This window comes from Lawsonibacter sp. LCP25S3_E2, assembly GCF_052117285.1.
Lineage (GTDB): Bacteria > Bacillota > Clostridia > Oscillospirales > Oscillospiraceae > Lawsonibacter.
The window spans coordinates 1-56,597 of record NZ_JBQKJL010000006.1; the positions used below are offsets into that span (position 1 = coordinate 1).

General features: G+C 57.3%; 55 protein-coding genes and 1 other annotated feature (1 of these 56 running past the window's edge). Of the genes, 47 read left to right on the forward strand and 8 right to left on the reverse strand.

Annotation, left to right across the window (positions count from 1 at the left end):
- The first annotated feature begins 191 nt into the window (after positions 1–191).
- The 15 genes from ACTQ3R_RS06835 (at position 192) to ACTQ3R_RS06905 (ending at position 16,044) form a co-directional block, all read left to right on the forward strand.
- Entirely contained in the window at positions 192–761 is a 570-nt protein-coding gene (locus ACTQ3R_RS06835) for a hypothetical protein (protein WP_441778553.1), read from the forward strand.
- Between the two features lie 657 nt (positions 762–1,418).
- Positions 1,419–2,456: a hypothetical protein gene (locus tag ACTQ3R_RS06840; RefSeq protein ID WP_441778552.1), complete on the forward strand. Its 1,038-nt coding sequence runs from the start codon at positions 1,419–1,421 to the stop codon at positions 2,454–2,456.
- 10 nt (positions 2,457–2,466) lie between these two features.
- A complete protein-coding gene (locus tag ACTQ3R_RS06845; protein ID WP_441778551.1) occupies positions 2,467–3,450 on the forward strand; it encodes a DUF4314 domain-containing protein in 984 nt (327 codons plus the stop codon).
- Positions 3,443–3,655 (forward strand): hypothetical protein, encoded by a 213-nt coding sequence (locus ACTQ3R_RS06850; protein ID WP_441778550.1) that lies wholly within the window; start codon positions 3,443–3,445, stop codon positions 3,653–3,655. The genes ACTQ3R_RS06845 and ACTQ3R_RS06850 overlap by 8 nt, the downstream gene beginning before the upstream one ends.
- Complete coding sequence (locus ACTQ3R_RS06855; protein WP_441778549.1) at positions 3,652–4,680, forward strand: hypothetical protein; 1,029 nt, start codon at positions 3,652–3,654, stop codon at positions 4,678–4,680. Before ACTQ3R_RS06850 ends, ACTQ3R_RS06855 begins: the two co-directional genes overlap by 4 nt.
- Positions 4,681–4,809: 129 nt before the next feature.
- The gene (locus ACTQ3R_RS06860; RefSeq protein ID WP_441778548.1) at positions 4,810–5,850 is read left to right on the forward strand and encodes a DNA adenine methylase; all 1,041 of its coding nucleotides are present in this window, start codon (positions 4,810–4,812) and stop codon (positions 5,848–5,850) included.
- A 6-nt stretch (positions 5,851–5,856) separates the two neighbouring features.
- Positions 5,857–6,252, forward strand: coding sequence for a hypothetical protein (locus tag ACTQ3R_RS06865; protein WP_441778547.1), 396 nt, complete (start codon positions 5,857–5,859; stop codon positions 6,250–6,252).
- Positions 6,253–6,266: 14 nt separating this feature from the next.
- On the forward strand, positions 6,267–6,923 hold the full coding sequence (locus ACTQ3R_RS06870; protein ID WP_441778546.1) for a hypothetical protein: 657 nt from the start codon (positions 6,267–6,269) through the stop codon (positions 6,921–6,923).
- Positions 6,920–7,843 (forward strand): cell wall anchor protein, encoded by a 924-nt coding sequence (locus tag ACTQ3R_RS06875; RefSeq protein ID WP_441778545.1) that lies wholly within the window; start codon positions 6,920–6,922, stop codon positions 7,841–7,843. Before ACTQ3R_RS06870 ends, ACTQ3R_RS06875 begins: the two co-directional genes overlap by 4 nt.
- Positions 7,840–8,640: a class D sortase gene (locus ACTQ3R_RS06880; RefSeq protein ID WP_441778544.1), complete on the forward strand. Its 801-nt coding sequence runs from the start codon at positions 7,840–7,842 to the stop codon at positions 8,638–8,640. The genes ACTQ3R_RS06875 and ACTQ3R_RS06880 overlap by 4 nt, the downstream gene beginning before the upstream one ends.
- A gap of 65 nt (positions 8,641–8,705) precedes the next feature.
- Positions 8,706–14,012, forward strand: coding sequence for a SpaA isopeptide-forming pilin-related protein (locus ACTQ3R_RS06885; protein ID WP_441778543.1), 5,307 nt, complete (start codon positions 8,706–8,708; stop codon positions 14,010–14,012).
- A 55-nt stretch (positions 14,013–14,067) separates the two neighbouring features.
- A complete protein-coding gene (locus ACTQ3R_RS06890) occupies positions 14,068–14,406 on the forward strand; it encodes a DUF3852 domain-containing protein (protein ID WP_441778542.1) in 339 nt (112 codons plus the stop codon).
- Between the two features lie 39 nt (positions 14,407–14,445).
- The gene (locus tag ACTQ3R_RS06895; protein ID WP_441778541.1) at positions 14,446–15,339 is read left to right on the forward strand and encodes a conjugal transfer protein TrbL family protein; all 894 of its coding nucleotides are present in this window, start codon (positions 14,446–14,448) and stop codon (positions 15,337–15,339) included.
- Positions 15,340–15,455: 116 nt separating this feature from the next.
- The gene (locus ACTQ3R_RS06900) at positions 15,456–15,767 is read left to right on the forward strand and encodes a hypothetical protein (RefSeq protein WP_441778540.1); all 312 of its coding nucleotides are present in this window, start codon (positions 15,456–15,458) and stop codon (positions 15,765–15,767) included.
- Between the two features lie 4 nt (positions 15,768–15,771).
- Entirely contained in the window at positions 15,772–16,044 is a 273-nt protein-coding gene (locus tag ACTQ3R_RS06905) for a hypothetical protein (RefSeq protein WP_441778539.1), read from the forward strand.
- Between the two features lie 87 nt (positions 16,045–16,131).
- Here the strand turns inward: ACTQ3R_RS06905 and ACTQ3R_RS06910 are convergent, their stop codons facing one another.
- Positions 16,132–17,475: a hemolysin family protein gene (locus ACTQ3R_RS06910; RefSeq protein WP_441778538.1), complete on the reverse strand. Its 1,344-nt coding sequence runs from the start codon at positions 17,473–17,475 to the stop codon at positions 16,132–16,134.
- A gap of 337 nt (positions 17,476–17,812) precedes the next feature.
- Between ACTQ3R_RS06910 and ACTQ3R_RS06915 the strand changes: the two genes are divergently transcribed.
- From ACTQ3R_RS06915 to ACTQ3R_RS06975, 13 genes are all read left to right on the forward strand, one after another.
- Complete coding sequence (locus ACTQ3R_RS06915; protein WP_441778537.1) at positions 17,813–18,076, forward strand: hypothetical protein; 264 nt, start codon at positions 17,813–17,815, stop codon at positions 18,074–18,076.
- On the forward strand, positions 18,073–18,657 hold the full coding sequence (locus ACTQ3R_RS06920) for a hypothetical protein (RefSeq protein WP_441778536.1): 585 nt from the start codon (positions 18,073–18,075) through the stop codon (positions 18,655–18,657). Before ACTQ3R_RS06915 ends, ACTQ3R_RS06920 begins: the two co-directional genes overlap by 4 nt.
- Positions 18,650–20,479 (forward strand): VirB4 family type IV secretion system protein, encoded by a 1,830-nt coding sequence (locus ACTQ3R_RS06925; RefSeq protein WP_441778535.1) that lies wholly within the window; start codon positions 18,650–18,652, stop codon positions 20,477–20,479. The genes ACTQ3R_RS06920 and ACTQ3R_RS06925 overlap by 8 nt, the downstream gene beginning before the upstream one ends.
- On the forward strand, positions 20,479–21,555 hold the full coding sequence (locus ACTQ3R_RS06930) for a M23 family metallopeptidase (RefSeq protein ID WP_441778534.1): 1,077 nt from the start codon (positions 20,479–20,481) through the stop codon (positions 21,553–21,555). Before ACTQ3R_RS06925 ends, ACTQ3R_RS06930 begins: the two co-directional genes overlap by 1 nt.
- Positions 21,556–21,571: 16 nt before the next feature.
- Positions 21,572–21,937, forward strand: a complete 366-nt coding sequence (locus tag ACTQ3R_RS06935) for a DUF3846 domain-containing protein (protein ID WP_441778533.1) — start codon at positions 21,572–21,574, stop codon at positions 21,935–21,937.
- 12 nt (positions 21,938–21,949) lie between these two features.
- Positions 21,950–22,237 carry a DUF6103 family protein gene (locus ACTQ3R_RS06940; RefSeq protein WP_441778532.1) on the forward strand — a complete coding sequence of 96 codons (288 nt, stop codon included), beginning with the start codon at positions 21,950–21,952 and terminating at the stop codon, positions 22,235–22,237.
- A 367-nt stretch (positions 22,238–22,604) separates the two neighbouring features.
- Positions 22,605–23,009, forward strand: a complete 405-nt coding sequence (locus ACTQ3R_RS06945; protein ID WP_441778531.1) for a hypothetical protein — start codon at positions 22,605–22,607, stop codon at positions 23,007–23,009.
- Between the two features lie 3 nt (positions 23,010–23,012).
- Positions 23,013–24,437 carry a MobP3 family relaxase gene (mobP3, locus tag ACTQ3R_RS06950; protein WP_441778530.1) on the forward strand — a complete coding sequence of 475 codons (1,425 nt, stop codon included), beginning with the start codon at positions 23,013–23,015 and terminating at the stop codon, positions 24,435–24,437.
- Positions 24,438–24,454: 17 nt separating this feature from the next.
- Positions 24,455–25,375: a DUF3991 domain-containing protein gene (locus ACTQ3R_RS06955; protein ID WP_441778529.1), complete on the forward strand. Its 921-nt coding sequence runs from the start codon at positions 24,455–24,457 to the stop codon at positions 25,373–25,375.
- Positions 25,372–27,132: a type IV secretory system conjugative DNA transfer family protein gene (locus tag ACTQ3R_RS06960; RefSeq protein ID WP_441778528.1), complete on the forward strand. Its 1,761-nt coding sequence runs from the start codon at positions 25,372–25,374 to the stop codon at positions 27,130–27,132. Before ACTQ3R_RS06955 ends, ACTQ3R_RS06960 begins: the two co-directional genes overlap by 4 nt.
- Before the next feature lie 15 nt (positions 27,133–27,147).
- Positions 27,148–27,408 carry a helix-turn-helix domain-containing protein gene (locus ACTQ3R_RS06965; protein WP_441778527.1) on the forward strand — a complete coding sequence of 87 codons (261 nt, stop codon included), beginning with the start codon at positions 27,148–27,150 and terminating at the stop codon, positions 27,406–27,408.
- A gap of 222 nt (positions 27,409–27,630) precedes the next feature.
- Positions 27,631–27,885, forward strand: coding sequence for a hypothetical protein (locus ACTQ3R_RS06970; protein ID WP_441778526.1), 255 nt, complete (start codon positions 27,631–27,633; stop codon positions 27,883–27,885).
- A gap of 129 nt (positions 27,886–28,014) precedes the next feature.
- Complete coding sequence (locus tag ACTQ3R_RS06975) at positions 28,015–30,171, forward strand: stage V sporulation T C-terminal domain-containing protein (RefSeq protein WP_441778525.1); 2,157 nt, start codon at positions 28,015–28,017, stop codon at positions 30,169–30,171.
- Between the two features lie 40 nt (positions 30,172–30,211).
- On the opposite strand, the gene ACTQ3R_RS06980 is transcribed toward ACTQ3R_RS06975, so the two are convergent.
- The 3 genes from ACTQ3R_RS06980 to coaBC all read right to left on the reverse strand — a co-directional run bounded on the left by ACTQ3R_RS06980 (position 30,212) and on the right by coaBC (position 33,328).
- Positions 30,212–31,543, reverse strand: coding sequence for an MATE family efflux transporter (locus ACTQ3R_RS06980; RefSeq protein ID WP_441778524.1), 1,332 nt, complete (start codon positions 31,541–31,543; stop codon positions 30,212–30,214).
- Positions 31,533–32,021 carry a MarR family winged helix-turn-helix transcriptional regulator gene (locus ACTQ3R_RS06985; protein WP_441778523.1) on the reverse strand — a complete coding sequence of 163 codons (489 nt, stop codon included), beginning with the start codon at positions 32,019–32,021 and terminating at the stop codon, positions 31,533–31,535. Before ACTQ3R_RS06985 ends, ACTQ3R_RS06980 begins: the two co-directional genes overlap by 11 nt.
- A gap of 116 nt (positions 32,022–32,137) precedes the next feature.
- Entirely contained in the window at positions 32,138–33,328 is a 1,191-nt protein-coding gene (gene coaBC / locus ACTQ3R_RS06990; RefSeq protein WP_441778522.1) for a bifunctional phosphopantothenoylcysteine decarboxylase/phosphopantothenate--cysteine ligase CoaBC, read from the reverse strand.
- A gap of 219 nt (positions 33,329–33,547) precedes the next feature.
- Between coaBC and ACTQ3R_RS06995 the strand changes: the two genes are divergently transcribed.
- The 6 genes from ACTQ3R_RS06995 to ACTQ3R_RS07020 all read left to right on the forward strand — a co-directional run bounded on the left by ACTQ3R_RS06995 (position 33,548) and on the right by ACTQ3R_RS07020 (position 41,846).
- On the forward strand, positions 33,548–34,189 hold the full coding sequence (locus ACTQ3R_RS06995; protein WP_441778521.1) for an ECF transporter S component: 642 nt from the start codon (positions 33,548–33,550) through the stop codon (positions 34,187–34,189).
- 28 nt (positions 34,190–34,217) lie between these two features.
- Positions 34,218–35,006, forward strand: a complete 789-nt coding sequence (locus ACTQ3R_RS07000; RefSeq protein ID WP_441778520.1) for a type III pantothenate kinase — start codon at positions 34,218–34,220, stop codon at positions 35,004–35,006.
- A gap of 152 nt (positions 35,007–35,158) precedes the next feature.
- Positions 35,159–35,368: a binding site (T-box leader), on the forward strand.
- A gap of 53 nt (positions 35,369–35,421) precedes the next feature.
- Positions 35,422–35,967 carry a YcxB family protein gene (locus ACTQ3R_RS07005; RefSeq protein ID WP_441778519.1) on the forward strand — a complete coding sequence of 182 codons (546 nt, stop codon included), beginning with the start codon at positions 35,422–35,424 and terminating at the stop codon, positions 35,965–35,967.
- 38 nt (positions 35,968–36,005) lie between these two features.
- Positions 36,006–38,651 carry a valine--tRNA ligase gene (locus tag ACTQ3R_RS07010; RefSeq protein ID WP_441778518.1) on the forward strand — a complete coding sequence of 882 codons (2,646 nt, stop codon included), beginning with the start codon at positions 36,006–36,008 and terminating at the stop codon, positions 38,649–38,651.
- Between the two features lie 116 nt (positions 38,652–38,767).
- Positions 38,768–39,781 carry an aldo/keto reductase gene (locus ACTQ3R_RS07015; RefSeq protein WP_441778517.1) on the forward strand — a complete coding sequence of 338 codons (1,014 nt, stop codon included), beginning with the start codon at positions 38,768–38,770 and terminating at the stop codon, positions 39,779–39,781.
- A gap of 55 nt (positions 39,782–39,836) precedes the next feature.
- The gene (locus ACTQ3R_RS07020; protein ID WP_441778516.1) at positions 39,837–41,846 is read left to right on the forward strand and encodes a YgiQ family radical SAM protein; all 2,010 of its coding nucleotides are present in this window, start codon (positions 39,837–39,839) and stop codon (positions 41,844–41,846) included.
- 45 nt (positions 41,847–41,891) lie between these two features.
- Here ACTQ3R_RS07020 and ACTQ3R_RS07025 read toward each other — a convergent pair whose 3' ends face one another.
- Positions 41,892–42,329 (reverse strand): hypothetical protein, encoded by a 438-nt coding sequence (locus ACTQ3R_RS07025; RefSeq protein ID WP_441778515.1) that lies wholly within the window; start codon positions 42,327–42,329, stop codon positions 41,892–41,894.
- Positions 42,330–42,629: 300 nt separating this feature from the next.
- On the opposite strand from ACTQ3R_RS07025, the gene rimP reads away from it, so the two are divergent.
- The 11 genes from rimP (at position 42,630) to ACTQ3R_RS07080 (ending at position 53,077) form a co-directional block, all read left to right on the forward strand.
- Complete coding sequence (gene rimP / locus ACTQ3R_RS07030) at positions 42,630–43,085, forward strand: ribosome maturation factor RimP (protein WP_441778514.1); 456 nt, start codon at positions 42,630–42,632, stop codon at positions 43,083–43,085.
- A gap of 45 nt (positions 43,086–43,130) precedes the next feature.
- Positions 43,131–44,306, forward strand: a complete 1,176-nt coding sequence (nusA, locus tag ACTQ3R_RS07035) for a transcription termination factor NusA (protein ID WP_441778513.1) — start codon at positions 43,131–43,133, stop codon at positions 44,304–44,306.
- A gap of 95 nt (positions 44,307–44,401) precedes the next feature.
- Positions 44,402–44,680: an RNase P modulator RnpM gene (gene rnpM / locus ACTQ3R_RS07040; protein ID WP_441778512.1), complete on the forward strand. Its 279-nt coding sequence runs from the start codon at positions 44,402–44,404 to the stop codon at positions 44,678–44,680.
- Positions 44,670–45,299: a L7Ae/L30e/S12e/Gadd45 family ribosomal protein gene (locus ACTQ3R_RS07045; RefSeq protein WP_441778511.1), complete on the forward strand. Its 630-nt coding sequence runs from the start codon at positions 44,670–44,672 to the stop codon at positions 45,297–45,299. The genes rnpM and ACTQ3R_RS07045 overlap by 11 nt, the downstream gene beginning before the upstream one ends.
- 21 nt (positions 45,300–45,320) lie before the next feature.
- Complete coding sequence (gene infB / locus ACTQ3R_RS07050; protein WP_441778510.1) at positions 45,321–47,696, forward strand: translation initiation factor IF-2; 2,376 nt, start codon at positions 45,321–45,323, stop codon at positions 47,694–47,696.
- Positions 47,697–48,004: 308 nt separating this feature from the next.
- Positions 48,005–48,439 (forward strand): hypothetical protein, encoded by a 435-nt coding sequence (locus ACTQ3R_RS07055; protein WP_441778509.1) that lies wholly within the window; start codon positions 48,005–48,007, stop codon positions 48,437–48,439.
- 47 nt (positions 48,440–48,486) lie between these two features.
- Positions 48,487–48,873 (forward strand): 30S ribosome-binding factor RbfA, encoded by a 387-nt coding sequence (rbfA, locus tag ACTQ3R_RS07060; protein ID WP_441778508.1) that lies wholly within the window; start codon positions 48,487–48,489, stop codon positions 48,871–48,873.
- Positions 48,874–48,901: 28 nt separating this feature from the next.
- Positions 48,902–49,849 (forward strand): DHH family phosphoesterase, encoded by a 948-nt coding sequence (locus tag ACTQ3R_RS07065; RefSeq protein ID WP_441778507.1) that lies wholly within the window; start codon positions 48,902–48,904, stop codon positions 49,847–49,849.
- A 10-nt stretch (positions 49,850–49,859) separates the two neighbouring features.
- Positions 49,860–50,735 carry a tRNA pseudouridine(55) synthase TruB gene (gene truB / locus ACTQ3R_RS07070; protein ID WP_441778506.1) on the forward strand — a complete coding sequence of 292 codons (876 nt, stop codon included), beginning with the start codon at positions 49,860–49,862 and terminating at the stop codon, positions 50,733–50,735.
- A 14-nt stretch (positions 50,736–50,749) separates the two neighbouring features.
- Positions 50,750–51,658 (forward strand): riboflavin biosynthesis protein RibF, encoded by a 909-nt coding sequence (gene ribF, locus ACTQ3R_RS07075; protein WP_441778505.1) that lies wholly within the window; start codon positions 50,750–50,752, stop codon positions 51,656–51,658.
- A gap of 39 nt (positions 51,659–51,697) precedes the next feature.
- Positions 51,698–53,077, forward strand: a complete 1,380-nt coding sequence (locus tag ACTQ3R_RS07080; protein WP_441778504.1) for a DUF1576 domain-containing protein — start codon at positions 51,698–51,700, stop codon at positions 53,075–53,077.
- Between the two features lie 46 nt (positions 53,078–53,123).
- Here the strand turns inward: ACTQ3R_RS07080 and ACTQ3R_RS07085 are convergent, their stop codons facing one another.
- Entirely contained in the window at positions 53,124–53,642 is a 519-nt protein-coding gene (locus ACTQ3R_RS07085; RefSeq protein WP_441778503.1) for a spore maturation protein, read from the reverse strand.
- 1 nt (position 53,643) lies between these two features.
- Positions 53,644–54,222, reverse strand: a complete 579-nt coding sequence (locus tag ACTQ3R_RS07090) for a nucleoside recognition domain-containing protein (protein WP_441778502.1) — start codon at positions 54,220–54,222, stop codon at positions 53,644–53,646.
- 268 nt (positions 54,223–54,490) lie between these two features.
- On the opposite strand from ACTQ3R_RS07090, the gene ACTQ3R_RS07095 reads away from it, so the two are divergent.
- Positions 54,491–54,742, forward strand: a complete 252-nt coding sequence (locus tag ACTQ3R_RS07095) for an AbrB/MazE/SpoVT family DNA-binding domain-containing protein (protein ID WP_441778501.1) — start codon at positions 54,491–54,493, stop codon at positions 54,740–54,742.
- 205 nt (positions 54,743–54,947) lie between these two features.
- Here ACTQ3R_RS07095 and ACTQ3R_RS07100 read toward each other — a convergent pair whose 3' ends face one another.
- Positions 54,948–55,586, reverse strand: coding sequence for a hypothetical protein (locus ACTQ3R_RS07100; protein WP_441778500.1), 639 nt, complete (start codon positions 55,584–55,586; stop codon positions 54,948–54,950).
- Positions 55,587–56,013: 427 nt separating this feature from the next.
- Here ACTQ3R_RS07100 and ACTQ3R_RS07105 point away from each other — a divergent pair, with 427 nt between their 5' ends.
- Positions 56,014–56,597, forward strand: partial view of an ATP-dependent helicase gene (locus ACTQ3R_RS07105; protein WP_441778499.1) — the start only. The gene runs 1,960 nt beyond the window's last position; the window shows 584 of its 2,544 coding nt (coding positions 1–584); it begins with the start codon at positions 56,014–56,016; the stop codon falls past the right edge of the window.

Below are 56,597 nucleotides of genomic sequence, written 5' to 3' on the forward strand. Positions count from 1 at the left end.
CGCTTACATCGGAATGGGCGCTCCGTTCACTTCGGAACGACCACGCCGTTTATGTTGGAATGGGCACTCCGCTCATTTCGGAATGGCTACGCCGTTCGGCCGGAATTTGCAGAAACGGGCGGGTACTTGTCGTTCTCCACCCTCCAAAAGCTAAAAACTCATTGAATTTTTAGCTTTTGGAGGTAATACCGATGAAGATTACATACTTAGCAAATATGGAGCAGACTGACGGCAGCATGAGGTTGGAGCAGGTCTCTCAAGATCAGTGGAGGCAGATTGTCCAGAAAAACCCTGCGCTTTCCCCGGAAAAGCGCAGATACTTTATCACGGATTGTTTTCGAGATGTGGGAGTTTTGGACTGCATGGTAATCGAAACATCGCAGGAGGAGTACCGGCAATGGAACCGAGAAAGAATGGTAGCCAAGCGAAACCGCGAGTGCGGCAAGAAAGTCCAGATATTTCCCCTGGATGCCTATTTGAGGGATCAGCAGAGCGATCTTTCCTTCCAGGATGTCATGCTGACCGAGGGTAACGAAGAAGAAAAAATTCTGAATCGTCTCCATATAGAAGAACTTCAGAAAGCGTTGGCGGACTGGAGAATATGGGGGCCGTACCTTTTAGAGCTGTATTTAATGGGGGAAAAGAGAGACTGTGTTCCGGCACTTGTGTGGAAATACAAGGTTTCTCCCCAGACGGCGCGGAAATATAAGAGGCAGTTTGAAAATTTTTTAAAAAATTTTTTTGAAGGTGTTTCGTTTTAAGGCCATTTTGTGCAGTAGAGGAGTGGAAGGCGATTAAGCCTGTCTGCTCCTTGATAAATACCATCACAAGATGGTTATATCCGGCCAGCGAGAATACATTAGATGACAGGCCCCAAAAGGGAAAGCAGTGTCGGAGATGCGCCAGGACCCGCCTGTGGAGCAAAACTCCATAAAGAGACGGCCCAAGAAGGCGGCGAGCGCACATACATCTCCGGCGGGCAGCTTTGGCAAGCTGCTGTGCCATGACCCTGTCAGACCAACAATGATACTTCCGTCCAGTCCCAGCCCCTTTATGGGATCACGCAAGGAGGGCGGCCGACAGAGATCCTGCCGGGGGTAAAAGACCCATGAAGCGGTGCCAACCGCTGTTCCCGCTGCCGCCCGTGTCCGGGGAAGTAGTGTCGAGTACGGACAAGCATGAGACAGCTTTATGTCTTGATATCAGAATCCATGGGGGCCGTTCCAAGCGGCAAGATTTCCTGAAATCACATGAGCCCAACGGACGGCCCCTATGCTTGTGATATTAAGACACAAATTGAGTTCAAATCTACAACCAGTCAGCGATTTTATATGCGGGGGTGATGGAAATGCAGTAGCTATTTTTGCCACAGCGTGGTATGCTGTGTACTTACCAAAGCAGAAAGGAGATGAACCGCGATGAAACAGAACCCTACAAGAAAATGTGAAACAGGTGTCCAGTTTAGGCCCGCTTCCATTGAGGAGGCGGGCCTTTTCTATTCCCAGGTGGAAGAGGAACGAGACCTTCAGGCTGGCACGGTGGGCCATGTGCGGATGGACTTCGGGCATGGTGGCAGGGAATTCTGGCATACCTGGTGGCCTCATAACGAGGATCGGTTCAATACGCCGGAATTCAAGGCAGAGCTGCAGGAGATCGTGGATGCACTTCGTGCGGAAGGCCCGCTGAAAAACCTCTCCTCCATGAGCTCCTACTGCTATAAAAACGGAGGGATCATTACCGCGGATGGCCGAAATTATGGGTATATTGCAGAAACAGAACATTATTGCTACTGCCTGCGCTGCAATCCCACCCTGGGGGACTATCAAGGGTACCTCTACTGCTATGACAAGCGACAGCAGGAAATGGCCCAAGAGAACAAGATAGTAGGGCGGGTGACCTATGCGGATGGGACGAAGCAGGAATTTACAGACACTCAGGAGTATCTCCAGGCCATAAAAGAGGAACTTTCCTTCCGCAATACGACCGGATTCAGGTACGAGACCCTGACAGATGATCCGCAGGTCCGGAAGGCGGTGGATGACATCATCTTGAATTATGCGGGAGAAGAGAATCCCAAAAGAGTATGTAACTATGGGCTTACCGAGAAAGGAATGCAAGCCCTCCGAGATGTGGCGGACCCGTCCCTCCCCCATTCCTATGCGTGGTTTGTAATGACTGATTGTAACACCCCGCAGGAGCAGCTCCACCGTAATCTGACCCTGGACGAAGCGGTCGAGCTCTATCAGAACAGCGACTATCCCGAGAAACGTCTTGGTGTCACCAAGGATGACTTCGCAACAGTCGACTTTGTCCGAATGGTGGACGGAGAGCAGACATTTTTCGAGGACTATCAGAAGCTGGAGAGCTTCAAGAACGATCCAATGATTTTCGAGGCAGTAGAACAACTCCATCAGGAGTTGGAGGATATGTCCCAAGACCAGGGCATGACCATGTAGGAGGTGCAACATGCAAGTACAAAAAGAATGGCTGGACTTTCTCCGGGAGCAATATCCCAAGGGGTCTCGCATTCGATTGACGGAAATGAAAGACGATCCCTACGCACTGTCCCCTGGCAGTATGGGGACTCTGGAACATATCGATGACGCAGGCCAATTCCATGTGAAGTGGGATAACGGGAGCGGCCTCGCCCTCATCATCGGCGAGGACCGGTTTCAGGTCCAGCTTCCAGAACCTCAGACGCTGAAGTTCTATATGCCTCTCACCGCTCAACTTTACGGTCGTGACAGCTGGGGAGATCTGGAGGAGTACGGCAACGATTTGAATGGCCGTGATCTGCGAGACTATCAGTCGTGTATTCACGAGGCGCTTCTAGAAAACCAGGTGCCGGAAGAAAAAAGCCGCGGCCTTATGCGCTGGTATGACAAACAGGATGGGGTGAATGAAAAAGTTCAGTCCATCGTGTTTGACGCAGAAAGCCGCAATGGGCAGCTGTGGTGCGTAGCGGAGTGCAAGGTAGTGGGTGAACTTCTGCCGGAGGAAAAAGAGGCCCTGGCTGATTTCATTTCAGGTCAAGCGTCGGACGGTTGGGGCGAGGGATTTGAGCAGCGGGCCATCGACTTGGAAGAGGGGGAACTTTATGTGAGTCTCTGGAACTCCAGCAACTGGACAATCCAGACAGAGGAAGAAAAGTTCTCCCCCGATTCTCTCACCCACCTGCCGGATCTATGCTGGTCTGTGCTTCCCGGAGAAGGAACCCTTATCTGCATCAAAAAAGGTGAGAGCGGCTACTACCCCAGCGACTGGAGTACCGGAGACAGGAACCAGAACCGCTACCTGGCGGACTATAACAACCAGCGTCGGGGCATTACACCGGCTCAGGAACAGGCGATGCTCACTGGCAGCATGTGCGGTTGGGATGTGCCTGGTGCGGATCCCAGGTGGTATGAAGAACATCAGAACCAGGAGATGGGAGGAATGACGCTTGAATAAAGGATTCACCGCATATGTAAGTCCTTTGGAAATGGACAGTGCAGCTCACCGGTTGGTAGAACTGCCTATGGAACAGGAAAAACTGGATGCACTTCAACTGGAACTGAACACCGGCGCCTCCCTCTATACCGAAGTATCGGACTTCTGTGGGCGGGAATACTCGCAGTCCCGTTGTGGGCCGCAGATGGAGGTGATGAGTTCATGAAACACCGCCTTGCCCCTTTTCTGGAGGGGATGAAGATGGGCAAATCGGAACATGATTGGCTGGAACAACGGTTGGAAAGCATGACAGCAAAGGAAGAACTGCTTTTCCGAGGTGCCATGCAGATTGAATCACCAAGGGATATTCAGACGACCATCCAAATTCTTCAGGGATTGGATCACTACCAACTCCTCTATGGAGCAGAGGACGATGTGCTACTGGGACGATTCGTCATGGAACATATTCACACCCCCACGCATGCGGCACGGGGCTACCTTGACCCGGAAATAGTTGGGGCAGCCTATCGGGAGAAAGGTTTGGGTAGTTTTGTAGAGAACCACTATGTAGAGCGGCTGAACCCTGATCGTCCCTTGCCGGAGGTAAATCCCAATGTGCCGCTGCCCATCACTGGGGAGTATGCAATTCGGGTCAAACTGGTAAGCAGGAACAATATGGAGGGTGTCTGGATCGGATTCCCCGACACAGGCGAATACATGGATACCGCCCACCCGGATGAGCTGCTTCTGGGGCTGGATGCCTTGCAAGCAGAAACACTGGATCAGTGTATGGCGGTGGATGTGGATTGCGCGCTACCTCAGATCACCGACATTCTCAATCAATATGACTCCGCAGGAGAATTGGTTCGACACGCCATAGACTTCGGTTATGTTTGGGCGGAACAGGGCCAGGGGGAACCCCACTGGTTGGAAAAATGGCAGTGTGTCATGGAATTGGAAGACTGTCACCATCTGGATTTGGCATTGGATCTTGCTCAAAATCTCCATTGCTATGAATTCATCCCACGGGGGGTTGATCTTGCACAGTATGGCATGGACCTGGCCCGAAAGGAGGGTGTACTTGGCCAGGATCCACTGCTCAACCGGTGCTTTGATTCGGTGGCCTACGCCCAGCATCACATGGCAAAATATGGCCTGTCCACAACAGACCATGGCTATGCAGCCAGGAATGAGCAAAAGATCATTTACGAATACAGCCAGCCTGAGCAGGAACCGGAGATGACAATGTAATCATTTATGATGAGAAGAAGGGGCCGTTTTTCCGAAAGGGACAAAACGACCCCTTCTTTTTTATGCCCTTTTTCGGGAAATGTCCCGGGAAAGGAGGCGTTTTATGCAGCAAAAACGAGAAGACCCGTTATGGACCGATCTGCACACACGCTGCCGAGGGAAAGCCAGCCGGGCCGATGGGAGGTGATCAATATTGCTAGACCGTTTATCCCCTGGGTAGGAGGAAAGGAAAAGCTGATTCCATATATTGTTCAGCTTTTTCCGCCAGAGATCAAAACCTACGTAGAGCTGTTTGGCGGCGGCGGCTCCATGCTGCTGGGTATGCAGCCCAAAGCCAGCCGCCTGGACATCTACAACGACTTGGACAGTGATCTTTCCAATCTGTTTCTCTGCGTGCGAGACCGTCTTGTCGAGCTGATGGCGGAGCTGAAATTTTTGCCCATCCACTCCCGCACGGTATTTGAGCTGTTTCAGCATTTCCTGGCCCATGAAGAAATTCAGTGGGAGCTTTATCATCGGCATCTCCAGTTGGAGCAGGAGTTGCTGGAAAATCCAGAGTATTTTACCGAAGAGCAGGCGGAAGAACTGCGTCCCATTCTTAACAAGCGAGCCGAGATGTTTGATGTTCAAAGAGCGGCCATGTTTTACAAATGCATTCGGGGGAGCTTCAGCGGCACGGTAACCTCCTTTGGCCAGCGCAGCCTGCCCATCGTGCGGTTTCTGTATCTCATGGAGCAGGCAAGCAAACGTCTTCAGAAGGTGGTCATCGAGAACAAAAGTGCGACCCAACTCATGACCGAAAAGAACGATGAGAGCACTCTTTTTTACGGAGACCCCCCGTACTTCAAAGCGGAAAAACTGTACCGTATGCGGTTCCGGCGCAAGCTCCACGTGCGGCTGTGGCAGAAAGCCTGTGCCTGCCGTGGGTATGTGGTGCTCTCCTATAATGACTGCCCGTTTATCCGGAAGCTCTACCGGGATTTTTACATTCTGGCATTCAAACGCAGCAATTCTCTCGCCCATAAAAAGGGCGCAAAGTACGGAGAACTGATCATCACCAACTATGATCCAAGGCCCTACCTGCATAAACAACTCGGCCTGTTTGACTCGGAACCGACACAGATGGGCGGTCTGATTCTGATCAACATACCACAAAAAATTAGGAGGTAACGGAACATGAAATTTATTTTGTATCGAGATCCCAGCAATAAAAGTCAGAAAATTCCCTATGCGGCGATGCAGACCGCGGGGCTGGCCAGTGCCGAGAAGCTGGTGCTTTATACGCCTGGTGGGTGCATCCTGCTGTGCCGGGACAAAGTGTCCCCGCGAAAGGCGATGGAGACCATCGCACATCTCAACGAGGCAGCGGATTTTCTTATGGAGCAGATGGTGGATGCCAGCAAGGAGGCAGCCAGCACGCTGGAGGAAACTCACGATTGTTTGGATGAACTGGATGAGGTTGTTCTGAATGATTTGCTGGCCAATGGCGCAGACCCGGACGGACTGCGGCTGCTGCTGTTGCAAGAGGATGAAGAACAAGAAGGCATGCCCCAGACGGCATTCAGATGTTAGAAAGGAGAGAAGCTATGAACGTGACCTATTATACCGTGGATGATCTTCGACTGGGATATGATCCCAAGGGTGTGACCGGATGGCGCTTGTCTCATTTCCTGTCTTTGGATGACGCACTGACCCATTACATGAGTCTGCCGGCCACGCAGGAGAAATCCATGGGAATGACGGATGGTGTTCATGAGCTGGAGATTGCCCGGTGTGTTTCGCTCTTCGAATATGACAGAGAAGGGGAAGATATCCTGGCCTCGGACTATAAGCAATTTCCGCTTTGGGCTGATGTAGATGAGGCAAAAGCCGCAGCGCAGACCTGTACCACTGCTCTGCGGCTCAGGTATATGCTTCGGCCTGACGCGATTGTGCCGATTCCTAAGTCGGACAACCTGTCGTCCCGGTTAAAGGATAAATACCTCTGGCTGGATATGAGTCGGGAGATCGATTCCGCAATCAGGCTGGTTTACAACGCCGGTACCGGGTGGATTCCTCTGAAAGAATGGAGATGCCGCGCTTCGAAGCATCCGCTGATTCTCAAGATAAAGGCGGATGGGCTGACGGAGGGCGGCGCTTTTGTTTCTCTGGAAGTGGAGCCCTGGGAATATGACCTGTTGGTTCGCCGCACGCTGGAACGGCTTAACCAAAATACATCAAAATCAGGAGGAGAAACGAAATGAAGAGAAAACGAGTATTGACCCTTTGTGTGTTGGCACTGACACTGACAATGGTGCTGTGCCCTGCGGCACTGGCCGCAGATCTGGGAAGTGCGGCTGCTGCGGCCCAGGTATGTTACCCCACTTCTATCAGCCGCAGCGAGGACGGCACAGAGCTGACAAAGATCTACGACCTGGGGCAGGAGGATGACCCGGCGGGGATCCCCCGCTCTGATTTTGAGCAGGATGGATTCCACTATACCCTGACCGACCTGCTCAAGCAGGAGATCCCCGAGAACGAGAGCCGGCAGCATACCGAAACGGTCTCCTTACCCAGCAAAAATAAGGATATGGAGTCTGTGCTGGCTCTGCTGCCGGCGGAAAAGGAATTTGTCACGGATGACGGCCTGACCGGAATCCTGAGTCTGGACCTGTCTACTGTCCGGGTTGAAGTGGCCGGTTACGGCAGTTCCACCAAGGAGGTGTCTGCCACCAGGTCCTATCCCAATCTGGCAGGCCAGGATACCCAGTACATCCCCAAGACCATCGAAGAGGATGGCCGAACCCTGACGCTTCAAACGGTTAATTGGCAGATAGACAATACCGCAAACATGGATGGATATGCTGTAGGCGACCGTTTTACCGCGGTTGCCACCTATACCGGCACGGCAACCAGCAGCTATGTGAAAGGATATACGGTGACTGCGAACTATACCGGAACCGTCAGCCGCATTGCGCTCAACAAGGTGCGCTATGTGGCGATTTTCGAAGGAACACCTCTGGAGCCGGTTTTGTCGGTGGTGGATGAAGATACTGCTCCCGCTCAGTTTAATTGGCTGGCCATCGCTATTCCCGTTGGGTTTGTGGCCCTGGTGGGAGCAGGAACCGGTGTGGCACTGTTTATGAAGCGACGCCATGAAAATTCAGAGGAGGAGAGCAAATGAAAAGAGTCATTACCACCTGTCTGACACTGTGCTTGTCCATGGCGCTGGCACTGCCCGCCAGCGCATTAGAGTACAGGATTGAAGCCCCCGGAGACCCCGACTACGGCACGCCCACCTCCATCGAGGTGGTTCACACGGCAGATGGCGGAGCCATGAAGAATGAGGATGTGAGCAAAAATGCTGTCCTCATCCCGCCTTCCTTTGGCAGTCCCAGCGCAGATACCCTGGGGACTGGTACCTATCTCACCCCAAATTTGGCCCCCGGCAGCATGGCAGTTGGCACCATCTCCGGCGGTAATATGCCCATCGTATTCCCGCCCGCGTCTAGTGAAAACACAGGCAATACCAGCTCCGGAAGTTCTGGAGGATCCAGTACCTCCGGCGGTTATACCTATGTAACCGATGACCTCTACTACTCCGGCGGATATCTGGGAACACTGAAGATTCCTGCCATCGGCCTGAGCGTGAAGATTTATCAGGGCACGGGGAGTGGCCCCCTGTCCAAGGGGGCTGGCCATTTCACGGACACCAGCATTTGGGATGGCATTGTTGCCCTGGCTGGCCACAACCGGGGCGTCAACAACCATTTCGGAAAAATTCATACGCTGGAGATCGGGGATCAGATCACCCTGACCACCAAGCTGGGTACCCGCACCTATGAAGTCACCTCGGTCAGTAAAGTCAGCGAAACGGACCGCAGCGCCATGACGCCTACTGGTGAGAATCGGATCGTACTGTATACCTGTGTGATAAATCAGAGTGCCTACCGCTGGTGTGTTCAGGCGGTTGCCGCGTAACATAAATTGTTCCTAATGCCATGGCGGTCTCCCAACGGAGGCTGCCTGATTTTTTGGAGGTGCTTATGAAAAAACGAATGTTATCCATGTTTCTGGCCCTGCTGACGATCTGCGGACTGATTCCAACCACCGCTTTCGCGGCCCCTACCCTGGATGAAGCCATGGCCGAGGTAGACATCTACTCCAAGGATAAGGACATCGTCTACCTGACCTCCAACGGCAAGGTCCAGAACCAGAAATACATCTACTACAATTACACCAGCGTCATCACAGGAGAAGCCAAGGAGATCCCGGCCTACTGTGTGGACCCCCGGCTCTATGGCGTACCGGAGACGGTATCTGAGGGAACGCCCATCAAGTATAGCTCCAACGAGACGGTGAGCGACCCGAAGGTATGCGGGATCATCGCCAACGGCTATCCCCACTGGTCTCTGGCACAGCTGGGACTTCAAAGTGTAGAGGAGGCCTACTACGCCACCAAGACCGCTCTCTGGTGCTACATCCTCAGCGGCAGCTGGTCCATCAACCGCCTGGGGATCAACCCCGCCCTCTCTGGGGCGGATCGGGAGGCTGCAGAGCGGGTGCTGGAGGCAACAAAGCAGATCTACACCCGGGGCATGGCCTGGGATAAGCTGGTCTCACCCAAGCTGATCGCCACGGCGGACAGATCCACCGCCTATCCGGCCACCATTGGCGGAGAGGACTATCTCCAGCAGATCTTTACCATTACCTCGGAGACCTGGCCCTATGAGACGGTAAAACTCTCCCTATCCGGAGAAGTACCCAGCGGGACAAAGATCGTTGACATGAATAACCGGGAGATCGACCGGGTGACGGTGGACACCGGAGGCCCTGACGGCTATCAGGAGAAAATCAAGATTTTATATCCGGCCAGCTCTGTGGAGGGTCAGAGCGGCAATGTGAAGCTGGACATGGAGACGGTGGTGTCCAACTATGCCATCTATTACGCCGTCTCCCTGGAAAAGGACAAGTACGGCAACATTCAGGACTATATGCTGGATACCGATCCCCAGATCGCCATGGAGGGCTCCGCCATCAGCAGCTTCTCTTCTGACCCAACCGCTCCCGGCGATCCCGAGGAGCCTGAGTCTGGGAAGACGGTTCTGAAGATCGTGAAGCTGGAAGCAGGAACGGAAACTCCCCTGGAGGGCGCCGCTTTCAAGGTGACCAACCCGGACGGCTCCACGCTGGGACACTTCTCCACCGGAGCTGACGGGACCGTGTCCATCCCGGTCACCCTTACCGGCCATTATACCGTCGAGGAGACGGTGCCGCCGGAATGGCACCTTCTGGACGAGGAATCCACCAAGCATGTTCAGGTGGTACATGGGAAAACCAGTATCGTGACCTTTGCCAACGAACCCTACGGGAATCTGCGGGTGGAAAAGTACAGTAATACCGGTGAGCCTCTGGAGGGGGTTACCATTCAGATCAAGCATATCCAGTCTGGCGCTACCCAGTCCGGTCAGACCAGTCAGGCTGGCGTGGTTGAGTTTACCGACCTCAAGCCCGGTGGCTACGAAGTCCGGGAGACTGCCGGTATCCCCGGCTGGATCGCGGAGACGGACACCGTTCAGACCGTATCTGTGACCACCGGGGAAACTTCCACGGTGACCTTTACCAACAAGGAATTGCCAGGCCTGCGCATTGTGAAGTATGACCGCACCACTTTGAAGGCAATGCCCGATGTGAGCTTTGAGATCTGGAAGGATGGAGAACTGCTGGGTACCTATCAGACTGACGCTCTGGGTGAGATCGTTCTGGTAGATCAGCAGCCCGGCACCTATCTGGTGAAGGAAGTTGCCAGTGATGACGAGCACATCGTGGATACCACGCCCCAGCAGGTGGAGCTCCACGCTGGGGACGGGATCAAGCAGCTGGTTTTCTTCAACGACCGAAAACCGGGTATTCATCTCATCAAAGTGGACTCTGCCGACCTGAGCAAACCCATTGCCAACGCCAAGTTTGAAATCAAGGCAGTGGACGGAAGCTTTGGCCCTGAAGAATTTATTACGGATGAGAACGGGGAAATCGACCTCTCCAAGCTGCCTGTGGGTGCTTATGTAGTGACGGAACTGGAATGCCCCGGTTATATCATCGATCAGAGTCAGCGGATTATTCAGCTTGACCCGAATGAGGATGCCCAGTTTGTCTTTACCAATACCATCAAACCGTCCATCCAGATTGTAAAACTGAGTTCAGACGGCTCTCGATTGTCCGGGGTTACCTTCCGAATTGCAAAGATTGAGGATGGCAGTCACTATCTGGACCGCACCACCAACGCCCAGGGCGAGATTCTCATTTCCGATTTGGAGCCTGGGGTCTATTCGGTAAAGGAAACCGCCACGACCGCGGATCACATTCTGGATCTTAGAGAGTACCATGTGGAGCTGTTTCCCGGCAAGACCAGTACCCTGGTCATGGAAAACCAGAAGCGGCCCAATCTGATCGTCTACAAGCATGATGCAGACACGGGCGAACCTGTGCCCAATACTGTTTTTCTGGTGGAGGCAGCGGACGGACACAGTGTGGATGAGATCAAGACCGACTCCAGCGGTAAGGCGGAGCTGAAGAATCTGTTGCCCGGCGTCTATGAGATTACTGAGAAATCGGTCCCCGCCCCTTACCTCAAGGACGCCCCCAGCCAGCTGGTGACTCTCTATCCCAACCGTGACCATACCGTCTACTTTGAGAATCACAAGAAGCCCAACCTGACGGTCCATAAGGTGGACAGCGTTACGGGTGAGCGCATCGAGGGGGCAAAGTTCCAGGTGTGGTACGCCTCAAACAGTACCGCTTCGGGGGAGCTCAACGACCTGGGGTTCTTCTACTCGGACGAGAACGGCCAGTTTACCATTGACGCCATCCGGGACGGCTGGTACAAGGTGACGGAGCTGGAACCCGCGGCGGGCTACGCCATCAAAGATCCGGATACCCAGGAGGTCTACATTAAAGGCGGCGAGTCCAAGGTGCTGACCTTTGAAAATACGCCCCTCAGCGCCCTGGTGGTGTGGAAGTATGATTCCGTCACCGGCGAGACGGTGGAGGGCGCTGTGTTCCAGGTGAAGTATCTGGGCGGTACCTCCGGCAGCGGCGGAACGGTCATCGGGACTTATCAAACCGGTGTAAACGGCTGTTTCACCGTCACCGGCCTGGAGGCGGGCACCTACATCGTGGAGGAGCTGGCCAGCGACAGCGGCCATGTGATCGACACAGCACCGCAGACCGCCTATATTTCCGGCAAGGAGCAGGATGTGGTCCAGCTCTACTTTGGCAACAGCCCTAAGGGAGCACTTCTGGTGAAAAAGGTAGACGCTGCCAACGGTAAGCCCATCGGCGATGTGGAGTTTATGGTGACCACCAGCGACGGCACGGTGGTAGGCGACGCTAATGGCAAATTTGTCACGGACAGTACCGGTACATTCCTGGTGGAAGGTATGGAACCAGGCACGACCTTGGTTGTCAAGGAAACGAGGGCTAAGGACGGCTACCTGCTGGATGATACGCCGCAGACCGCCAAAATCAAGGCCGGACAGACGGTCACCCTGGAGTTCCGGAATCAACCGAAGGGTAACCTTATCATCAATAAGCTGGATTCTGTCACCAAGGCTCCCCTGGAGGGCGTGGAGTTTGAGCTGACCTACTCGGACGGCTCCTATGTGGACGCTGAGGGCGGTACCATGTCCAGCAAGGGCCTTTATACCACTGACGCCAACGGCCAGATCATCCTGTCCGGGTTGACCGGCACCATCGTAGTGACGGAAACCAGGACCATCGAAGGCTACACCATCCACGAGGAGACCCGTACCCAGACGGTGGTGATCAACCCCAACGACACCCAGGAGTTGACATTCTACAACGACCCCGTGGGCGGCGTGGAGATCATCAAGGTGGACGAGGCGGACAAAAGGGAGCGGCTGGCCAACGCCACTTTTGAGATCCGCAAAATAGATGACGCACTGGTGGATACTGTGACCACCGACCGGAATGGCCGGGTGTTCTTGCCTCTGGAGGATGGGGCTTACTACGCCGTGGAAATTGAGGCCCCGGAGGGCTATAAGCTGGACGATACCCCCTATTACTTCCAGGTAAAGGACGGCAAGACCAGCAAGCTGACCATCACCAATCAGGCACGCTCCGGCATCCTGATTCATAAGACGGACAGCACCACCGGGGAAGGGATCTACGGGGTTACCTTCCTTCTCTATGACAGCGGCAACACCCCCATCGGCCAGTACACCAGTGATGACCGGGGCTATGTCTACATGGAAGATCTGGAGGCGGGCCGCTACTACCTGCGGGAGCTGGAGAATGAGGGGTACATCCCGGACACCCAGAAGAAAACGGCCTATGTGAAGCCCAGCGAGACTACCGAGGTGGAGTGGGAGAATATCCCCATCACCGGACAGATCCAGATCACAAAGACCTCGGCGGACTATAACTCCATAAACGGCTGGCCCGCCGGTACGCCCATTCCCAATACCGTCTTTGAGATCTACCACTATCGGACCGGCAAGCTGGTGGATACCATCAAGACGGACAAAAATGGTGTGGCGGTGTCCAAGCCTCTGCCTCTGGGCCGGTACAAGATCGTGGAATCCCAGGCGGCGGAGTTCTACGGTCTGGACAAGACCCCCATCGAGGTGGAGATTGAATTCGCCGGCCAGATCGTCAAGACGGCCATGACCAACAAGAGCCTCTATACCAATGTCAGCATTAAGAAAACAGGATATGTGGAGGTCATGCCTGGACAGCAGATTCGCTATGATTTTTCTGGCATCGGCAACAACTCCACCACCAGCCTGACCTCCTTCTACTGGCGGGACACCCTGCCTACCCAGGCGGTGCGGCTGGATCAGATCATCACCGGAACCTACAATGTGGCCGGAAATTATAAGGTTGTCTACCAGACGAACCTGAGTGGTGGGACCTGGCGCACTATGTATGATAACCTGAGCACCATGCAGAGCTACACCCTGGATGCCTCGCCCACCGCGCTTGGTTTGGCATCCAATGAGTATGTCACCCAGTTCATGGTGTCCTTCGGTGTGGTACCCGCTAACTTCCGGCAGGTGGAAGCGCCAAGGGTCTACTGCAATGTGGTACCCTGGCTCACTGGAGGAGCCCAGTTTGTCAACCAGGCAGACATTGGCGGCATCGTCGAGACAAGCTTCGTATCTCTCGCCCCGTCACTTGCGACGGGGCTTGATCACTCCGCTGCCTCTCCTCTCCCAAACCAGACGGGATCGTCTGGTTTGGGTTCCCAGAATGGCCAGTGGATCATGGCCACCAGCCGGTGGGTCACCAGGGTCTATAAGCCCTCTGAACCCCTTCCCAAAACCGGATATTAAATACGACACGGGGCCGTCCAACAAGGACGGCCCCAGCTTTATGGAGGTGTAATCGATGAAACAGGTAAAACGGTATCTGCGGCCTATGGTTATGCTCCTTCTGCTGATCTTGATTTGCGCGGTCCCCGCGTTTGCGGCGGACGGCGATGTGGCGGGAGCGGTGGAACAGACCTGGGAAGACGCCGCCGGACAGATCAAGACCGTAGTAGACAATGTGGTCTTTCCCGCCCTGAGCATGATTGTGGGAGTCGCCTTCTTCGTCAAGCTTACCTTGACCTATTTTGAATATCGCAAGCACGGACAGTTTGAGTGGACAGGGCCTGCCATCCTGTTTGTCTGCCTCATCTTCGTCCTCCTGGCGCCCAATTACATTTGGAGCATTGTGGGCATTTAAATGCAGAAAGCAAACCGTGAAATGAGGTGGTGATGGGCAATGTTTATTTGGGACTTTGTGGCCAATCCCATTATGGATGCCCTGTTGGACTGGTTTTATAGCCAGATCGTGGGCTTCCTGGGGGCCTTTTTTGCCCAGATGGGAAACATGGGGGTGGAGCTGTTTGAGCTGGAGTGGCTACAGATGGTGGTGTTGTTTTTCTCGCGCCTGGGCTGGGCCCTATATGGAGTGAGCCTGGTGGTGTCGGGATTTGAATGCGGTATTGAGTACGCCTCCGGACGGGGCGGAAACATTCCGCAGGCGGCAATGGACGCACTCAAAGGCTTTTTGGCGGTCAACCTGTTTACTACGGTTCCGCTGCGGCTGTATACGCTGGCGGTGAGCCTCCAGGGCACCTTTTCCGCTGGGATTACCGGGGCGGGGTCCGGGATTGGAGATCTTGGCGCGGCGATTCTGGAGAACATGGAATCCACTTCCTTGACAGAAATTGCCGCTTCAGGCCGTTGGGGGATCGGGACCAATCCCCTTATGCTGCTCTTTTGTATCATTCTGATGGCCTACGCTGTCATTAAGGTATTCTTCGCCAATCTCAAGCGTGGGGGAATCCTGCTTATTCAGATCTCCGTGGGCAGCCTCTATATGTTTTCCATTCCCAGAGGATATACAGATGGATTTGTCCAGTGGATGAAGCAGGTCATCGGTCTGTGCCTGACCGCCTTTCTCCAGGCCACCATTCTGGTGGCGGGGCTGATGGTGTTTCGTGAAAACGCGCTTCTTGGCCTGGGCCTTATGCTCTCGGCGGGAGAAGTACCCCGAATCGCCGGAACCTTTGGCCTGGATACCACCACCAGAGCCAACATCATGTCCGCGGTGTATACGGCCCAGGCAGCGGTGAACACCACCCGGACCATTGTAACGGCGGTAATCCGATAGCTTGTGGGTTCTGCTTGTCTTTGCGCCTTCTTTTTGTTGCCTTTTGTGAATGGCTTTTCCTTCTGCGTTCGGGTATGTTTGCTTTGCAATTACATAGACCAGCAGGAGGTGGAGCTATGAACGACTATATGAAAGCCCTGCACCAGCGGTTCTGCCGGGAGCCGGATTTCAGAGAAATGGAGGGAGACATTGAGAACACCCGCCAGAAGGTGCGGGACTGCCTGGACCGGAAACAGCGGCGGACCTTGATGCATCTGGTGGATACCCAAAATCTGCTGCGAGAAGAAACCTCTGTGGCCAGCTTTATGGCCGGGTTCAAGCTGGCCTGGGGAATTGCGCGAGAACTGGAAACAGATGGCCTATACTCCTTCGAGCAGGAGGAGGCGCAGCGTAGCGGCCGTCAGGATGAACTGGGAGAGGAGGCATAGGCATATGGAAGAACGGATGAAACATCTCTGCGCGCCCATCCCCGCATCACTCCATGCCAGGGTGCGGGAGGGGCAGGAGAGCTCCGGTAGGACTCTGGGCCAGTACATGACCTGGCTGCTGACACAATTCTATGAAAATGAGAGAGGAGTGAGCATGAGTATGACAGACAAACGGACGGTAGCCTTCCAGGTACCCACGGAGCTGTTCGAGCAGTTTAAGGCTTATCTGGAGAAACACAACATCAAGCAAAACGCCTTCTTCCTGGACTGTATCTAGCGGGCGCTGGCAGATGACACCCAGTCAGACGCCCACCAGTGAAGGAAAAAGCCCCCGCTGCGGTACAGCGGGGGCATACGCTTTGGATTATGACAAAGTTTCGGCGGGTTCTGTTTGGGGGACTTCTTTCAGGTGCACCAGCGCGCTTTCCACCTGGTGGCCGCGGATAGAGGTCACATGGATGGCAAGGCCGCAGGTTTCCACCTCCACCGTGTCGCCGTCCAGGGGGATGACGGCCAGGGCGCCGAACACCAGGCCGTTGAAGGTGTCAAATTTGTCGCAGGGCAGGGAGATTCCCAGAGCCTGGGCCACTTCGTCCAAGGGCGCTTCCCCCCGGATTTTCCAGGTGGAGGCGTCCAGCGCCTCTATGAGGGGGAGGGGCTGGCTGCACAGTCCCTCATCGCCCAGGTCGCCCACCAGTTGCTCCACCAAGTCGTTGATGGTGACGATGCCAGTCATGCCGCCGTATTCGTCCAGCACCACGGCCAGGAGATGGCGGCCGCCCTTCATGTTGCGAAACAGCACGTCGGCCTTCACGCTTTCCGGGACAAAGTAGACCGGCTCTACGGCCCGCTCCATGATCGAGGCCCGGCTTTGATCTTCCAGCCGGAAGTAGTCCTCCGCGTTGAGAATGCCCACCACATCGTCAGCGGATTTTCCGCACACCGGGTAGCGGGTGTGGCGGCTGTTATGAATGGTATTAGCCCACTCCTCCATGCTCTCTTCCAGCCACAAGATGGTGAGATCCGTGCGGTGAGTGGCAATCTCCCCCGCAGTCAGATCGTCAAACTCAAAGACATTCTGGATAAACTGCTTTTCCTCGTGGTCAATGGTGCCCTTTTGGGTTCCCACATCTACCATCATACGGATTTCTTCCTCGCTGACGGTCTCCTCCTCGGCGTTGGGGTCAATGCCCAGCAGGCGGAGGACGGCGTTGGTGGAAATGGTCAAAAACCATACGATGGGGGCAAAGAGCGTGGCGATGGTGGAAATGAGGCCGGAGATGCCCAGGGCCAGGGATTCCGCCTTGCGCATGGCCACCCGCTTGGGCACCAGCTCGCCGAAGATCAGGGTAAAGTAAGACAAAATCAGGGTAATGATGACTACCGCGATGGCGTCCAGGGTGGCGGCGGGGACCCCTACGCCCAGGCTGACCAGCCAGCTCACCAGGCCGTCGGAAAAGTTCTCCGCCGCAAAGGCGCTGCCCAAAAAGCCGGACAGGGTAATGGCAACCTGGATGGTGGCAAGAAACCGGGCCGGCTGGCTGGTCAAGCGGGCCAGGCGCAGGGCGCGCTTATCTCCTTCCGCGGCCAGCTGGGCCAGCTTGGCGTCGTTGATGGAAATGACCGCAATTTCCGCGCTGGCAAAGACGGCGTTCAGGGCAATCAAAAATACCTGCAATAAAATCATAAACCAAATAGACTGTTCCAATGTAAGCTCCTCCTTATGGATTCAAAACTGCAAAAAGACGCAAAAAGACACAGCCTGTCACGCTACTCACGCAGACGCAGGCTATGTCCACTCCAATGTTGTTTCTGTTTGCTGCGGCATAAGGGGGGCTGGGCGGGGGTGTTACTGTCACCGTCGTCCATACTAGCGATCACCTTCTCCTTTCTCCTCATATTGGCTCATATCTTACCAAAGGGAAGGAAAACCGTCAACCGAAAAGGCGCAAATTCGTATATAGATTGTGTTCAGATTTGGAATTCCGGTTGCGATTTTGCATGTTTGTAAACAGAACACAAGACTTGTTTCAGGAGGCGATGGAATGTTTATCTACCCGGAAAACTTAAAAGCAAAGCCCATGCTCTGGCTGTGGCAGCTGCGGGACATCGGGATCATCGGCGTGGCTTTTATTCTCTCTGTTCTGGCGCTGGTTCAGGGCCTGGGTATGGCCCCGCTGGTGATCACGGTGCTCTATGCATTCCTGGTCATCCAGATGGACGGCTCCAGTATATTGGATTTTCTGCTGCGCATGGCGAACTTCTTGTTCCTGCGGCAGCAATTTTACAAATGGGGGTTGGAGGAATGAATCGAAAACAGAAACAGATGTTAAAGCAGCGACAGACCACCCGTCAGCTCATGGGAATCCGGCGATTGACGCCCCACGGCGTGACGGTGGGCGGTGAGGAACTGGTTTTCTTTCTCATCGCGCCGGAAAACCTCTCTGTCCTATCCCTGGAGGCCATTGGCCAGCGGGTGCGGGCGTTCACCGCTCTGCTCAAGGCGAACCCGGACACGGAGCTGCTGGCCCTGGACTCCCAGGAGACCTTTCAGCAGAATCGGGAGTTTTACCGTATGCGGCTGGAGGAAGAAACCAATCCGGCCCTGCGGGAGCTGCTGCGGCAGGATTTAAGCCATCTGGACTCCGTTCAGTCCTCCGCTGCTACGGCGCGGGAATTTGTTCTTATTGAGCGGCTGGATGAAAAATCCGCGGCGGATGAAAGCGGCCTGCGGCAGAGGGAAAAAAGCCTCGCCGGCTTCGGAATCTCTCTGCGCCTGGCGGAGGAACCGGATGTGAAGCGGCTGCTGTCTGTCTACTACCGCCAGGAGATGTTGTCGGAAGAGGCTGAGAATGTGGATGGAGAAAGGGCGGTGACCCGGCATGGATAAGAAAAAGAAACCCAAAAAGAAAATTGAGGTTCCGGGCAGACCCAAGGAGTTCCTGGACCTGATCGCGCCGGCTGCGGTGAAGTTCAATACAGACCATTACATTTTGGGCGGAACCTACCGCACGGTCATGGCTCTGCGGACCTATCCGCCTGCCACGGAGGAGCTGGCCCTCCTGCGGCGGCTGGGGGAAATGGAGGGGGTTACCCTGCACCTGACGGCACGAACCGTCACAGCGGCAGAGGAGAATGCCATCCTCCACGCGGCTACCAACAAGAGCCGGATGGAGCAGAGCAATGTGAGCAACATGAAGCAGAGCGTCACCGCCGGAGCGAAGCTCCAGGATGTGGTCACCCTCATCCATAACCAGCGCCGGGAGCAGGAGCCCCTGGTCCATTGCTCCGTGTTCCTGGAGCTGACGGCGGGCAGCCTGGATCAGCTGCGCTCCATGCGCAGCGCCGTCAATGCCGTCCTCATTCGGGAGAAGCTGGCGGCCGACCCACTGCTCCTGCGCCAGCGGGAAGGCTTCCTGTCTGTCAATCCGGCGGGCCGAAACGCCTTCGGTTCCTTTGCCGAGCGTGTGCTTCCTGCCTCCAGCGCGGCTAATCTCTATCCCATCAGCTACTCCGGCAAAACGGACCCAAAAGGCTTTTTCATCGGCAGAGACAAGTACGGCACCAACATCATCCTGGACCTGGACCGGAGAGCGCCGGACAAGACCAACGGCAACGCCATCATCCTGGGAAACTCCGGGCAGGGCAAGAGCTACCTGCTGAAACTCCTGCTATGCAATGTGGCCCTGTCGGGGAAGTCGGTCCTCTCTCTGGACTCGGAGCATGAGATGGAGGAGCTGTGCGGAAAACTGGGCGGCTGCTTTTTGGATTTTCTCAGCGGCCAGTACCGCATTAACCTTTTGGAGCCCAGGCGCTGGGACGATGGAAGTGCTCCCAATGACCCGGAGGCGCCCGCAGCGTTTCACGGGACACTCCTGGCCCAGCACATCTCCTTCCTGCGGGATCTATTCCGTGTGTACAAGGATTTTGACACACCCCAAATTGATACGCTGGAACTGATGGTGGAGCGGCTCTACCACAAGTGGGGGATCAGCGAACAGACGGACTTCTCCAACCTTCGCCCAGCGGACTATCCTGTCCTGTCCGATCTCTACGACATTATAGAGGAGGCGTACCAAAATTATGAGCGCGAGGAGGATTTGAAACTCTATCCGCCGGAGATGCTGCGGGACCTTCTGCTGGGGCTTCATTCCATGTGCAAAGGCACCGACGCCCGGTTCTTCAACGGCCCCACAAATATCTCCTCCGGGCGCTTTCTGGTGTTCTGTATGAAGGGGCTTGATAATGTTGCCAAGAACCTGCGGGACACGCTGCTCTTTACTATCCTGTCCTATCTGTCCGATCAGCTGCTGACTGCCGGAAATACCGTGGCGGCTATCGACGAGCTGTACCTGTGGCTCAGCAATCCAACGGCGGTAACCTACATACGCAACTGCCTGAAGCGGGTGCGGAAGAAGGAGTCCTCGCTGATCCTGGCCTCTCAGAATCTGGAGGATTTCGACCAACCGGGAGTCCGGGAGCTGACACGCCCCCTGTTTGCCATTCCCACCCATCAGTTTCTGTTCAACCCAGGGTCTGTGGACGGGCGGTTCTATATGGATAACCTGCAGCTGGAACCCTTTGAGTACGAGCTGGTGTGCCAGGTCCGGCAGGGAAACTGCCTCTACAAATGCGGCAAGGAGCGTTACCTGCTCCGGGTCATCGCGCCCAGGCACAAGGCGGAACTGTTCGGAACGGCAGGTGGTCGCTGATGACGATCCCCGCTGCCGCGATCGCAAAAGCCGCCTCCGCCATCCTGTCCGACGAAAGGACGCGCAGGACTGCGGGATGGGTGCTGGCGGTCATCCTGTCTCCCGTCATTCTGCTGGCTGCTGTGCTCTGTTCCATTTTGGGTGGCTCAGCTGACCACAATAGCAGCATTCTGGAGCTGTGCTTCTATGGAGGTACACTACCGTCCGATTTGCCGGAGGAGTACAGGGTGTACATTGCTGATATGCAGGCAAGCTTTGGGCTGCTGGACGAGTACATCACAGAAATCAATTCCATGACAGAAGAGGGAGACAGCCTTGATTCCATAAGAGTCAAGGCGATTTTTTATGCTCTGTACTTCGGCACCGACTCGCCAAGCGGCAGGGCGCACCAACAGTTTGCGGACTGCTTTGTGACCTATGAGGAGCACACCCGGACCATAACCCAAACGGATGGCAGCGGCAATGAAGTGGAACGGGAAGAGATTTATACCGTGGCGATTCCCATCGCGGACATGAAAACGGTGTGGTCGAACATCCAAACCACCTTAGGTGTGACGGTCACGGAAGAACAGCGGAGCAACGCCGATAGCATCTATAATCTGATCCGCTACGGAGCGTTCACTGGTACAGACGGATGGATCCCCGGTGCGGAGGTGCCGTTCATTGGCGCGGACGGGTTCTGCTCACCGGTAGGTTCCGGCTGGGAGAGTCGAGTCACCTCTGAGTTTGGTTACCGCAGTGACCCATTTACCGGTCAATCCAGCGGGCACACCGGAATTGATATTGCTGTGCCTACGGGCACGCCGGTCCGTGCGGCACTGCCTGGAGTGGTTACCACTGCAACCTATAACGCCGGCGGCTATGGCTACTATGTGAAGATCGATCACGGCAACGGGATGGTGACCTTGTACGCCCACAATTCCAAGCTCTTGGTCAAGGCGGGCGATACCGTGGAGGCGGGGGACATGGTATCCCTGTCCGGTTCCACCGGCAGGTCTACCGGTCCCCATCTGCACTTTGAGGTGCGTGTCAACGGCCAGCGCGTCAACCCAAGATCCTATTTGCCCACAAACTGACAAGGAGGAATACACTATGAAAGAAAACGAGATGACGGTATTAAAAGTGGAGCCAGGCAAGCCCCCGGAGGAGGTTACCATCCCAAACACGCTGAAAGCCATGCAGGAGATGGTAGGGGGATACATTGAGGTGGTCTACCTGGATGACATCTGCCTGGTCTGCAATGAGGAGGGCAAGCTCATGGGGCTGGAGGGGAACCGCCGGGTCGGCGGGGACATCATTGCCGGTACATTTTTCCTGGCCGGCGACAACCGAGAAGGCGATTTCTGCTCCCTCACACAGGAGCAGCTGGAACGTTTCGGTCAGATGTTTGCTCAGCCGGAGTCGATTCAGCCTGGCGAGGTGGAGAAAACGATGTGTATTGAGTTCTTCTCGATGTAACAGGAGGACAGCATGGACAAGATCGAACTGAAGGTAACGATGGAGCCGGAACGCCTGGATGCGCTCCGGTATTTTTTATCGGAACAGGAAAAGAGCACCCCGGAAAAAGAACTCCAGCGTGGGCTGGATGAGCTGTATGAAAAATATGTGCCGGCGGACACCCGCGCCTATCTGGATCACAAGTGTAAGCCGTCTGCGGCGCGGCCGAAGCCCCGGCGTCCTGTTAAAAGCAGTGCGCCGACTGCGGCCGGACATGGACCGATGGAGGAAGCGCAAGCGCAGGATGAGCCGGCCCTGTGAGCGCCGGTCTCCCCTGAGTGCGCCCCTGTGCAGCCCTGTGTGCCCGGTTTCAGGGCGTGGACGGGTCACAGCCCCAAGGAGGCTTCGAGGGCTTGTTTGGGCCGCTTTTGCCGGAAATGCGGGGGCGGCGCTTGCGACGACGAGGCGCAGGGCCGGGGAGGAAAAAAAGCAGGCAGAAAGACCCGACGCTTTCTTGCGTCGGGTCTCTCACTTCTGCCCGCAGTGCGGGCAGTTTCAGGAAGTTTTGTTTGACGCTTTTTGAGCTGCCGCAGGGTGGGAATGATGCTTTTTCTTGAAAAAACAGGAGTTTCCCTTAGAGCCGCAGGCGATCAAAAAAACGCTGTTTCCAGATTGGAGGGATTTGAATATGAAAACGGAGCGAGATCGGCACACCGTTTGGGTGAACCCAGCTGCCTGGGATATGGTGCGGTATCACTACAAGCGGGACAACTGTTCTACCCAGAATGAGTTCATCGAAAAGGCTATCCGGTTCTACTGCGGCTACCTGGAATCGGAACACGATGGTGACTATCTGCCCCACACGCTGTCCGCTGTGATGGAAGGATCCTTCACCGCACTGGGAGACCGGATGGGACGACTGCTGTTCAAGCTGTCCGTGGAGGTGTCCATGCTCATGCACATCATCGCCTATGATACGGACATCGACCTGCCCACGCTGGAAAAGCTGCGGGCCCGGTGTGTCCAGGATGTAATGCGTACCCACGGTCAGATCAGCTTCAAGGATATCCTGAAATTCCAGAAGGAGCTGTAAGCCATGCCCAGGCTGGTCCAGAAGTGCGGCTACATCCGCTCCGGCGGCGCTGGAGGCTACGCCAGATATATCGCCACCCGAGAGGGGGTGGAAAAGCTCCACGGCAGAGGTCCCGCTACCACCAGGCAGAAGGAACTCATATGTGATGTGCTCCGGGACTACCCGGACAGCCGGGAGCTATTCGAGTATGAGGACTACCGTGCCAATCCCACCTTCTCCAACGCCTCAGCCTTCCTCACTATGGCGCTGGATGCCAATGTCCACACCATGGAGGAGGGCAGCGTCTATCTTCAATACATCGCCACCCGTCCCAGAGTGGAACGGCGTGGTGACCACGGTCTGTTCAGCGACCGGGAGGATGTATCTCTGCCGGATACCATGGCGGAGGTGGAACAGCACCAGGGACCGGTCTGGACGGTCATCTGCTCTCTGCGCAGGGAGGACGCCGCCGCGCTCGGTTATGACAACGCGGAGCGGTGGCGCACCCTCCTGCGGCAGCACCAGACAAAGCTGGCCCAGGCCATGAAGATCCCGGCGGATCAGTTTCGCTGGTGCGCCGCGTTCCACGATGAGGGACACCATCCCCACATCCACATGATGGTCTGGTCCGCGGACCCAAAGAAGGGCTTCCTCACCAAAGATGGCATCTACGCCGTGCGCTCCGTTCTCACCAACACCATATTTCAGGATGAGATGCATGAGCTCTATGAGAAAAAGGATCTAGCCTACCGACAGCTGGTGACGAAGGCGCGCACCGCTATGGCGGAATACATTGACCGCATGGAAAACGCGGACACAGCGGACCCCGTGCTGACCCACAAACTGGAAGAGCTCGCTCACGCGCTGGGCTCCGTCACCGGAAAAAAGCAGTACGGCTATCTGCCAAAGCAAGTGAAAGAAATGGTGGACAGTGTGGTGAACGAGCTGGCAAAGCAGCCGGATGTGGAAAGGTGCTACGGGGTCTGGAACGGATTGCGGGATGAACTGGAGCGGTACTACAAGGACAGGCCGAGAGAACGCCGCCCCCTCTCAGAGCAGAAGGAGTTTCGCACCATCAAAAATGTCATCGTGCAGGAGGCGGAGCGGCTGCGGCAGGAGCTGGAGCAGGCCCCGCAGCAAACAAGCGAACCGGAACCCCAGGAAGAAGTGGAAATGGAAGAGGCAACGGAGAGTGATTCATTCCAGGAAAGCGTCAAGACAAGGAGCACCTCAGACGTCCGTCGTGTCCCTAACCCGGCAGTGGCCGGGGCGGTACTCAATCTGCTCCACCACATGGGGCAGGTGTTCCGGGACAATTCCCCGGCCCCAGCTAATCCCATGGGGGTCCGGGTGGAGAGCAAGCGCCGCAAAAAGCTGCAAACCAAGCGGCTGGCCATGGGACACAAGATGGATGACCACGAAAATCCGGAGATCCAACAGACGATGTAAGAAGGAGGAATGTTGAGATGGGAACCTATATTCCATTGACGGCGGAAGAAAAAGAACGGGCCGCCTCGGTAGATTTAGCGGAATTTCTCCGGCAGCGGGGGGAGAATCTCCTCCCGTCCGGCAGGGAAAAGCGATTGGCCAGCGACCGCAGCATCACCATCCGGGGCAGCGAGTGGTATGACCACGAGGAGCACGAGGGGGGCAATGCCATCAGCTTTGTCCGGAAGCACTATGGCCTCAGCTACCCGGAGGCGGTGGAGGAGCTGCTGGGGCACAGGAGCGGACAAACCTATCCCGTCGCCCAGAGCACCAAAACGCCGCCCAAGCCATTTGAACTGCCGCAGGCCAACCGGGATATGCGCCGGGTGTTCGCCTACCTGGTGAAGCACCGGCACATCGACCGCAGCGTCGTTACGCACTTTGCACGGGCGCGGCTTCTCTACGAGGACGCCAAATATCACAACTGCGTGTTTGTGGGGCGGGACGAGCAGGGAATCCCACGCCATGCCCACAAGCGAAGCTGCAACAGCTTTGGCAAGGCCTTCCGACAGAATGTGGAGGGCAGTGACCCCAAATACAGCTTCCACCATATGGGGATAGATGGACGGCTCTTTGTATTTGAGGCCCCCATTGATCTGCTCTCCTACCTCACCCTGTACCCGGAAGATTGGCAGGCCCACAGCTATGTGGCCTGCTGTGGAACCTCTGCCATTCCGGTGCTATCCATGCTGGAGCGGATGTCCGCACCCGAGGAAGTATATCTCTGTCTGGACAACGACCAGGCCGGAGAGACGGGCAGCCTGCGCATGGCGGAGCAGATCGCGGAGCAATTTAACATCGCCTCAGACCGGCTCCTTCCGGAGCACAAGGACTGGAACGATGACCTGTGCGCTGGAAATCAAGAGCAAGAGACAATGACTATGGGGGGACCGGGATGAAAACGGAGCAACTGGTTTTTCTGCTGGCGGTCGGTGGACTGCTGCTCCTGATGGCAGCCCTGACCTCCTCCAACCGGTATTCCCTTGACCGGATCAAGGCCAAGACCGTGGGGGACGGGCAGCACGGTACTGCCCGCTGGGCTACTCCCAAAGAGATCCGGGAGACCTTCGCCCATGTGCCGTTCCAGGTAGAGGCCTGGCGCGGCGGGAAAAACCGCCCCAGGATCCAGGGACTGGTCCTGGGCAGCACCGTGAGAAAAAAGCAGGTTATTGCCCTGGTGGACAGCGACGACATCCACTGCCTGATGATTGGCGCATCCGGCGTGGGCAAGACGGCTTTCTTCCTGTACCCCAATCTGGAATACGCCTGTGCCAGCGGGATGAGCTTCTTTGCCAGCGATACCAAAGGGGACCTGGCCCGGAACTATGGGACTATCGCGGAAAAGTACTACGGCTACAAGGTGTCGGTCATCGACCTGAGAAACCCCAGCCGGTCAGACGGGTACAATCTGCTCACCGTCATCAACCACTGGATGGACCAGGCCCGGAAGGATCCGACGGATCTGGGAGCCAGAGCCAAGGCGGAGAAGTACGCCAAGCTCCTGGCAAAAACCATTGTCAATCCGGAGGGGGACAGCGGCAGCCGCGGCCAGAACGCCTACTTCTATGAGGCGGCGGAGGGAGTGCTGGCCTCGGTGGTCCTTCTGCTGTCGGAATTTCTGCCGCCTACACCTCAAGACCCCACCGACCGGCGGCACATTGTCTCGGTGTTCAAGCTGGTGCAGGATCTGATGGAGCCCTCCGCCGTAAAGGGAAAAGCCCAGTTCCACCTTCTCATGAGCAAGCTGCCCGAGGACCATATGGCCCGGTGGCTGTCTGACGCCGCCCTGAAAACCTCGGAGCAGGCCATGAACTCAGTCATGTCCACGCTGTTTTCCCGGCTCAACGCTTTCCTGGACAGCGACTTGGAACAGGTCATCTGCTTTGACAGCTCCATTGACGCCAGGACATTTGCTGAGGAGAAATGCGCCATCTTTCTGGTACTGCCGGAGGAAGATCCGACCAAGAATTTTATGGCGGGGCTTATGATCCAGAATCTGAGCCGGGAGCTCTTCACCTTGGCGGACGCCTACGGAGGCAAGCTCCCAAACCGGGTGGTATTTTTCTGTGACGAGCTGGGGACCATGCCGCCCTTTGACATCCTGCCTCTGTTTTCAGCCGGGCGATCCCGGCGGCTGATCCTGGTGCCTATTATCCAGTCTCTGGCCCAACTGGAGAAGAACTACGGCAAGGAGGGCAGCGAGATCATCCGGGACAACACCCAGGACACCATATTCGGCGGCTTCGCTCCTGGGAGCCAGACGGCGGAGGTGCTGTCCAAGGCCCTGGGCAGCCGCACCATTCAAACGGGCTACATTAACCGCAGCAAAAACGACCTGGGGCAATCCCTCCAGATGGCGGGAAAGCCGCTGCTGACGCCGGACGAGCTGAAAGCCCTCCCTAAGGGGGAGTTCATCGTGATGAAGACTGGCTGCCACCCCATGCGCACCCGCCTGCGGCTCTTTCTGGAGTGGGGGATCACCTTTGAGGAGCCGTATGCCGTGCCGCCCAGGGAGAACGGCGAGGTCCGGTACGCGGACAAGAAAGCGCTGATCAGCAGCATCCTGGAGCGCTATGGCAAGGTCCGGTGCATACCCGGGGAGAAGATGTTTGAAGAGGAGGGCACAGCCGGAGATCATAAGGGGATGAAGTTATAAGGAAGGTGAGCGCCAATGAGTTATTTTCAGAGCATCTATGCCGAGGAGCGCCTGCCCCACCGGTGCAAAACCGTCTACATCTACCTAAAAGACCGCTCCGCTGTCTCCGGCTCCTGCTGGCCGGGCGTCAAGACCATTGCCAGGGACTTGGGATTGTCCCGCTCCACCGTCCGGCGGGCGTTAAAGGAGCTGGAGCGCAGCGGCTGGGTTCAGAGACAGGCCAGGTACCGGGAGAATGGCAGCCGCACCTCCAACCTATACATCCTTCTGAAGTAGTAGTTACGGATCCGGCAAATAGCAAACAGGCGCACCCTTCCGCCAAGGGGAGAGTGCGCCGGTTTGCTGGACCCAGGGGCGGTTCATGGTGAGAGCCCCAGAACAGCTCACTCTAGAAGAGAACAAAGTACAGAGAACAAAAACCAGGCCAATTACAAATACAAAATAGAGGAATAGTTTGCCTCACACAGAGGAAACTATTGGAGAGGAGATGACAGCCCAGTGCGCATGGAAGTAAAGGAGCAGAGCAAAGTGGTGGAGCTCTGGCTCACCCGGGATGAAAAGAATGATAAGCAATTCCTGGAATCCCTGAAGCCCCTCTACCGGCAGTATAAGGCGCAAAATTACATGGTAGCGGTATTTTATTCCGGGGAGGAAGACCTGTACCAGCAGACTAGGGACCTGCTCCTCTACAACCGCCGGAGGGCGGCGGAGAAGCAAGTGCAGGAGCAAGGACAGCAGGCCATGGTCCTGTAAGAAACGGGGGAGGCAGAAAAGCTGCCTCCCCCGTCAATTTTTTCTGGTTGCTTTTTGAACAAAACAGGAGTACAATGTTATCTGCAAAAAGAAAAAAGATACAAACTACATTGTTTTGGGAGGAAAGCTATGACCGAGACCTTTGACATTGCGGGCTACACCCGAATCTCGGTGGACGACGAGCTGGACCGGGACAACGTGTCCATTGAAAACCAGAAGGCTATCATCCAGGACTTCGTGAAGCACAAATTCCCCGGCAGCACCCTCACCTTCTACGAGGACCGGGACCGCTCGGGCTATACCTTCGAGCAACGGGAGGGCTACCAGGCCATGCGCCGGGGGCTTATGAGCCACCAATATGACATCCTCATCGTCAAGGACTTCTCCCGATTCTCCCGGCGCAATAGCCGGGGCCTGGTGGAGCTGGAGGATTTGCGGGACGCGGGGGTGCGGATCATCTCCATCGGGGACAACATCGACTTTCCCAACGACGACGAGTGGCTGAAAATCCAGTTCCAGTTCCTCATCAACGAGATGCCGGTGACCGACACCAGCAAGAAGGTGAAAAACGTCATCAAGCGCCGCCAGGCGGACGGCAAGTGGATCTGCGCCGCCCCCTACGGGTACCTTATTAACAAGCGCCAGGAGTTTGAGATCGTCCCCACCGAGGCGGACATTGTCCGCACCATCTTCCGGCTCTACAACGAGGAGGGGTGGGGCTACAAGAAGATTGCCAACTACCTCACCGACCAGGGCATTCCCACCCCCCGCATGGCGGAGCGGGACCGGAAGGAGGCGGCGGGGGAGGAATATAAGCGCCCGGTGAAGAACGTGTGGGCCATCGTCACCGTCCAGGGGATTCTGGACAACGACTTCTACATCGGCACCCTCCGCCAGGGCAAGTACACCCGGAAGAAAATTAACGGCAAGGATGTGCGCCAGGAGGAAGAGGAACAGATCGTCATTGAGAACCACCACCAGGCCATCATCGACTACCGCACCTTCGCCACCACCCGGGCGCTCAGGGAAAAGCGCTCCACCTCCAACTACCGGGGGGTCAAAAAGTACGACAATGTGTATTCCGGCTTTCTCCAGTGCGGGGACTGCGGCGCCCCCATGTTTGCCATGAGCCGCCGGGAGCTGCGCCCCGCCTATCTCTGCGGCACCTACCACCGCCGGGGGCGGGCGGGGTGCTCCTCCCACCACATCCGCACGGACAAGCTGGACGAGCTGCTGAAAAGCTACGTCCGCCTGGTGATGGAGCACTCCCGGGCGCTGCTGGACCGCCTCAACGAGGACCTGGCCCACGAGCAGGAGGATGTGGAGGAGACGGAACAGAGCGCCGACCGCCTGGCGGAGGTACTGGCCGACCTTCAGGAGGAGCTGAAGGTGACCAAGCGCCAGCGCATCCGGGACCTGATGAAGCACCCGGAGCAGGAGGCGCTGCTGGCCGAAACCTATGACGAGCTGGAGGCGGACCTCCAAAAGAAGATCGAGGGTCTCAACCACCAGATCGACATGCTGGCCAACAAGCGCAACACCATCATTGAAGTGAATCGCTCCGCCCGGACCGCCCTGGAGGTCTTTGCCGACATTCTCCAAAAGGAGCACCTGGAGCGAGCCGACCTGGAGCTGATGATCCGCAACATCCGGGTCTTTGAGGACCACCTGGAGCTTGAGCTTCAGTCGGACATCGACGCCATCCTCCACGCGGCCCCCAGGGAGGACGCCGTAAATTTTAAGGGGGGCATGGAGCATAGCGCAAACGTGACCGTCATCCAGTCCGCCGCCAAGCGGCCGGACAAGGTGTTCCATGCCAACGTTATCAGTGACGGTGACCCCTTGGAGATTTTCACCGATAAAGACGGGGGCGTCATTTTTAAAAAGTATTCCCTGATGGGGGGAGTGGTGGACTTCGCCGGGCAGCTGTGCGAGACCCTGAACCGGACCACCGGAAAGCTCACCGTCATCACCGACCGGGACAGCTGTGTGGCTGTGGCCGGGGTCCCGCGCCGGGAACTGACGGACAAGCCCATTTCCCACCAATTGGAGCGGCTGATGGAGGGACGACAGATTTATCAGTACAAGTCTGGGGAGGCACCCATTCCCCTGTGTGCCGACAGCGACAAGTTTGCCATCAGCATTGCAGCGCCCATTTTGTCCGAAGGGGACGTGCTGGGCTGTGTCCTCTTTGCCGGGGGACCTGACCAGCTGGGCGGCGGCGAAGTGGAGTATAAGCTGGCCCAGTCCATTGCCGCCTTTTTGGGCCGGCATATGGAGAGCTAAAAAACGCACCCGTTCTCACAAGGAGCGGGTGCGTTTTTTGTTACAGGTAGTGATATTTGTTCCGCTTGCCGATGAGGAAGGCAATGGCCACCAGGGCCCCCAGTCCATCAGCGGCCACAACTGCAAGCCAGATGCCGTCCAGATCCAGCACCAGGGGCATGAGCAGAACCAGTCCGCCCCGGAACAGGAAGGAGCGCAGGAAGGACAACAGGGCAGAGATGGCCCCGTTGCACAGTGCGGTGAAGAAGGCGGAGCCGTAAATGCCAAAGCCGCAGAACAGATAGCTCAAGGCGAACAGCCGAAAGCCGTGGACCGTCATCTCCAGAAGCTCCGGACTATAGCCCACGAAGGCCATGGCCAGGGGACGGCTTAAGAGTTCAGAGGCTGTCACCATGACCAGAGAGGAAATGGAGATGACCACCATGCTCTTTCGGAACACATTTTGAAGCTCTGGGTGGTTGGCAGCTCCATAGTGGTAGCTGACGATGGGGCCGCTGCCCATGGAGAAGCCCAGGAAGGCGGCTACAAAGGCAAAGTCCACATACATCATCACCGAGTAGGCGGCAACACCGGATTCGCCGATCATGCGCATGAGCTGAAGGTTATAAAGTACGCTGACGATGGAGGAGGACAGGTTGCTCATAAGCTCGGAGGAGCCGTTGAGACAGGCGTTTTTCAGTTCCCGCCCATAGAAGCGGGTATTTGTGAGGTGAAGAGTACCCTTGGTGGGACGGAAGAAGTAGAGCAGGGGGAGAAGGCCGCCCACCGCGTAGCCCATCACGGTGGCCCAGGCGGCCCCGGCCACTCCCATTTGGAGCGGGCCGATGAGCACATAGTCCAGCACCATGTTGGTAAGGCCGGAACACAGGGAGAAAAATAACCCCTTCTGAGGCTGTTCAGCCACCACGAAAAAGACCTGGAAGGAGACCTGGAGCATAAACACCACGCTGCCTCCCAGTAAAATCCGGCCATAGGCGATGCAGTCCTCCATCAGAAGGTCGCTGGCCCCCGCCAGATGGGCGATGGGTTCAATAAACACCACGGAGAAAATGGAAAACACCAGGCCCAGGCCCAGGACACAGTAGATGATCATGGAGAAGTAGCGGTTGGCCAGCTCCTGCTTTCCCTCACCCATGGTCCGGGCCACAATGGCCCCGCCTCCGGTGCCCAGCATAAAGCCGAAGGAGGCCAGGATCATGGAGATTGGAAACATGATGTTTACGGCGGAAAGGGCCAGTTCTCCAATCAGATTGGAGACGAACAGCCCATCCACCACACTGTAGATGGAAGAGACTACCATCATCACGATGGAGGGAAGGGTGAAGCGCAGCAATTTGCTGTAAGTGAAATGGTCCGAAAGTTTAATCTGCATTGGAAACAGGATCCTCCTGAGAATTTTGTTGCAAAAGGGGGCGGGCCGCCTGGCGCAGCAGCTCCAGATACCGGCCGTTGAGGCGGAGCAGGGTTTGCCGCTCTTCGGGACTGAGCCCCTGATAAGCCAGCTCCTCCATACGGAAGACGGGGTGGATGGTGCGCTGGATCAATTCCATGCCCAGAGGGGTCAGGGTCAAATGCTTTCCCCGCTGCTTTCCGTGAGAGGTCTCCAAACGGATGTAGCCGGAGTCGGACAAGCCCTTTAGGGCGGAGTTGATCGTCTGCTTGCTGAGACATGATATTGCGCACAGCTCAGCCTGGGTAACTGCCTGGTCAGACTCCTCCAGGATATATAAAATCCAAAAGGCCGTGTCCGACAGTCCAAAGCTCTTGGCCAGGGCGTGGTACAGGCTGTTGTCCTCCTTAATAAGGGAGTTATACGCGGTAATAAACTGGGAAAAGGTCATGTCTTCCATGGGAACCTCCTAATGTCCGAAATCGGACTCGATCCACAGTGTAGTCCGATTTCGGACTTTTGTCAAGAGAAAGAAACGCGCCCCTCGGCAGCGGCCGAAGGGCGCGAACATGGAGATTACAGAAGTTCCAGTGCCCGGTCAATGATCCGTCCGGCGGCCTCCTCCTTGGACATGAGGGGCAGCTCGGTGATGTCGTCCTGCGTGATAAGGGTAATGACATTGGTGTCGGTGCCGAACCCCGCTCCCGTTACCTTCAGGTTGTTGGCACAGATCATGTCCACGTGTTTTTTGGCGAGCTTGGCGCGGCTGTTTTCCAGCATGTCCCTTGTCTCCATGGAGAAGCCGCAGATCACCTGGCCCTCCCGGCGGTGGGCCCCCAGGTGCTGGAGAATGTCCTGGGTACGCTTTAAAGGGATGGACATGTCCCCGTCTTTCTTTTTGATCTTGTCGTCGCAGTAGTCAGCGGGAGTATAATCGGCTACAGCAGCGGCCTTGAAGATGAGGTCGGACTGCTCCTGCCGGGCGGTGACCGCCTCAAACATGTCCTGGGCGGAAACGATGTCAACTACCTCCACAAAGGGGGGCTTTTCTAAAGCGGTGGGGCCGGAAATGAGGGTGACCTGAGCGCCACGGAGCATGGCCATTTTGGCGATGGCATAGCCCATCTTGCCCGTGGAGTGGTTGGTGAGGTAACGCACCGGGTCCAGGGATTCCTGGGTGGGGCCGGCAGTGACCAGTACCCGCTTGCCTGCAAGGTCGTGGGGCAGGGCGATGGAGCGGAGAATGTGCTCCACCAGCTCCTGGGGCTCGGGCATGCGTCCGGGGCCCACCGCGCCGCAGGCCAGGTGGCCCGAGCCGGGGGCGATGACCTCCCAGCCGTACCGGCGCAGGATGTCCAGGTTGTCCTGGGTGACCTGGTTTTTGAACATGTGGGTGTTCATGGCCGGGGCAATGAGCTTTGGACAGGTGCAGGCCAGCACAGTGGTGGTAAGCATGTCGTCGGCAAGGCCATGGGCCAGCTTGGCGCATACGTTGGCGGTGGCCGGAGCGATGATCACCAGGTCCGTTCGGTCGGCCAGAGCGATGTGCTCCACCTGGTGGCTGAAATTCCGGTCAAAGGTGTCCACCATGCACCGCCGTCCGGTAAGCTGCTCAAAGGTCAGCGGAGCAATGAAGCGGGTGGCGTGCTCGGTCATCACAACCTCCACGTTGGCATGGAGCTTCACCAGCGCCGAGGCCAGGTAGGCGGACTTATAAGCGGCGATTCCCCCGGTGACCCCCAGCAGGATTGTTTTTCCCTTCAGCATGATCCTTCCTTCTTTCCAAATACAAAGGTGACATTCTTCCTTGATTATACCGGCTTTCCCTCAAAGTGTAAAGCCTTGCAAAAATATTGGCCAATGTTGATTTTTTCTTGCATTGGTGAGCGGAAACCTGTATAATACCACCCGCGAGAGAATGAAGCACATTCTCAAAAATTGCGCTGCATCCCAACTAAGGGAGCGGCAGCAGGAGGTAAATTGAATATGCAAACACAGAAAAAGGACACCCGTTGGCTGGCCATGATGGCCCTGCTCATCGCTATCCAGCTCTTCCTGAACATTACGGGGATCGGATTGATTCCCCTGCCTCTGATCAAGGCCACCACCCTGCACATCCCCGTCATCATCGGGGCGGTCCTGCTGGGGCCCATGGCCGGAGGAATTTTGGGGGGCGTATTTGGCCTTTGTTCCATCTGGAACAATACCATGACCCCGGCGCTGCTGTCCTTTGCCTTTTCCCCGGTCATTGCCGCGGCCAATACGGGGGCGGTGGGGGCGCTTAAGTCCCTGTGGATCGTGCTGGGCTGCCGGATTCTCATTGGTGTGGTGTCCGGGTGGCTGTGGATTCTGCTGAAAAAGCGCCGCTTCCCCGACCTTTTGGCCCTGCCTATTGTGGGGGCTGCAGGGGCCCTGACCAATACGATCACGGTCATGGGCAGCATTGCTCTGCTGCTGGCCCCGGAGTACGCCGCGGCCCAGAATATCGCCATGGATGCGGTGATGTGGACCATCCTGGGGGTCATCGGTACCTCTGGTGTGGCAGAGGCCATCGGAGCGGTCATCCTGGTCACCGCCATTGGAAAGGCTCTTTTACGGATGAATCAAATCGTCCTGCGCAGGGCGTGAATTTGCAGAAAGAAATCAGGTGTCAGTTATGCTGTTAGCTATTGATATCGGCAATACCAACATCGTCATCGGCGGAATTCAGGATGACAAAATCCTTTTTGAAGGGCGCATTGCCACCGACCACATTAAGACCTCGGACCAGTACGGAGTGGAGATCAAAAATATCCTCTCCCTTTTTGAGGTCAAGCCCAAAGACGTGGACGACTGTATTATCTCCTCGGTGGTGCCTCCGGTTTTTAACTCCGTGCGCACCGGTATTGTGAAGCTCACAGGCCGGGAACCCATGGTGGTGGGACCGGGCATCAAGACGGGGCTCAACATCCAGATGGACACCCCCTCCCAGGTGGGCAGTGACCGAATCGTGATCGCGGTGGCCGCTCTGGCGGAGTTTCAGCCCCCCCTGACCCTGCTGGATCTGGGTACGGCCACCACCATTGAGGTAGTGGGCAAGGGCAACGCCTATCTGGGCGGATGCATCATTCCCGGCGTGCGGGTGTCTCTGGAGGCCCTCACCTCCCGTACCGCCCAGCTGCCCGGTATCCGCCTGGACAAGCCCAAGAAGGTCATCGGAAAAAACACCATCGACTGTATGCGCAGCGGCATCATGTATGGCACCGCCGCCATGATCGACGGTATGCTGGACCGGGTGGAGGAAGAGCTGGGCTACTCCACCACTGTGGTAGCTACGGGGGGCATGGCCCAGTTTGTGGTACCCCTGTGCCGCCGGAAGATCCAGGTGGACCGGGACCTGCTGCTGAAAGGCCTGAATATCATTTATAAGAAGAACGCTGCCGAGCATAAGCGCTGCGAACCATGACCCATATGGCACAAGCCGGTCCCGAGCCTCGGGACCGGCCTTTTTTTAAAAACCGCTTTTCCGGTCTGTGGACGGGAAAATCCCCGATTCTTTCTGGGAACGGGGGGCAGTCTCTTGACAGAAACGGGGAAACTGGATATAATACCACCACGACAAATGCGCAGAAGGGGAGGAGTATCCCCGTTTTCCACACACAGAGAGCGGCCGGGTGGTGCAAGGACGCGGTGGGAGCGGGAAGAAGTGGCCCCGGAGCTGTGTTTCTGAAGGGATAGTAAGAGACAACGGGTCCTCCCGTTACAGAGGGTATGAGCGTCCCTATGGGGAAATTCAGGTGGTACCGCGGATTTTGATTCGCCCTGAGCCGAAAACCGGCCCAGGGCGTTTTTTTACGCGGAACAAGGAAAGGACGGAAAGCATGGAACCTGCCATGAAAGCAAGAACCGATTATGACTTTGCCCATTTGGTGGACCTTCAGCGGGTGGAGGCCCAGACAAAAAACAAGAGATGGCTCCTGTTTCGCAGAGGGATTCTCTTGGTGGCCGCGGTGGGAAGTGCCTTTTTGGGTGTGACCATTTTAACCAGTACGGATGAGAATCCGGGCTTGGCGATGGTTTATTTCGTGCTGGCCGTTATTCTGGCCGGGATGTTTTGCTTTTTCTCCCACTACTCCGCCTGGCGGATCAAACGGAAAATCGGGAAGCAGAAGGTCGTTGACGAGTTTGTTTTTGGAGACTACGGTGTGGATATCACCCGTGGCCCCCAGTCCGTCCGCTACCCCTACTCCGACTGCGACACCCTGATGGAAACCGAGCTTGCCTTTTACCTCTTCCACCACCGGGGCAAGGGCATGGCGATCAGCAAGAGCCAGATCCAGGGCGGCAGCCCGGATGATCTGCGGAGCCTGCTGGAGGAGAAGTGCCAGATCAAGACCCGCTGGGTGGGCCGCAGCGCCAAGGCTTAACGTATGCAATCAATAATTCTGAATAGGATGTGACGAAGATGAATACAGAACTTCCAAAGGTCTATGAGCCTCAGGAGGCTGAGGCCAGAATTTATAAAAAGTGGGAGGAGTCGGGCTGCTTCAAAGGCCACCGCGACCCCAAAAAGAAGCCCTTTACCATTGTTATGCCCCCGCCCAACGTAACGGGCCAGCTCCACATGGGCCACGCTATGGATTCCACCCTCCAGGATATTCTTACCCGCTTTAAGCGCATGCAGGGCTATGCCGCCCTGTGGGTGCCCGGCACCGACCACGCGGGCATCGCCACCCAGATCAAGGTGGAAGAGGAGCTGCGCACTAAGGAGGGGCTCACCCGCTATGACCTGGGCCGGGAGAAGTTCCTGGAGCGGGTTTGGGACTGGAAGCACAAGTACGGAAACCGCATTGTAGAGCAGCAGAAGAAGCTGGGTGCCTCCTGCGATTGGGACCGGGCCCGGTTCACCATGGACGAGGGGTGCTCCAAGGCCGTGCGGGAGACCTTCTGCTCCCTGTATGAGAAGGGCCTTATCTATAAAGGCAGCCGGATCATCAACTGGTGTCCCCACTGTGTCACTGCCCTCAGCGACGCTGAGGTGGAGTATCAGGACAAGCCCGGATACTTCTGGCACATCCGCTACCCCATCCAGGGGGAGAAGGACCGGTATGTGATCGTGGCCACCACCCGTCCGGAGACTATGCTGGGTGACACCGGCGTGGCCGTCCATCCCGACGATGAGCGGTACAAGGACATTGTGGGCAAGAAGTGCATTTTGCCCCTGGTGGGCCGTGAGATGCCCATCGTGGCCGACGAGTATGTGGACATGGAGTTTGGTACCGGCTGCGTGAAGATGACGCCTGCCCACGACCCCAACGACTTTGAGGTGGGCCTGCGCCAGAATCTGGAGACCATCCGCGTCCTGGACGACAACGGCAAGGTGGTAGAGGGCTACGGCCGCTACTCCGGCATGGACCGGTACGAGGCCCGGAAGGCCATTGTGGCCGACCTGGAGGAGCAGGGCTACCTGGTGAAGGTGGAGCCCCACCAGCACAACGTGGGCACCTGCTACCGCTGCCACAACGACGTGGAGCCCATCATCTCCGCCCAGTGGTTTGTGAAGATGGCCCCTCTGGCCAAGGAAGCCCTGCGGGTAGTCAATGAGGGAGAAGTCAAGTTTGTGCCCGACCGCTTCTCCAAGACCTACACCAACTGGATGGAGAACGTCCACGACTGGTGTATTTCCCGCCAGCTGTGGTGGGGCCACCAGATCCCGGTGTGGTACTGCGCCGATTGCGGCAAGATGACCGTCAGCCGCACGGATGCCACCGAGTGTGAGCACTGCCATTCCAAGAACATTGAGCGGGACCCGGACGTGCTGGATACCTGGTTCTCCTCCGCCCTGTGGCCCTTCTCCACCCTGGGCTGGCCGGAGAAGACTGAGGATCTTAATTACTTCTATCCCACCGACGTACTGGTCACTGGCTATGACATCATCTTCTTCTGGGTAGCCCGGATGATCTTCTCTGCCTGCGAGCAGACCAAGAAGCCCCCCTTCCACACTGTGTTCATCCACGGCCTGGTCCGGGACGACAAGGGCCGGAAGATGTCAAAGTCCCTGGGCAACGGCATCGACCCCCTGGAGATCGCCGACAAGTACGGCGCCGACGCGCTGCGCTTTAACCTGGTTACCGGCAACAGCCCCGGCAATGACATGCGCTTCTACACCGAGCGGTGCGAGGCTATGCGCAACTTTGCCAACAAGATCTGGAATGCCAGCCGCTTCCTGAAGATGAACCTGACCATCGACAAGTGTGAGCTGCCCCAGAAGCTGGAGCTGGAGGACAAGTGGATCCTCTCCAAGCTCAACCGGGTCATCCCCGAAATTACCGAGAATATGGACCGGTATGAGCTGGGTGTGGCTGCCCAGAAGATCTATGACTTCATCTGGGATGACTACTGTGACTGGTATATCGAGCTGACCAAGACCCGCCTCCAGGGCGATGATGAGGACAGCAAGGTCCGGGCCCAGCAGGTGCTGTGCTATGTGCTTACCAATATGCTCAAGCTTCTGCACCCCTTCATGCCCTTCATCACGGAGGAGATCTGGCAGGCTCTGCCCCACGAGGACGGGGTGGAGGAGGGAAGCTTCCTTATGCTCCAGTCCTGGCCCGTGGCCAACGAGGCTATGAATTTCCCCCAGGAGGAGAAGGCCATGGAGCTCATCATGGACGCCATCCGCGCCGTGCGTACCCGCCGCAGCGAGATGAACGTGCCCCCCTCCAAGAAGGCGCAGCTCACTCTGGCCACCGATGAGGGTGAGGTGTTCCGCCTGGGCGAGGCTTTCCTCAAGAAGCTGGCCTATGCCAGCGAGGTCAACATCGTCTCCGCCTCTGAGGCCCCTGCCGCGGCCGGACAGGTCACCGTGGTCACCCATGCTGCCCAGATCTTCATTCCTCTGGCCGAGCTGGTAGACCTGGAGAAGGAAAAGGCCCGGATGGAGAAGGAACTGAAGAAGAACACCGACGAGCTTCAGAAGCTGAACACCAAACTCAATAACCCCGGCTTTGTGAACAAGGCCCCTGCCCATGTGGTGGAGGCTGAGCGGGAGCGGGCGGTCAAGCTCACGGAGCTTGTGGCCAAGCTCCAGGAACAGCTGAGCGGGATGTAACCAATTGAAAAGGCTGGGCGGTACGGTGTGCCGCCCAGCCTTTGTTTTCCTTGACAGACTGGCCGGGTGTGGGGTTTAATAAAGACAGAATATGCAACAAGAAGGGAGCGATACCCATGACCCAGATCCAATTGGGAAGTACCGGGATCGTCATTGAAAAAAACGGAATGGGCTGTCTGCCCATCCAGCGCGTCTCGCGAGACGCTGCCGCCTATTTGCTGCACAAGGCCATGGACGGAGGCATCAACTTCTTTGACACTGCGCGGGCCTATACCGACAGCGAGGAAAAAATGGGCTATGCATTTCGGGGCTGCCGGGACAAGGTGATCATTGCCTCCAAAAGCGGGGCGCTCACCGGGGAAGGGATGAAACGGGACCTGGAGACCAGTCTGCGGAATTTGGGTACCGATTACATTGATGTCTACCAGTTCCACAATCCGCCGTTCTGCCCCAAGCCTGGGGGAGAGGACGGGCTCTATGACGCCGCCCTGGAGGCCAAGGCCCAGGGAAAGATCCGCCACATCTCCATTACCAACCACCGCCTGACCGTGGCTCACGAGGCCATTGATTCCGGCCTTTATGCCACCTTGCAGTTCCCTTACAGCTATCTGTGCGGGGAAAAGGATCAGGAGCTGGTGGACAAGTGCCGGGAGAAGGGCATGGGCTTTATCGCCATGAAGGGCATGGCCGGAGGTCTGCTCCGGAATGGAACAGTGGCCGCTGCCTGGATGGCCCGGCAGGAGGGTGTCGTGCCCATCTGGGGGGTTCAGCATGAGTGGGAACTGGATCAGTTCCTCGCTTGTGTCAAAGAGACCCCCGCCTGGACCCAGGAGTATCAGGACATGGTGGACCATGACCGCTCCGAACTGACTGGGAACTTCTGCCGCTCCTGCGGATACTGCATGCCCTGCCCCGTTGGGATCCAGATCAACCAGTGTGCCCGCATGGGGCTTTTGCTCCGGCGCATGCCTCGGGAGGAATATCTCACCCAGCAATGGCAGGATGAGATGAAGAAAATTGAGCTGTGCCTGCACTGCAACCAGTGCAGCAAAAAATGCCCCTACGGCCTGGATACCCCCCGTCTGCTCCAGGAAAACTACCAGGAGTACTGGACTTATTTTGAGAAATAACGGATATCCCCGCCGAGAACGGCAAATTTGAACCCAAAGAGAAAAGAGGCCCATCATGAGCTTTGACCGCGATTTATTTCTGCCCGTTTCCAAAGAAGACATGGAGCGCCGGGGTTGGGATTCTTACGACTTCCTCCTCATTACCGGAGATGCCTATGTGGATCACCCTTCCTTCGGCCCTACCATTATCGGCCGGGTGCTGGAGTCCCAGGGCTACCGGGTGGCCATTCTGGCCCAGCCCGACTGGCACAGTGCTGAAAGCTTCAAAGCCCTGGGTCGTCCAAAACTGGGTGTGATGATCTCCGCGGGGAACATCGACTCCATGGTAGCCCATTATACGGCCGCCCGGAAACGCCGCCACGACGATGCCTATTCTCCGGGCCGGAAGGCGGGGCTGCGCCCCGACCACGCCACCGTGGTCTATTCCAACCGGGTGCGGGAGGCCTTTGGGGACATCCCCATTATCATCGGGGGGCTGGAGGCCAGCCTGCGCCGCTTCGCCCACTACGACTACTGGGAAGATAAGGTGCGCCGGAGCATTCTCTTTGACGCCCAGGCGGACATTCTCACCTACGGCATGGGGGAGAAGGCCTCCATGGAGATTGCCGCGCGCCTTTCAAGCGGCACCCCCGTGGAGGAGATCACCGATGTGCGGGGCACCTGTGTGGCGGTCAAATATCCTGATGTGTGTGCTTATCCCAAGGTGGAAGTCCCCTCCTTTGAGGAGGTTTCCCAGAGCAAGGAGGCCTACGCGCGGGCCAACATGACCGAGTATCTGGAGCACGACGCGGTGTCGGGCAAAGCCATCCTTCAAAAGCATGGCCGGGAGTTTCTCATGGTCAACCCTCCGGCCTATCCCCTTACCACCCAGGAGATGGATTGGGTGGCAGAGCTGCCCTATGTCCGGGAGCCCCACCCCATGTACGATGCCATGGGAGGCGTGCCTGCCATTGAGGAGGTGCGCTTCTCGGTGACCCACAACCGGGGCTGCTTTGGGGCCTGTAACTTCTGTTCCCTGGCCTTCCACCAGGGGCGGACCATCTCCTGCCGCAGCCATGAGAGCGTCATTCGCGAGGTAAAGGCCCTTACAGAGCATCCGGGCTTCAAGGGATACATCCATGATGTGGGCGGTCCTTCCGCTACCTTCCGTCGGCCTTCCTGCCAGAAGCAGCTAAAGCACGGCATGTGCAAAAACCGCGCCTGTCTGGCTCCCGAGCCCTGTCCCAACCTGGACGCGGACCACACGGATTATATGATGCTCCTTCGGAAGCTCCGGGAGATCCCCAAAGTGAAGAAGGTCTTTATCCGCTCAGGCATCCGTTTTGATTATCTGATGAAGGACCCCAGCGGAGAGTTCTTTACCGACCTGGTCCAGCACCACATCTCCGGGCAGCTCAAAGTGGCCCCGGAGCACTGTGTGAACCACACCCTGGACTACATGGGAAAACCTCACATCGAGGTCTATGAGAAGTTCCGGGAGAAATACTTTAAGCTCAACCGCCGCTATGGCAAGGACCAGTATCTGGTGCCCTACCTCATCTCCTCCCATCCGGGCTGTACCCTGGAGGATGCGGTGCAGCTGGCCGAGTGGCTCAATAAACAGGGCCATATGCCTGAGCAGGTCCAGGACTTCTATCCCACTCCCGGCACTCTGGCCACCTGCATGTGGTATACAGGGTTGGACCCCCGGACCATGAAGCCCGTATTTGTACCCAAAACGCCCCATGATAAGGCGCTTCAGCGGGCCCTCATGCAGTGGCGCAAGCCCCAGAACCGCTCCCTGGTGCTGGAGGCCCTCCGCAAGACCGGCCGGGAGGACCTGATCGGCTACGGAAAGCACTGCCTCATCCGCCCAGGGAAGGGACAAAGTTCCGCTGCCCAGGGAGAGAAGGACCGCCGCAGTGCCCCTTCCAAAGAAAAGAAAGCCGCTGCCCCCGCACGGGGGAAGCGCCAGCCTGGTAAGTCTGGAAAGGGCTTTGATGGCCGTCACTCCGTGGAGCGAAAGAGTGCTGCTCAAAAGCCTGTGCGCAAGGCAGGCTGGGCAAAGCCGAAAAAGAAAAAATAAAGAAAGCGAGGCGGGATATCCCGCCTCGCTTTTGGCTTTGTGCGATTAATAGGTTTTGCTCTGCCCGGTCATATCTTTACCCAGGTCGTTCATGGCGTTGCCCACGCCGCTGCCGATGTCCTGTGCAGCGTCGCCAACCCCACGACCCACGTCGCCTACGGCATTGCCAACCCCACGGCCTACGTCGCCTACAGCGTCGCCGGCGCCTCGGACCATGTCACGGGCTCCCTGAGTCAGATCCCGTGTGATGGGATTTCCGTCATTGCCGTAGACCTTCCCGTTGGACCCTGCGGTGTAACGGGCATCGTCCAGATAGTCCCAGGCCTTGCCGGTTCGGTTGGGCTCAGAACTGCGGTTTACTTTCCCGATGATGGGATTGCCGGTCATGGGATCGACGCCCTTCACCGTGTCTGTTCTGCCGCAGGCCGTCAGCGTGCCGGTAAGGGTCAGCGCCAGAGCCAGGGCCAATGCAAGCTTTTTCATCCTGTATCCTCCCGCTGAAAAAAGATGTGGAGGTTCCATCCGAAGAGTAGTATGTCCCGTATTTTTTGCAGTAGGGCCGGAAATGGGCGGAGAAGCTGGAAAAAATTCTTTTTTCGGGAGAAATGGCGACGAAACGTCCATCTTTTGGAAAAAAGTTCCCCTGCCCTCTTGCATTTGAAGAGATGGTATGGTATAGTATATCCAGAATGAAGGTAGTATTGGTAAGAGTGGGGTTGAGGCTCCGCTCTTTTTGATTGAAAAAAACCAAAAAAGTGCCCAAATCGGAAGGAGGTTTTGTCCATGGCAAAGGTAACGGAAACGGTAGCCGCCCTGGCCGCGCCCATTGTGGAGGGGGCGGGGTGCTCCCTGTGGGACGTGGAATATGTAAAAGAAGCGGGGGAGTGGTTCCTCCGGGTGTATATCGACAAGGAGGGCGGCGTGTCCATTGACGACTGCGAGGCCGTCTCCCGGCCCCTGTCCGACCTTTTGGATGAGGCGGACCCCATTGAGGGCAGCTACACCTTTGAGGTGTCCTCCGCCGGGGCTGACCGGGTACTGAAAAAGCCTGAGCATTTTGAGCAGTTTATGGGTGCCGAGGTAGAAGTGAAGCTCTACCGCCCCCGTGAGGGCCGGAAGGAGTTTGTAGGTCTGCTGCGGGGCTATGAGGACGGCGGGGTAACCCTGGAAGTGGGAAATGAACCCCAGTCCTTTACCAAACAGGAAATTGCCCTGGTGCGGCTCTATCCCAGATTTTAATAGAATGTGGACTCCCCCCTGGGGAAGCTTTAGGAGGAAACAACTGTGGCTAAGAGAGTGACAAAGAAAAAAGTCAACAGCAATGAGATGGACGGCAAGGAGTTTTTCGAGGCCATCCACCAGATCGAGCAGGAAAAGGGCATTAAGCCCGGCTACATGATGGAAAAGGTGACCCAGGCCCTGCTGTCCGCCTACCGGCGGGACCACGAGGGCGTGGGGGAGAACCTGGTGATGGAGGCCGATGAAGAAAAGGGCACCGTCCGTCTGTTTTTGAAGAAGGAGATCGTAGAGGTGGTGGACAATCCCGCCACCGAGATCAGCCTGGAAGAGGCCCGGTCCGTTCTGCCCCAGGCCGAGCTGGGGGACGTAGTGCGTATGGAGGTCAAGGCCAAGAGCTTTGGCCGCATTGCCGCCCAGACCGCCCGCCAGGTGATCATCCAGGGCATTCGGGAGGCCGAGCAGGGAATGGTCTATGACGAGTTCTCCGGCAAGGAGCACGAGCTGCTCACCGGTGTCATCACCCGCATTGACCCCCGCAACGGAGCGGTGGCTCTGCGCATCCACTCCGGTTCCGAGTTTACCGACGCCTATCTGGGGGTCAACGAGCAGATTCGCGGAGAGACCTATACCGAAGGCCAGCGCCTGAAGGTCTATGTGGTGGAGGTCCGTAAGGCCACCAAGGGTCCCCAGGTGCTCATCTCCCGGTCCCATCCGGGGCTGGTGAAGCGGCTGTTTGAGCTGGAAGTGCCTGAAATTTACGATGGCACCGTGGAAATCAAGTCTGTGGCCCGTGAGGCCGGGTCCCGTACCAAGCTGGCCGTCTGGTCCGCCGATCCCAATGTGGATGCCCTGGGTGCCTGCATTGGCCCCCGGCACCAGCGCATTGACAATGTGCTTTCTGAGCTGAAGGGGGAAAAGGTGGATCTCATCCAGTACTCCGAGGACCCTGTGAAGTATATTGCCGCTGCCCTGTCTCCCGCTGACGTGCTCAGTGTGGAGGAGCTGCCTGACGCCAAGAGCTGCCGGGTGGTGGTCCCTGACGACCAGCTGTCCCTGGCCATCGGCAAGGAGGGCCAGAACGCCCGCCTGGCCGCCAAGCTCACCGGCTATAAGATCGATATCAAGCCCGCTTCCGCCCCTCTGGAGCCCATCGAGGCCATGGAGAGCGTCGTTGAGGAGGCCCCGCAGAGCGAGAAGCCCGCTTCCGAGGAAGAGGCCTGATTCTTGAATAGGGAGCGAGAAGGCGGGAGCCGTTTCGTCCGATACAGTTTGCTCCCAATTTCTAATTTGTAATTGACCGAAGGGTGGTGCGAATCGTGCCCAAGAAAATACCCATGCGCCAATGCCTTGGCTGCCGGGAAATGAAACCGAAACAGGCGCTTATTCGGGTGGTCCGCTCACCCGAGGGGGCCGTATCCCTGGACTTTAAGGGCAAGCTGCCCGGCCGGGGGGCCTATGTGTGCCCTGACCCGGCCTGCCTTGCCAAGGCCCGAAAGAGCCGGGCCCTGGAGCGGGCCTTTTCCGCCCAGATGCCCGACGAGGTTTGGGCCGGTCTGGAGATGCAGATGAAGGAGGTGCCCCAGGATGGCCAATGATCCCATTCTTCATTTGCTGGGCCTGGCCAAAAAGGCCGGGCGGCTGGAGATCGGTGAAGAGCCGGTGGGCGCCGTATGCCGTGCCCGCCAGGCGCGGCTGGTCCTCCTGGCTGCCGACGCCGCCTCCAACACTTACCGCCGGGCTGCCCACTTTGGTGAGGCGGGCAACGTGCTGTGGCTGGAGCTGCCCTTTACCAAAGAGGAGCTGGGCTTTCAGCTGGGGCGCAGCTCCTGCGCCATGCTGGCTCTGACGGATGCGGGGTTTGCCGCGGCGGTGAGCGAAAAGCTCCGTGCCCGCGACCCGGAGAAGTATGAGGCTGCTGCCTCCCAGCTTCGCCAGAAGGCCGACAAGGTGCTGCGGCGGCAGAAGGAGCAGCGCCAGCATGAAAAGAACCTGCGGGAGGGAAAGGGGAAAAAGCACCCCTGGGCCCCGCCTCCCGTGAAGAAAGAGGGGGAGGAATCCACCTCCCATTCCAAAGGGGCCAAGGGCCGCACCGCCCCGCCCAAAGGGGCAAAGTCCCAGGCCCGGCGCCCTAAGGCTGCCCAGGCAGAAAACCCGAGGGAACATACCCCCGGACCCGGCCGCAGGCGGCTCACCGGAACATTCCGGAAACCCTAAGAAACGAGGTGGCTTCCCTATATGATGATCAAATATCCTATCCACAAGGTGGCCAAGGATTTTAAGAAGGGCGGCAAAGAGCTGCCCTCCAAAGAGGTCATGGACATCCTGACCCAGTATGGCCACACCCCCAAGAACCATATGCAGCCTCTCACCGATGAGGAGCTGTCCATTGTCTTTGAGTACCTGACCCAGCACAATGAGATCGACTCCATCGAGTCGGTCTATGCCGATACCTACCACGAGCCCAAGGCTGAGGAGAAATCCGTGCCCAAGCCCGTGGAGAAGAAGCCCGAGGCCCAGGAGAAGAAGGCCGCTCCCGCTGCCACTCAGAAAGAGGAGAAGGCTGCTCCCGCCCCCGCCGAACAAAAGCCCCAGACTGAGAGCGTCCAGCGCCCCAGCAGTGTGCGGGAGAAAAAGGTCGTGGATACCCGCGGCGGTCCGGCGGTGAACCTGGACAAGTACGATGAGCGTCTGGAATCCTTCACCTCTGAGCGCCAGGCCCAGGGCGGCGGCAAGCAGAAATTCCAGGGCCGCAACGCCCAGCGCCAGCGGGGCGGCAAGCAGGCCGGCAATTTCGGCAACAAGCGCAAGCAGGAGGAGCAGGACCGTATGCGCCGGCTCCAGCTGGAGATTGCCAAGAAGGCCCCTGTTAAGGTCCTCATCCCCGATGAGATCTCCGTGGGTGAGCTGGCCAGCCGTATGAAGAAGACCGGCGCTGAGGTGGTCAAGTGCCTGATGAAGAACGGCGTCATGGCTTCCCTCAGCGAGATCATCGACTTCGACACCGCCGCCATCATTGCCGAGGAGATGGGCTGCAAGGTGGAGAAGGAAGTCATCGTCACCATCGAGGAGAAGCTCATCGACACTGCCGAGGACCGGGAGGAGGATCTCCAGCCCCGTGCCCCCGTGGTGGTGGTCATGGGCCACGTGGACCACGGCAAGACCTCTCTGCTGGACTATATCCGCCATGCCAATGTGGTTTCCGGCGAGGCCGGCGGCATCACCCAGCACATCGGCGCCTATCAGGTGGATGTGGGCGGCAAGCCCGTCACCTTCCTGGACACCCCCGGCCATGAGGCCTTCACTGCCATGCGTGCCCGCGGCGCCATGATCACCGACGTGGCCATCCTGGTGGTGGCCGCTGACGACGGCATCATGCCTCAGACCGTGGAGTCCATCAACCACGCTAAGGCCGCCGAGATTCCCATTATTGTGGCCATCAACAAGATGGATAAACCCACCGCCAACCCCGACCGGATCATGCAGCAGCTCACCGAGTATGAGCTGGTGCCCGAGGAGTGGGGCGGCGATACCATCATCTGCCCCATCTCCGCCAAGACCGGCATGGGCATCGACAACCTGCTGGACATGGTGGTGCTCACCGCTGAGATGCGCGAGCTGAAGGCCAACCCCAACCGTTCCGCCCACGGCGCCGTCATTGAGGCCCGTCTGGACAAGGGCCGCGGCCCTGTGGCTACCCTGTTGGTGCAAAACGGCACCTTGAAGCAGGGCGACGTGATCATTGCCGGCACCGCCGTGGGCCGTGTCCGCGCCATGACCAACGCCCAGGGCAAGAAAGTCACTACCGCCGGTCCCTCCGTCCCTGTGGAGATCATCGGCATGAGCGAGGTGCCCGGCGCGGGCGATGACTTCCACGCCGTGGCCGACGAGCGTATGGCCCGCGAGCTGGTGGAGCAGCGCAAGCACGAGCAGAAGAGTGCCCTCAACAGCAGCGTGGGCAAGGTCACCCTGGACGATCTGTTCAGCCAGATCCAGGCCGGGGAGATGAAGAACCTGAATATCATCGTCAAGGCCGACGTTCAGGGCTCCGCCGAGGCGGTGAAGGCCTCGTTGGAGAAGCTCTCCAACGAGGAGGTCCGGGTGCGGGTCATCCACTGCGCTGTGGGTGCCATCAGCGAGAGCGACGTCATGCTGGCCGCTACTTCCGGGGCTATCATCGTGGGCTTCAACGTGCGGCCTGACGCCAACGCCAAGGAGTCTGCCCCCCGCAGCGGCGTAGATATGCGCATGTACCGGGTCATTTACGACGCCATCAACGAGATTGAGGCGGCCATGAAGGGCATGCTGGCACCCAAGTTCAAGGAAGTGGATCTGGGGCGGGCCGAGGTGCGCAATGTCTTCCGTATTACCGGCGTGGGCATGGTGGCCGGCTGCTACGTGCTGGACGGCAAGATGCAGCGGGGCGCCCAGATGCGGCTGCTGCGGGACAACATCGTCATTTACGACGGTGCCATCGCCTCCCTCCAGCGCTTTAAGGACAGCGTGAAGGAGGTCGCCTCCGGCTACGAGTGCGGCATTACCTTCGAGAAGTTCCAGGACATCAAAGAGGGCGACATCATCGAGGCCTATATCATGGAGCAGATCCAGGTGTAATGCCGCGCGAGTACCCCGCGCAGCGGGGCGCGCCTTTTGGCGCGTAAAATCGAAGCCGCAGGCTGAGATTTGCGCAGGGTGAATTCACTTCGCCCGAGCATTTGAAATCAAGGGGTCCACGCGGGATGAAACATCCCGTGGGGAAGTGCGGTATTACCTTCGAGAAGTTCCAGGACATCAAAGAGGGCGACATCATCGAGGCCTATATCATGGAGCAGATTGAGGTTTAACAAAAATCTGAATCAAACCCTAAAGCACAGGGCGGGCGTTTTCGCCCGCCCTGTTTCGCGTATCATTGGGAGGATGCTATGAGCTGTGTGATCCTTTTAGCGGCGGACCATCCCATGCCCCTGTTTGATCCGGAGCTGCGCCGGACATACAAGCTTTCGGTGGAGGGCGAAGAGGCAGTCATGGAGACTCCGGGCTTTTCGGTTGAGGAGCATGTATACTATCGGGAAGCGGTGGATAGCCTGAGCCTGGAGATGAAGCCTTGGCAGTATGAGCTGAATCTGGAAGCCAGAGAGGACGAGGCGGATCTGCTCCGGGACTATTTGAAGCGCCACTGCACAGCCTGCGAGCAGGTGGAGCTGTGGAACCTATGGGTGGGAGATGACAGGGAAGAGAAGATCCCCTGCTATCACGGCAGGTTGAGTGAGCTGGATCAAGACGTTCTGGATCAGCTCTGTAATCCCCCCACAAAAAACGGCTGTCCAGGCCAGTGCCGGATAGTCGTCACGATCTGAGACGGAGACCTGTGGGCACATTCTGCCCGGAAAGGAGTACAACAATCATGGCAAGCAACCGAATTGGCCGCATTAACGAGGAGATCCAGCGAGAGCTGGCATCCCTTATCCCGTCGGTGAAGGACCCCCGCGTGACCGGCATGATTTCTGTGACAGCAGTGGATACCACGCCCGACCTGAAATATGCCAAAATTTATATCAGTGTGCTGGACAAGAGCGACTGTGAGCAGGTACTCAAGGGGCTAAAATCCGCTTCCGGATGGCTGCGCCGGGAGCTGGGACGTACCCTCAATCTGCGCAACACGCCTGAGCTCACTTTTGTTCGGGACGACTCCATCGACCAGGGGGCCCATATTCTGGAGATGCTCCGCAACCCTGAGGTGGTCAAGCCCGCCAACCCGGCCAACGCGCACATCATTTTGGATGAGGAGTAATCCTAACTCTGTGACAGGAGGAACAACCATGACACCATTGGAAGCTGCTGAACTGTTAAAGAAGCATGACCACTATCTGATCCTGACCCATGTGCGCCCGGATGGGGATACCATCGGCTGCGCTGCCGGGCTGTGCCGCAGTCTGCGCCAGGCGGGGAAGGAGGCTTTTGTCCTCCATAACCCCGAGGCCACCTCCCTGTTTACGCCCTACCTGGAGGGGCTTGTGGCCCCTGAGGGGTATGAGCCGGAGACGGTAGTGGCGGTGGATATGGCCGCACGGGGCCTGTTCCCGGACAACGCAAAGCGGTATTTAGAGCGGGTGGAGCTGACCATTGACCACCATCCCTCTCAGGAATTTTACGCCAAACACACCTGCCTGGACGCCAAGCGGGCGGCCTGTGGGGAGCTGATGTACGAAATCGTGCAGCATTTGGGGCCCATTACCCCGGAAATGGGCGAGGCCTTGTATGTGGCCGTGTCCACGGACTGCGGCTGCTTTGTCTACAGCAATACCACCCCCGCCACCCACCGGGTGGCTGCCGCTCTCATGGAGACGGGCTTTGACCCCTACCCGGTGAACCGCCGCCATTTCCGGACCAAATCCTTTAAGCGTCTGAAAATTGAAGGCATGCTGGCTTCCGGAATGGAGCTGCGGGACGGGGGAGAGACCGCTCTGGTGTTCCTTACCCTGGATATGCTTCAGCAGGTGGGAGCCGACGAGCGGGACATCGACGATATCTCTGCCTTTGTGGGACAGGTGGAGGGCGTGAAAAACGGAATTACCCTCCGGGAACTTAAGCCTGGGGTTTGCAAGCTGTCCCTGCGTACCGATCCCGGAGACTTGAATGCCAGCGCCGTGTGCGCCATTCTGGGCGGCGGAGGCCATGCCGCCGCCGCCGGAGCCACGGTGGAGGGCACCATGGAAGAGGTCCGAAAGGCCGTGCTGGCCGCCATCGAGACTGTCCGCAAGGGCTAAGGGAGGACCTATGCCAAACGGGATCATCGTAATTGATAAACAATCCGATTGGACTTCCATGGATGTGTGCGCCAAGCTCCGGGGCATTTTTCGGGAAAAACGCATTGGACATGCCGGTACCCTGGACCCCATGGCCACTGGGGTACTTCCCGTATTTGTGGGAAGGGCCACCCGAGCGGTGGAATTTGCCGGCGAGGGAGAGAAGGAGTATGTGGCCGGGCTTCGGCTGGGGCTTGTCACTAACACCCAGGACACCAGCGGAGAAGTGCTGGAGGAGCACCCCGTCTCGGTGACGGAAGAGGCGCTTGAACAGGCTCTGGAGCAGTTTCGGGGGGAAATCCAGCAGGTTCCTCCCATGTACTCCGCCATCAAGATCAATGGAAAAAAGCTCTATGAGCTGGCCCGGAAGGGCAGGGAGGTAGAGCGTCCTGCCCGAACGGTCACCATCCATTCTCTCACGCTGGAGAGCCGGGAGGGAGAGGCGGATTTCACTCTCCGGGTGCGCTGTTCCAAAGGCACCTATGTACGTACCCTCTGTCACGACATCGGGCAGGCCCTGGGCTGTGGAGGATGCATGAGCAGTCTGCGGCGTACTATGGCTGCGGGCTTTATCCTGGAGGACGCGGTGACCCTGGAAGAGGTCCAGAAGGCGGAGGACCCGGCGGCACTGCTGCTTCCAGTGGATGCCTATTTTGCCGGACGTCCTATGCTGATCCTTCCGGCCGACCTGGAGAAAAAGGTGCGAAACGGCATGACCGTCATTCTTCCGCAGTCTCCAGGATTTTCCGGGGAGTGCCGGGTGTATGGAGAAAACAAAGAATTTTTGGCTCTGAGCCGTGTGAACGGAAAAAAACTGGAAACCATTAAGAGCTTTTTCAGCGTGTGAGAAGGAGAGAAACTATGCCCAACAAACCCAAACGTGTGATCGCCCTGGGCTTTTTTGACGGAGTGCACCTGGGCCACGGAGCCCTTCTGCGGGCGGTGACCGCTGCCGCAGACCGGCTGGAGGCTGTCCCCTGCGCCTTCACGTTTGACCGTCACCCTGGCGGAGCCATTACCGGGGAGAAAGTGCCCCTGCTCAGCTCGGTGGAGGACCGGATCTGGCTCATGCGCCGGTGGTACAATATTCAGGAGGTCATTGTGGCTTCCTTTGATGCTATGCAGCGCATGAACTGGGAGGATTTCATCGTGCACTATCTGGTGGAGGAGCTGGGTGCGGTCCACGTGGTGGCCGGCCATGACTTCCACTTTGGCTACCTGGGCAAGGGAAATCCAAAGCGGCTTCAGGAAAAGTGCCAGGAGCTGGGCATCGGCTGCGAGATCATCGGAAAGGTGGAGCAGGATGGTATTACCATTTCTTCCACTTACATCCGTACCCTCATTGCCCAGGGAGAAATGGACCGGGCGGGGGAGTTTTTGGGCCACCCCCACATTCTCACCCAGCGTGTGACCCACGGCAAGAAGATCGGCTCTTCCACCCTGGGCTTTCCCACGGTGAACCTGCGGGTGCCCGAGGGGGTCATTGTCCCTGCTTTTGGTGTGTATGCCACACGGGTGTGGTTTGACGGGGAGTGCCGCAGCGCCGTGACCAACGTGGGTGTGCGGCCCACGGTGGAGAATAACGACGGCAGCGTGACGGTAGAAGGGTTTATTCTGGACTTTTCCGGGGACCTGTACGGACACCAGGTGCGCATGGAATTTTACCACCGCCTGCGGGGAGAGCGGAAGTTTCCCACCATGGAGGCCCTGGCCGACGAGATCCGACGCAACGCCCAGCAGACACGGGAATTTTTCAAGCGGCGAGGTTGACACAGCCCGCCTACTATCATGCCGGAGGAGAGAGCGCCTATGCCAAACCGAGACCTGTTTCACCTGCTCCACCATGACCATCCAGCCCGCTATGACAAGATGTTTCCCTATCTGTGGGCCTTTGTGGTTCTCACCCTGATCACCGGCTTTGCTTTGGACACCCCAGAGAACATTTTTGCCGGACTCACCCGGATCATTATGGTGGAGGATGCCCTCATTACCGACTACGTCCTGGTGGCCGGACCGGGGGCTGCGCTGGTGAACTCCGCCCTGGTTACCGCCGTGACCATCAGTGTGCTGTACCTGTCACGGGATGTGCTCAACGGCATGACCCTGGTCGAGATTGGCCTCATGTCTGGCTTTTCCCTGTTTGGAAAAAACCTGGTAAACATCTGGCCCATCCTGATTGGTTCCTGGCTGTACGCGAAAATAAAAAAGGAGCCTGTGGGCAGCTATGCGGGCATTGGCCTGATGGCCACCGCCCTGGCCCCCATTGTCAGCTACATTGCACTGGATAACGGCTGGGGCAACCCCTTCTGGGGAGCCCTTGTGGGGCTGACGATCGGTTTTGTCATGCCGCCTTTGGCCGCCTATACGTACCGAATCCAAAATGGCATGAACCTCTACAATGTAGGCTTTGCCTGCGGCCTTCTGGCCTTTGTCTGTGTTCCCCTTATGACCTCGTTGGGGGCGGACCCCACCCTTCACTACCGCTGGGCCAGCGGATATAACCAGCTGTTTGCCCTTATGCTGACCATCTTTTGCCTGGGACTTATTGTGGTAGGATTGTTCTTCAGCGGTAAGCCCGTGTGGGCCGCCTGGGCGGGCTACCGCCGGCTGCTTTTGACCAGCGGCCGGGCTCCCAGTGACTATCTGCGTATGTTCGGCCCCGCTCCGGTGCTCATCAACATGGGAGTCAACGGCCTGATCGGCATGTCCTTTATCCTGCTGGGGGGCGGCGACTTGAATGGTCCCACCGTGGGAGGAATCCTTACCATTATGGGGTTTTCTGCCTTTGGCAAACATGCATGCAATATTATTCCCGTGATGGCCGGGGTGTTTCTGGGAAGTTTGGTTATGCACTGGGAGCTCAGTGACTCGGCGGTGCAGCTGGCCTGCCTGTTTTGCACCACATTGGCCCCCATTTCCGGCTATTTTGGCTGGCCCTACGGGGTGATCGCCGGGTTTCTTCACTCCTCAGTGGTGCTGTATACCAGTTCACCGGTGGCGGGGATGAACCTCTACAATAACGGTTTTTCCGGCGGCCTTGTTGCCATTGTTCTCTATCCCACCATTATGGCCATTGCCCAGCACCGCAAGCCGGTGCTTCAGGACGAGGACTACTTCGATCAGTTGGAGCACGACGAGCCTGTGGTGGCACCCGAGCCCCACGAGATCACCGAAGAACTGGAAAAATAAAACTTCAGACACCTGCCGTTTGAGGCGGGTGTCTGTTTTTTATCGGTTAGAATAACATCCTGACGGCCCAGGCTGCCGCCAAAAATCCCACCAGATCGGCGCACAGGGCGGCAGGGACGGCATACCGGGTGCGGGAAATTCCGGCGGCGCCAAAATAGACGGCGATGGTGTAAAAGGTGGTTTCGGTGGAACCCAGCATCACGGCCGCCGTCCTTCCCAGGTCAGAGTTGGGACCGTAGGTTTGGATGAGCTCCGAGCCCACACCCAGGGCGGCCGAGCCGCTGACCGGCCGCACCAGCATAAGGGGCAGCAGCTCAGCAGGCAGCCCCACTGCCTCCAGAACGGGGCTGAGAGCGGCGGAGAGCAACTCCAGAGCCCCGGAGGCCCGGAGCATAGAGACCGCCGTCATAAGCCCTACAAGGGCTGGGAGGACCCGCACCAGGGTTTCTAGCCCCGAGCCTGCTCCGTGGCATAGGGCGGAGTAGACGTCCACCCGGCGAAGTGCGGCATAGAGCGCAACGCCTGCCAAAATGAGGGGCACCAGCATGGTAAAAAAGAGTTCCATTTCAGTTCCTCCATAGCCTGGCCAGCACCTTGCAGGCCACTACGCCCGTTCCCACCGACAGTGCCGAGGCCAGCCACACCGCCGGCAGGATGTCAAAAGGGGTCTGGCACCCGGCCGCCGCACGTACCGCGGCTACTGTAGTGGGGATCAACTGGAGGGAGGCGGTGTTGCACACCACCAGCATGCACAGGCTGTCCGAAGCGATACCGGGACTTTTCCGGGCCATACGTCTGGCTGCCTCCAACCCCAGAGGGGTGGCGGCATTGCCCAGTCCCAGGAGATTGGCGGATACATTGGCGGAGATACTGTCCATCACGGCGCGATCTCCCCGTTCCAGGGGGAAGAGCAGCCGGAGCACCGGCCCCAGCAGCTTGGATAGCTTTTCGGCCAGTCCTGACTGGCGCATGACCTCCATTACCCCCGACCACAGGCACAGCATGCCCGCCATGGAAAGCCCCAGCTCCACGGCAGCCGCAGCCCCTTCCACCGCGGCCGCCGACACCTCCGCGCCCCGGCCCGTCCCAATACCGCATACCACCGCTACCACCGCCATGCCGGTCCAGATCACGGTCATTGTCATAAAAAACCCCTCCTTTGCTTGGTTATCCATACGGAAATTACTGGAAAAGCATGACGGTAAAGAAACCAAAAATTTACAAAAAAATCCAGTTCAATCCCCCTTTTGCAAGAAAAATTTACATTTTTCCCTCCCTTTTGACCGATATTTACTGTTGACATGATATTTGATTATTTGTACAATAAAGGTGTAAAAATCCACGCCCAAGTAGCCCTCCTCAAAGCCGTGTTTCAGGGGGCGCTTGCGAACAGAGAGAAGGAGGCGTCATAATATGAAATCCACTGGTATTGTCCGAAAGGTGGACGAACTGGGACGCATTGTTTTGCCCATTGAGCTGCGCCGCACCCTGGACATTGAGGAAAAGGACTCTTTGGAGATTTACATGGATGGCTCGTCCATCGTGCTGAAGAAGTTTCAGCCGGCCTGCATCTTCTGCGACAGTGAGAAGGATATTATCGAGTTTCGGGGAAAGAACATCTGCCCCCGGTGTTTTCAGGAGATGGGCGGGCTCTTCAACAAGTAAGACCGCCATTTCTCCCGCAGATGGAGAAAGAGACCTTTTGTGCCGGTTGTTCCCGAAGCGTAAGGGAGGAGCCTGAGGGCCTTTATGAGGATAAAAAAGCTATGGAGAATTTCTTCTGGAAATTCTCCATAGCTTTTTCTCTGTATGTCGGGATAAAAAACCGGCGGAAGGAGATTCCTTCCGCCGGAACGGCTCTTTTATGAACTTACTTCATGGTGAAGGAAGTGATGGCGTAGCCGAACATATTGTCCCGGCTCTGGAGGGTGGCCTCAAACTCTCCCAGGTCGGAACCGTCGGCCAGGTATACCAGGGCGCCGGAGAGCTTAACGGTGCTGCCGATGGTCTCACTCTGGCGGATCTCAAAGCGGGCCTGATCGTTGTTGCCGCAAACCACCTGGTAGCTGTCAGAGGCGGCGTCGTAGGTCATACGGTCGCTGAGATCCTGGGGCAGAGGGCCCAGATCATCAAAGGACAGATCCAGAGCGGCGGTGTAGTCCCGTACGGTCTCAGACAGGAGAAGCAGGGTGTCGCTGTTTTGATACTCGGAACGGTTGTCCAACTGGCCGTAGAGGGAGAGCATGTTGTAGAGGCTTTCCCAGCTCAGGGCGGTGTTGTCCGGGTCAAAGGTGGTGAGATTGTGGTTCATCATGGCCAGCATTACAGCGTGAAGAGCGGGGGCCATGGACTGTTCCGCATCCACCTGGGCGGGGACATCGCCGGGGATGTAGTCTTGAACGGACTGGACAGATTCCATGGGGGACTCCTCATGGTCGGCCAGGGCCACAGTGCCCAGAGGGAGCACCAATAGGGAAGCGATTAAAGCGGTCATCAGCAATTTTTTCATGAGAAGACCTCCTTTCCTGTTTGTATCATTAGTATAGCAGAAAAAGTTGTTACCATCTTACCGAATCCATTACGACTTGGTGAAGAAAGAGTTACAATTCAGTAGCAAAGGGTTTCTGCCCATATCTTGTGCCGTCTGTGGAGTGTGCCACCGGATGTTGAATGGTGACAGGGGCTGTCCACAGTGAAAGTATATGCGGCGCAGCGGAGGATATGACGGAGACTGGGGGATTTTTCCGGAAGGTTTGGATTGCTTTCGATTAGTTAGACGCAGTGGATAAAAAAAGGTTCCCAGGGATGGGAAAATTTGTGGAAGCGGATGCCGCCGGGGAAGGGACAGCCCTGGCGGCAAAACCCCGTTGACCGCTGGGAGGATTTTCGCTACAATAAGGGGTACTGAAATGACAAAGATAAAGGATGTTTGACCTATGCTTACAGAAGAGCAGCAGCTGCGCTTTGCCAGGGCCCGCCGGGGGGCCATTGCACGGGAGTTTTCCCGCCTTAACCCGGAGCAGCAGAGGGCCGTTTTGGCCACGGAGGGCCCCCTTCTCCTTTTGGCGGGGGCGGGCAGCGGCAAAACTACGGTGCTCATTCACCGGATTGCCAATTTAATGAAGTATGGCCGGGGGTCGGACAGTATGGAAGTCCCCAGCTTCGTTGGGGAGGAAGACCTGATCTTTCTGGAAGGCTATGCCCAGACGGGAGAAGGAGATAAGCTCCGCCAGGAGCGGCTGTGCCGCCTGGACCCCGCTGCCCCCTGGACCATTCTGGCCATCACCTTTACCAATAAGGCAGCCGGAGAGCTGAAGGACCGGCTCAGCAACATGCTGGGTCCTGCCGCCAATGACGTCTGGGCCAGTACCTTCCATTCCGCCTGTGTGCGTATTCTCCGCCGGGACATTGAGAAGCTGGGGTTCTCCTCCTCCTTTACAATCTATGATACGGATGACTCCCTGCGGGTGATCAAGGACTGCCTGAAGGATCTGAGCCTGGATGAAAAGCAGTTCCCACC

What these genes read in the sequence shown, in the direction of transcription:
- ACTQ3R_RS06835 (WP_441778553.1), top strand. Translation starts at nt 192, where the DNA reads ATGAAGATTACATACTTAGCAAATATGGAGCAGACTGACGGCAGCATG.
- ACTQ3R_RS06840 (WP_441778552.1), top strand. Translation starts at nt 1,419, where the DNA reads ATGAAACAGAACCCTACAAGAAAATGTGAAACAGGTGTCCAGTTTAGG.
- ACTQ3R_RS06845 (WP_441778551.1), top strand. Translation starts at nt 2,467, where the DNA reads ATGCAAGTACAAAAAGAATGGCTGGACTTTCTCCGGGAGCAATATCCC.
- ACTQ3R_RS06855 (WP_441778549.1), top strand. Translation starts at nt 3,652, where the DNA reads ATGAAACACCGCCTTGCCCCTTTTCTGGAGGGGATGAAGATGGGCAAA.
- ACTQ3R_RS06860 (WP_441778548.1), top strand. Translation starts at nt 4,810, where the DNA reads ATGGACCGATCTGCACACACGCTGCCGAGGGAAAGCCAGCCGGGCCGA.
- ACTQ3R_RS06865 (WP_441778547.1), top strand. Translation starts at nt 5,857, where the DNA reads ATGAAATTTATTTTGTATCGAGATCCCAGCAATAAAAGTCAGAAAATT.
- ACTQ3R_RS06870 (WP_441778546.1), top strand. Translation starts at nt 6,267, where the DNA reads ATGAACGTGACCTATTATACCGTGGATGATCTTCGACTGGGATATGAT.
- ACTQ3R_RS06875 (WP_441778545.1), top strand. Translation starts at nt 6,920, where the DNA reads ATGAAGAGAAAACGAGTATTGACCCTTTGTGTGTTGGCACTGACACTG.
- ACTQ3R_RS06880 (WP_441778544.1), top strand. Translation starts at nt 7,840, where the DNA reads ATGAAAAGAGTCATTACCACCTGTCTGACACTGTGCTTGTCCATGGCG.
- ACTQ3R_RS06885 (WP_441778543.1), top strand. Translation starts at nt 8,706, where the DNA reads ATGAAAAAACGAATGTTATCCATGTTTCTGGCCCTGCTGACGATCTGC.
- ACTQ3R_RS06890 (WP_441778542.1), top strand. Translation starts at nt 14,068, where the DNA reads ATGAAACAGGTAAAACGGTATCTGCGGCCTATGGTTATGCTCCTTCTG.
- ACTQ3R_RS06895 (WP_441778541.1), top strand. Translation starts at nt 14,446, where the DNA reads ATGTTTATTTGGGACTTTGTGGCCAATCCCATTATGGATGCCCTGTTG.
- ACTQ3R_RS06900 (WP_441778540.1), top strand. Translation starts at nt 15,456, where the DNA reads ATGAACGACTATATGAAAGCCCTGCACCAGCGGTTCTGCCGGGAGCCG.
- ACTQ3R_RS06905 (WP_441778539.1), top strand. Translation starts at nt 15,772, where the DNA reads ATGGAAGAACGGATGAAACATCTCTGCGCGCCCATCCCCGCATCACTC.
- ACTQ3R_RS06915 (WP_441778537.1), top strand. Translation starts at nt 17,813, where the DNA reads ATGTTTATCTACCCGGAAAACTTAAAAGCAAAGCCCATGCTCTGGCTG.
- ACTQ3R_RS06920 (WP_441778536.1), top strand. Translation starts at nt 18,073, where the DNA reads ATGAATCGAAAACAGAAACAGATGTTAAAGCAGCGACAGACCACCCGT.
- ACTQ3R_RS06925 (WP_441778535.1), top strand. Translation starts at nt 18,650, where the DNA reads ATGGATAAGAAAAAGAAACCCAAAAAGAAAATTGAGGTTCCGGGCAGA.
- ACTQ3R_RS06930 (WP_441778534.1), top strand. Translation starts at nt 20,479, where the DNA reads ATGACGATCCCCGCTGCCGCGATCGCAAAAGCCGCCTCCGCCATCCTG.
- ACTQ3R_RS06935 (WP_441778533.1), top strand. Translation starts at nt 21,572, where the DNA reads ATGAAAGAAAACGAGATGACGGTATTAAAAGTGGAGCCAGGCAAGCCC.
- ACTQ3R_RS06940 (WP_441778532.1), top strand. Translation starts at nt 21,950, where the DNA reads ATGGACAAGATCGAACTGAAGGTAACGATGGAGCCGGAACGCCTGGAT.
- ACTQ3R_RS06945 (WP_441778531.1), top strand. Translation starts at nt 22,605, where the DNA reads ATGAAAACGGAGCGAGATCGGCACACCGTTTGGGTGAACCCAGCTGCC.
- mobP3 (WP_441778530.1), top strand. Translation starts at nt 23,013, where the DNA reads ATGCCCAGGCTGGTCCAGAAGTGCGGCTACATCCGCTCCGGCGGCGCT.
- ACTQ3R_RS06955 (WP_441778529.1), top strand. Translation starts at nt 24,455, where the DNA reads ATGGGAACCTATATTCCATTGACGGCGGAAGAAAAAGAACGGGCCGCC.
- ACTQ3R_RS06960 (WP_441778528.1), top strand. Translation starts at nt 25,372, where the DNA reads ATGAAAACGGAGCAACTGGTTTTTCTGCTGGCGGTCGGTGGACTGCTG.
- ACTQ3R_RS06965 (WP_441778527.1), top strand. Translation starts at nt 27,148, where the DNA reads ATGAGTTATTTTCAGAGCATCTATGCCGAGGAGCGCCTGCCCCACCGG.
- ACTQ3R_RS06975 (WP_441778525.1), top strand. Translation starts at nt 28,015, where the DNA reads ATGACCGAGACCTTTGACATTGCGGGCTACACCCGAATCTCGGTGGAC.
- ACTQ3R_RS06980 (WP_441778524.1), bottom strand. Translation starts at nt 31,543, where the DNA reads ATGCAGATTAAACTTTCGGACCATTTCACTTACAGCAAATTGCTGCGC.
- ACTQ3R_RS06985 (WP_441778523.1), bottom strand. Translation starts at nt 32,021, where the DNA reads ATGGAAGACATGACCTTTTCCCAGTTTATTACCGCGTATAACTCCCTT.
- coaBC (WP_441778522.1), bottom strand. Translation starts at nt 33,328, where the DNA reads ATGCTGAAGGGAAAAACAATCCTGCTGGGGGTCACCGGGGGAATCGCC.
- ACTQ3R_RS06995 (WP_441778521.1), top strand. Translation starts at nt 33,548, where the DNA reads ATGCAAACACAGAAAAAGGACACCCGTTGGCTGGCCATGATGGCCCTG.
- ACTQ3R_RS07000 (WP_441778520.1), top strand. Translation starts at nt 34,218, where the DNA reads ATGCTGTTAGCTATTGATATCGGCAATACCAACATCGTCATCGGCGGA.
- ACTQ3R_RS07005 (WP_441778519.1), top strand. Translation starts at nt 35,422, where the DNA reads ATGGAACCTGCCATGAAAGCAAGAACCGATTATGACTTTGCCCATTTG.
- ACTQ3R_RS07010 (WP_441778518.1), top strand. Translation starts at nt 36,006, where the DNA reads ATGAATACAGAACTTCCAAAGGTCTATGAGCCTCAGGAGGCTGAGGCC.
- ACTQ3R_RS07015 (WP_441778517.1), top strand. Translation starts at nt 38,768, where the DNA reads ATGACCCAGATCCAATTGGGAAGTACCGGGATCGTCATTGAAAAAAAC.
- ACTQ3R_RS07020 (WP_441778516.1), top strand. Translation starts at nt 39,837, where the DNA reads ATGAGCTTTGACCGCGATTTATTTCTGCCCGTTTCCAAAGAAGACATG.
- ACTQ3R_RS07025 (WP_441778515.1), bottom strand. Translation starts at nt 42,329, where the DNA reads ATGAAAAAGCTTGCATTGGCCCTGGCTCTGGCGCTGACCCTTACCGGC.
- rimP (WP_441778514.1), top strand. Translation starts at nt 42,630, where the DNA reads ATGGCAAAGGTAACGGAAACGGTAGCCGCCCTGGCCGCGCCCATTGTG.
- ACTQ3R_RS07045 (WP_441778511.1), top strand. Translation starts at nt 44,670, where the DNA reads ATGGCCAATGATCCCATTCTTCATTTGCTGGGCCTGGCCAAAAAGGCC.
- infB (WP_441778510.1), top strand. Translation starts at nt 45,321, where the DNA reads ATGATGATCAAATATCCTATCCACAAGGTGGCCAAGGATTTTAAGAAG.
- ACTQ3R_RS07055 (WP_441778509.1), top strand. Translation starts at nt 48,005, where the DNA reads ATGAGCTGTGTGATCCTTTTAGCGGCGGACCATCCCATGCCCCTGTTT.
- rbfA (WP_441778508.1), top strand. Translation starts at nt 48,487, where the DNA reads ATGGCAAGCAACCGAATTGGCCGCATTAACGAGGAGATCCAGCGAGAG.
- ACTQ3R_RS07065 (WP_441778507.1), top strand. Translation starts at nt 48,902, where the DNA reads ATGACACCATTGGAAGCTGCTGAACTGTTAAAGAAGCATGACCACTAT.
- truB (WP_441778506.1), top strand. Translation starts at nt 49,860, where the DNA reads ATGCCAAACGGGATCATCGTAATTGATAAACAATCCGATTGGACTTCC.
- ribF (WP_441778505.1), top strand. Translation starts at nt 50,750, where the DNA reads ATGCCCAACAAACCCAAACGTGTGATCGCCCTGGGCTTTTTTGACGGA.
- ACTQ3R_RS07080 (WP_441778504.1), top strand. Translation starts at nt 51,698, where the DNA reads ATGCCAAACCGAGACCTGTTTCACCTGCTCCACCATGACCATCCAGCC.
- ACTQ3R_RS07085 (WP_441778503.1), bottom strand. Translation starts at nt 53,642, where the DNA reads ATGGAACTCTTTTTTACCATGCTGGTGCCCCTCATTTTGGCAGGCGTT.
- ACTQ3R_RS07090 (WP_441778502.1), bottom strand. Translation starts at nt 54,222, where the DNA reads ATGACAATGACCGTGATCTGGACCGGCATGGCGGTGGTAGCGGTGGTA.
- ACTQ3R_RS07095 (WP_441778501.1), top strand. Translation starts at nt 54,491, where the DNA reads ATGAAATCCACTGGTATTGTCCGAAAGGTGGACGAACTGGGACGCATT.
- ACTQ3R_RS07100 (WP_441778500.1), bottom strand. Translation starts at nt 55,586, where the DNA reads ATGAAAAAATTGCTGATGACCGCTTTAATCGCTTCCCTATTGGTGCTC.